The organism is Amycolatopsis silviterrae (genome assembly GCF_042684085.1).
GTDB classification, from domain to species: Bacteria; Actinomycetota; Actinomycetes; order Mycobacteriales; family Pseudonocardiaceae; genus Amycolatopsis; species Amycolatopsis silviterrae.
This window is the reverse complement of record NZ_JBHUKS010000002.1, coordinates 57,191-113,977: the sequence shown is the minus strand read 5'-3', so window position 1 is coordinate 113,977 and position 56,787 is coordinate 57,191. Positions and strand designations below refer to the sequence as shown.

Genomic DNA, 56,787 nt, shown 5'->3' with positions numbered 1-56,787 from the left:
CGTGCGCCGGTTCCTCGACCCGCTCCACCGCGTCATCCCAGGTCAGCAGGGGTCGGCGGGTGTCGGGGTCGACAAATCCCCGCTCCGGACCGTCCCAGCTCGGGAGCCGGTCGGTGTAGACGATCTCGTCGTGCCGGGGCCACCAGACCTGGTGGTAGGTGGCTTCGGTGACCTGCCGGATCACGTCGTGCGGCATCGTTCCCCGGATGGCGGCGTGCAGGTGCGGCGCGGTCCGTTTCTGCGGTTCCACGGTGGCGAAGTACTGCACGTCCCAGCCGACGACCCGGCGCAGGTTCTGCCACCACCGATCCACCAACGCCGAGAAATGCACCGCGTCCCGCGCCGCCCGCCGATAGTCATAGGCAGCCGGGTTGACCGGGGAGCCGTCACCGCGGACCGCGCCGTAGGTGTCGCAGGTCAGCGTGACGAACATCGACGGCCGGAACCGCCCCGCGTACTCCCGGCCCACTGTGGTCTTGGCGACCTTGCGCCGGGGCAGGTTCGGCGCGTCCTGCCGCCGCTTCGTCGACCGCTTCACCGCCTTCTTCGTCGGCAGGTCGACCGAGGGGAGACGGCCCCGAACGCCGAGTTGCCGAAGTTCTTCGTCCACACCACGGATCTCCTCCCGCAACTCCTCCGCTTCGGCAGGGTCGGTGTCGGCGACCTCGCTATAGGAGGCGACGAGATCAGCCCGGTACGCCAACAGCTCCGTCTGGTCGCCGGTGGGCTCTTCGGGCGTGAGGTCCGGTTCTTCGGTCATGTGCCAGCCTTCGCGGCACTGGACTTGCCGCAGCGCCTTGGCTTTCCGCGCACACGGCAGGCACACCGATTCCACTGTGGACCCACACGGCACCGGGACGTAGCGCAGTTCGCCGGTGTCCTGGTCGCCGACTTCCATCGTGAACGGCCGCACGCACACCCCGTGCTTCTCCGCCGTCGCCCGGATTACGTCGTCGGCCAGCGGCATCCGCATCCGTTCGGCTCGTGTCTCGCCCATCAGGCCGCCGCCTCCCCTCGCGACGCCCACCCGCGCAGCACGTGCACCGGCATCGGCTGCTTGTCTCCGGCGGGAAGGTCCGGGAAGACGCTCGGGTCGAACACCACCGCCCCGTAGACGCGCACCGGGATTCCGCACGGCGTCCGGCCGACGATCCCGAGGTGCGCCCAGCCGCCCGCAGCGATCCGCCACAACGCCGCGGTGACGTCGTCGAGGGTGTTCGCCCAGGTCAGCAGCGCCCGGGCGACCTCGGCCAGGCCGTCGACGTCCAGCTGCACCGTGATCGGCCGCGACCACGCGGAGACGTCCAGCGACGCGACCGGCGGCAGCTGGTGCAGGTCGAGGTGGTCGCGGATGGTGTCGAGGAAGATCATGAGCCGGTTCATGCCGCCCTCCTTTCCTCGCAGTGGTCGTGGTGGTGGGTGCCGCCGTTGGTGACGTACTGCTCCAGGGCCTTCACCGTGGCGTCGGAGACCCAGCCCGCGCGGACGCGCAGGGGTTCGCGGATGCCTTCGCCCCACACGTAACCGGTGCCGGGCATGGTCTCCGGGATGCGGTTGGCCCAGGCTCCGCGTTCGTACGCGCCGTCGCCGAGCACCATCCCGACGTGGTTTTTGGAGGTGACGCGCAGGCAGACGCGGCGGGTGAACAGCTCCCGCACCGGCACCGTGTCCTTCGTCGGTTCCTGCACGTAGCCGCGGACCGACACCCCCAGCGCCCGGCCCTGCGTGTTGAGGACCGCGACGTGCTCCACGATCGCCTCACGGGTCTTGCGGTCGGTGTAGCGGGTCAACGCGCCGATCTCGTCGAACTCCAGCAGCTCCAACGGAAACTCTTGCGAGAGCGGCACGTCCCGGGTGTTCCCGGCGAACTCCCGCTTACGCCGTTCCAGCTCGTCCCGCAGGCCCTCCAAGAGTTGGAGGGTGTCCTTGCCGGACACGGCGTAGCGGGCGAAGATCCCGCGCCCGTAGGCCAGTTCCATGCCCTTCGGGTCCACACCGGACACCCGCACCAGCCCGGAGCGGATCGCCGAGGCGGCCGATACCAGCGGGCACCACATGACCGAGTTCTTGCCCGCGCCGCTGGCACCGGCGACGAGGATGTGCGCGCCCGCGCCCGTCAACGGCAGCCGCCACGGCGTCCCGTACTCCGTCGTCCCCGCGTACACCGCGCGCAGGTTCACCCGAGCCGGTTCCAGACCGGGCAGTTCACGGCACCGGACGGGGGTGGTGAGCAGGTCGCGGCGCATGAAGTCCAGCGACACCACATCCGGCGCGATCTCGCGCACCTGCACCCGCGACACCTTCCGCGCCGTCGCCAACGCCCGCGCCGCCTCGTCGAAATCCTCCGGCTTCTGCCCCGGCACCAACCGCACCCGGACCTCGTCCCACGACGCTCCCGACCGCACCCGCACCAACGCGGGCACCGCCACCCCGGACGTCTTCCGTGCCTGCGTGATGGCTTGGCGTTTCCGCCGACGCGACACCAGGTTTACGGTCACGTCCACCGGGATCGCTTCGTCGCGGACCGTCAGGCCGCAGGCGTGCAGCCAGTCCGGCAGTTTCCGCCCGTAGACGACACAGCGCAGCCACCACGCCCGCAACCACCGACCGCACCACCGGTCGAACCCCACCACATCGAGCTGATGCCAGACCACCGCGATCAGCGCCAGCGTGACGAGCACGACCGTCAGCGACAGCCAGCCCCACCACCGCAACCACGCCACGATCACGAGCAACGCGAGGCAGGTGCGCCACCGGGTCACGATCTGCCGGGCCAGCCAGCCGACCGCCCGCAGCACCGTCCAGAACGCGAAACCCAGGAACGCCAACGCCGCCAGCGTTTCCACAATGGACGCCAGCGCGCGGCCGAGCTTCGCCAGCACCCACAGCACCACCGCGACACCCGCGCCGACAGCGATCACCACGGCCGCGTTCATCGGCGCTCACCGCATTCAGCCGCGGTGATGTCGAGCGGCAGCATTCCTTGGCATGCCGCGCACTTCGTCTCGCCCCGCACGAGGCGCGTGAACTTTTTACATGCGGCGCAACGCATCCGGGTGACCCCCGTTGACGCACGCCGTCCAGAACCGGTTATGTTCGTCATTGTTCACTTCCCAGTGGACAGCGCAGAACCGGTGAAGGTTGGCAGCCAGAGGCCGGTTCTGCGTTAATTACGGAACAATTCCAAGCGCAAATGAGCGCGTTGAACACAGCACACGTCACCGTGCGCTTTTTTCAGTACTCGCTGAGGTTTTGCGGCTAGTCTTCGGGTTCCTCGCTGGTCATGAGCTTTGTCAGCTCGGCGTCATCCGCCAGCCGCTCCTCATCCGCCTCTTCCCTGAGCTGCTCCACCACGTCCGACAGGCATGCGAGCGATTCCTGCTGAGACATCGCCGCCTTGGCGAGCCGTTCGATCGTTGCCGTGTACGGCTCCGCGTCCTTCCCGACCAGGAAGACCCCGGCACCGTGATGCGGGCAGTACACGACATCCGAGGTGTCTTTCAGCGTGTACCGGCTGAACGGCCCCTCCGACACGGCCTGGCTCGGGGCCAGCCGGATCGTCAGCGTCCGCGACAGCCCGACCAGATCCCTGAGAAAACTCATCTGCCGCCGCATGACCCCGGTCACGCCGAAATGGTTCTTCAGCGCTTCGGACCCGATGAACATCTGCGCTGTGACCGCACCCGCGCCGAACACGATCCGGTTGCGGTCCAACCGGTCCTCCACCACCTGATCCAGCTTCTCCTTGTCCCGCAACGTCGGGCCGACCACCAACCGCGCGTAATCCGGAACCTGCAGCAAATCCGGCACCAGCAGCGGAGCCCACACCGTCACCGACCGCGCCACCCGCTCATGCGCGACCAACGTCGTGTAATGCGCCGGATCAGCCTGCGACCCCGCCGAAAACCAGCTCGGCCCCGACACACCCCGCGCCAGCAGCATGATCCAGGCTTTCCGCTGCCCGGTCACCCCGAGCGCACCCAGCACGCCCGCCACCTCCACCGGCGTCGGCACCCGCTGCCCCAGCTCCCAGTTCGACAGCAACGCCGGGTTGACCCCGATCCGCCGCCCCAGCTCCCGCAACCCGAACCGCGCCTCAACCCTGGCGTTTCGCAACGCCGCACCCAAACCGCGTGCCCGCGGGCTCGCCATCTCCGTCCCACGCATCTACGCCGCCTTGCTGTCACCAGTTGCAGACGCAGACCGCGACGACTTCGCCGTAACAGCCTTGAAGCCGGTCGCCCGGAACACATACGTCTGATACTTGAACTCGCCCTGCCCGCCGACACGCGGCTCCGCCGTCAACCCGTCCAGCTCGATCGGCCGCATTCCCGGCAGGACCTCCGAGGTCGTCGGCACCGGCTGCACGTCCGCCAAGAATGTCACCTCGAACGAGGCCCGCTTCGCCTTCGTCTCGCCTGGGTCCGTCACTGCGGCCCGCCACTGCCGCTTGCCGGTCGTCTCGTCAATGCGTTGACGCACGGGCCGACCCGCCGCCCGGTCCTCACGCGATTGGAACTCGTTGTCCGGAATAACTTCGCCCACCATCACAAGTCCCTGCGGGAACGCGTCGTCGAAGTCGATCGCAAACCGGTGTCCCTTTTCGATAGCCATGCTGAATCCCTTTGCTGCTCTAGGTTTTTGTGCGCTCAGTCGCGCTCTTCCGACCACTGGTCGCCGAGAGGAGAGGAGTAGGTGCGAGTGCGGTTCTGCGTCTCGCACCACTCGCCGAACTCGCCCGCAGCAACAGAAAGACTCCGCGCAAACCGCGCTGTGTCCATCAAGCCGCCGATCCGAGCCGGTACCTGGATCACGATCGCGGCCTCATCGCCCCCGGCCACCAGCTGGCGAACCCCAGGGGAAGGCGACACGACGGCGGCGCCGTATCCGACGAGGGGCTGAATCACCACGTGAATGCCCATGTGTGCTCTCCCGATGTCTCGGCTTCCGCACGCCCGATTTGGCGCGCTGAGATCAGGAGACACCCGGGTAAGGCAGATCACCCGGACAAACTGTCCGGGTCCATTCGAGCACGGGCTAGCGTCCGGCCGGAACGGCCTTCTCGATCGCGTCGAGCATCGCCGACCAGGGAAGATCCCGGCCGGGAGCGCTGCGCGGTTCGTGCAGCGGCCAGACGTCGTCACCGTAAAGCAGGTCGACGCCGACGCGCCGCAGGTTCTCGATGTGCATCTCCCAGAACGGCTGACGCGCATGCGCCGCGTTCACGCGCGGGAAGGCCACGACCGGCAGGTTGCGCGTGCCGATGGCCTCATTGACCTGCGTCAACGCCTGATTGTCCGCGATGCCGAGAGACATCTTCGCGACCACGTTCGCCGAGGCCGGCGCGACCAGATAGCAGTCCGGCGCAGGATGCGGACTACGCTCCGACGGCGACCGCGGCTCGACCCGCACCGGGTACCCCGTCGCGTCCTCGATCTCCGCCAGCGCACCCGACTCGGCCAGCCAGCGCCCAGCAGTCGGGGTCAGCGTCACCGCGACCGTCCACCCCGCAGCCTGCGCAGGCCGGATCAGCTTCGGAAGAAGATCTTCCACCCCACCGGCACCGGAACCGACCAGGCCGAGAACACGCGACGACATCCGCCTACCTCACCGCGCCGCAGCGCTCAGCCAGCGCCAGCAGCGCCGAAGACTTCTTGCCCGCCGACGCCGGGGCACGCCGGTACATCGACCGCACGACCTCACGCACCATCGTGTTGTGCCGGACGACAGTCGGTGCCTTCGTCTCAGCCTCCAGCAGGGCGTCAAGCGCTTCGTCGTCCTTCGCAACCAAGCTCAACGCCCGCGCGAAGTCGATCAGGTGCGTGACCTGCCGCTCCACCGGCAGATGCTCGACGTTGACGCGCGGCGCGGACTCGATCACCTGCCCAACGTCGCCGAGATCCAGCGCCGCCGACAACCTGTGCAGCTCGACGTTCGCCGGTCCGAACCCGGTCTGCCAGTAGTTCGCATCGACGCCGAGCTGATCAGCCGCCCGGCCCGCGTGGCCGAGAAGGTCATTCGCCGTCGACCGGTCCTGATGCCGAGCAGCAGCCACCGCAGTCCGGAGGTAGAGCATCCCGTACAGGCTCAACGCCGCCGGATCACCTTCGGCCATGCGCGGCAGCAGCCACTTGGCCGCCACGTCGCCCAGCTCCAGCGCATCATCGAACCGGCCCACCGCCAGCAGCGCATGCGTCCCCGACCGCGCGGCCGACGCCAGCACCAGCGGATCATCCGCATCATCAGCGGCCTGCATCGCCCGTTCAGCCGCGATCCACGCGAGGTCAGCCTCGCCGATCTTGCTCAACGTGGTCGCCGCCAGGTGGTGGACCCTGGCCGACACCGCAGCGCACGCCCGCTTGTACGTCGCGTCATCCGAGGACGCGGCCTCCATCGCCTGACTGGTTTTGATCAGACCGGGCAGCGCCGCGACAACCCGGCCGAGTTCGCCGTTCTGGTAGCTGGACCAGGCACCTTCCACCAGTTGCGCAACAGGGGCGGGGTCGATGTACTCGGGCGACATCGCCGAGGAGAACAAGGTCCGGGAGAGCCGACGCGGAGCCATCAGCGCATCCCGGATCGCTGGGACGTCGTCGTTCTTCTCCTGGTCCTCCAGCAGGACCGGTTCGCCGAGCAGGTCGCCAAGTGTCACCCGCAGGGCCTGCGCGACCTCTGCCAGCACGTCCAGCCTGCGGATATCCCGTTCGCCGCGCTCGATCTTGCTCAACCAATCCTCGGTGCGGCCCACCAGGTCAGCAAGCACCGCCTGCGACAGCCCACGCCGTCGCCGGTAGAAAGCAACACGCTCCCCGATGCTGAGCTGATCACCCGCGCCTCGCATACACGCGAGACTACAGCCAATCGGCTGCATATACGAACGAGGTCGCACTTCCAGCCGATTAGCGAAACAGGAAACGATCGGCAACGACTAATTTTTATCAAATACCCAGCCACTCGATATACACGCTGTCCACATGGCAAGTAGGCAAATAATCACCTATTCAGATAGGTCAGAGAAGGCAGCTAACTCAGTGATCAACATGCTGCCTTGTAGCCGAACTTCGCGATTTGACAGGCTTTCGCATCATGCCCACCTCCTCGAAGCCACTCCAGAGAGGGTTGACCATCACTCTCCGGGTTGAACCACTGCACGCCACCCAGTCGCTCGTAATGCACGTGAAGCTCCGACAAAACGCGCCGCTGCGTATCATCAAACGAGAATACGGCGACCTGGAAGAAAATGGCGGCTTCAGTTATATGTACATCCTTCAGTATTACTTCGCGCTTTTCCTCTTGTGTCACAAATTTCACGATCGACTCGCGAAGATCCGCGATTCTCCTGTCCCGCTCCCTACGAACCCTGCAGCGTTGTTCCATATTCGTCAGCCATCGCGTCATGAACCGTGTGGCATGTTTTTCCCACTCCGCCTGAAGCTCAGGCGTCATGCATACCCCAATATTTCCCGCCCTGAGCGAAAGAAGAACTTGATGAGTATTCGCAAGCTTGCCTGAATTTCTCTCGCTAACAGAACGCGCTACACATGCATCAACGAGCACATGATTACTGGGTTTCACGAGCCGACGCCTCCTGTACTGCGTTCAGAAATTCCCAATCGGCCTCATCGGCAACTTCGTCAAAATCGACCGGCCAGCCGCCAAATCGACCGAGTGCATCGAGTTCTGCCTTGTCGACACGAGTGAACCCTGTTTGCGGGTCACGGGAGAACCAGTTAAGTGAAACCCGCTCTGGCAATATTTGTTTTTTGGCAATAGCAGTCTGTATAGATCGAAGAAGAAGCGAACTATGAGTCTCAACGACGACTCGTACCCCTCGCTTCGAGGCGGCGACGATCACATCTCCGAGTCGGGTTTGCGCCTTCGGGTGCAGGTGGGTCTCCGGCTGCTCAATATAGACGATCTGACCTGGAATCGCGGCGTGCAGCGCTACAAGGATCGGAAGAGTCTGGCTAACCCCAAAGCCGACGTCTGCAATATTGACCAAGTCATTCGCTCCGCTGGCTTGCGAAGTTGGCATCCGGCCGACAAGAAGTTCGAGTCGAATATCGTCTATCCTTTGCGCCTTGACTTTCCATGTTAGGCCGAGATGTCGGAGGTCATCGCCGAGCGCGATCAGCTTATTTTTCCCAACATGTTCGTCGAGACCCCATTTATGGATAACACTCGCCACATATAGCTCCATGGTCCCCGGATAGCGAATCCCTGCAGCGGAACTAGTGTAGGTCCGCTCCGGATTCCCCCTAAGGCCAGGAACGTGAATGATGTCCCTCAGAAAACGAGAGTAGTCAGAAGAACCGAATCCAGTCTGACTAACAAGGCCGAACCCACGCGCGGTTCTCCTGTTGTTAACTTCGACGTCAAGAAAGCAATGCTCTCGGTAGGGAGATAACTTTAATGAGTCAGGTTGGGCTTCCGAGTCCCATAGGACTCGGCGTTCCCTTTGGTACTCGATAACTTCCGAAGGGAAGCGCTTTATCAGAGATTCCGAAGACGATGTCTTGCTAACCCGAATTGCGCTGTCCATATTTACATACTCACTCTCGCTCAAGGTCAAGCCCTGACTTTGAGAGTACGAGTACGTATTACACACGCTTGCAGAACCCAGCTTTATTGCAATCTTTAGATATTCGGCCACGTCTGCACGACTCTTCCCGCGACTAAGTCCCTGCAGCCATGAAGTTAGTTGAACATTCGGACCATGTATAAGGAGTGCACCCGGGTCGAATTGCGCCTCGACGGTTTGTTTCAACATCAAGAAAGGCTGCATGAAGCTTGACTTACCTGAGCTATTTGCTCCAGAAATTAACGTTAGCGGGGCAATGTCCAGCATTACTTCATTCCGAATGGCTTTGTATCCGGATACCGAAAATCTGACCGGCCCTCGGCGGTTGGAACTGCGCCACCGGGCGATGTCCGCGGAAGGTCTAGTCACATCTTTCCTTAAGTCAAAGGTTCCCGTTTCACGAGAATATCGCAGCTTTGCGTATTGTTGCCGAACTTGGCTCTATGAGATCAAGGCCGCGCCGCCTGGCGGCGCGGCAGTCGCCTACGTAGCCCCTCGCCTAGGCGGCCGCACCCGTCCCCGGCACGGCGGGCTGCCGCTCCGCTCCGCCCACCGGCCGGGCGGTGCGGCCGCCAGCGGGGCACGTGGCGTAGCGCCGCCAGGCGGCGAAGCAGATCCCCTAGCCGACATTGGCCACCTCCGAACAGCGCGTTACGTGCCAAAGTGGTCGCCGCAGTGGCGGCAGCCGTTACAGGCTGTCGTCGGGACCCCTCCATCCCGACGCCTGATCGTGACAACGGCCGGTAGCACCGCGTCAAGACGGGAAAGCGTGTCTTGACCCGGCACCACCGGCCGCGTGCTGGCTTCGTATCGGGATGAAGGGGTAGGTGCGGTGAGGGGTTCGCCAGGCCGTCTCCAGGCCGTCAGAGGTCGGGCAACAGCCAGAAACGGCGAGAACCGCGGAGTAAGGTTTCAGCAGCTCAGAGGGCATAAATCCAGGAGCCAACCAGGTCGCGACGGACCCTTGATCACTTCATCGCGATCTGGTTGGCGATGTACTCCTAGCTTCGGCTCTGCCGCTCAGAGCAGATCGAGCGCGGTCACGATCTCGTGGACCTCAGTTCGGGTGGCGTAGTTGGGGTGCACGTCAATCCACCGGATCGCGCCCTCGGCGGCGACCAGGACGACCGTCGGCATTGGTACGCCGTGGCTGCCGTCGGCGTTGGCCGCGGTGAGGTCCAGCCCGAGAGCCGCCTGCGCGGTGCGGGCGGCCTCGGCGGGGGCGGTGAGCACGCCGAGTGCGGCGGCGATCTGGTTGCCGGGATCGGAAAGCACAGTGAAGGTCAGGTCGTTTTTCTCCGCCATGGACAGCGAGCCGTCCGGCTTCTGCGGACTGATCGCGATCAGCTCGATGCCCCGTTCAGCCAGCACGGGCACGAGCTGCTCCTGGTAGGAGCGCAGCGCCACGTTGCAGTACGGGCACCAGGCCCCTCGGTAGGTCACGACCACGGCGGGCTTGCCGTGCCGGGCGGATTCGAGCGTCGCCGGGTTGCCGTGGACGTCGAGCAGCTCTCCGTCGGGCATCGCCGCGCCCGCGGTGAGCACGCCCTCGGGCACACCGGCGGCGTCCAGCTCCGCCTGCTCGCCGCCAAAAGCCGCGAGGGCCTCGGCCGGCAGTTGACCTGCGATGCCCTGCTGCATGGCGGATAGCCGCTCGGCAATGGTGCTGTTGGTGGTGGTCACGTCAGGCCTTTCGGGCGCGGGGAGGTGCTTCGCGGGACACGGGCGAACCTCAAACTGGATTGCTCTATCCAGTGGTATCAGCGGCAAACTGGATAGTCAAATCCAGTTTTGGCGAACCTCCGTATCCTGCGGGAGTGAGCGAGACCGTGACCCCGGCTGCTGAGGGCGCCGGCGCGACCAGACGGACGACTCGTGGGCTCGTCACCCGTGAGCGGATCGTCGCCGCCGCCGCGCAGTTGATGTTCGAGCGCGGCGTCGCCGGCACCAGCACTCCCGACGTCCGGGACGCGGCTGGGGTCAGCTCGTCGCAGATCTACCACTACTTCGCGGACAAGAGCGCGCTCACCCGAGCGGTGATCGAGTTCCAGACGGCGCGCATCCTCACCGGACAGCGAGTGCTTCTGTCCCGATTGGACAGTTTCGAGGCACTGCGAGACTGGCGAGACGCGATCGTGCAGATCGAACACGACCTCGACTGTCGCGGCGGCTGTCCGCTTGGGAGCTTGACCAGCGAACTCGCGGAACACGACCCTGCCGCGCGCAGCGCGTTGGCGGAGGGCTTCACGCTGTGGACCGACGCGATCCGCGACGGCCTGCAGGACATGCTCGACCGGGGCGTACTGCGCGACGACGCCGACCCGCACCGCCTGTCGTTGGCGACGATGGCCGCGCTGCAGGGCGGCCTGATCCTCGCGCAGGCCCAGCGCAGTACCGCGGCGCTGGAAGCCGGGCTGGACGCGATGATCGAACGCATCGCGTTCCACGCTGTCGCTCCCTGGCGGCAGGGTCTTCGTCGCGATCTGTCCTAACGCACCGCCCGCACGAACAAGAACACCGGCTGCCCCCGCAGGATCTCTGCCAGCTTCGGGTCCTCCACCCCGGGCGTCGGCTGCGGCTCCTCTACCGCGTCGATCGCGAACCCGGCTTCCAGCAACGCCGTGAACACCGCCGACACCGGGCGGCGGTACATCTGCCCGGTCACCGTCACACCATCCCAGTCCCAGTCTTCGCTGATCAGCTCGACGCGGTGGTAGTCCGCGCCGTCGGAGCGGAGCCAGCCGGTGATCGGATGGTGGATGGAGAACACCAGCGCACCGCCCGGTTTCAGGCAGCGCCGCAGTTCGGCGAGGAGTGGCCCCCAGTCCGCGACGTAGTGCAGGACCAGCGACGCCACTACCAGGTCCGCCGAGGCGTTCGGCACCATGGTCAGCGGCTGGTTCAGGTCCGCGGTCTCGAATCTGGCGCGAGCGCCCAGGCGATTCCGTGCGAGCTTGACCAGGCGGGGGTCGTGGTCCAGGCCCAGGACCTCGGCACCAGCGGCGGCTAGGTGTTCGGTCAGGCCGCCGCCGGCGGAGCCTAGTTCCAGGATTTGCTTTCCGGCCAGGTCACCGGCTAGGCGCAGGATCGCCGGACGGTCGTAGTGCGCGTTCGGGCCGCTGTTTTCGGCAGAGTTCGTGTATCGCTCGGCGTGGTCTCCAAAGACTTTTGACACCTCGTCGAGCGTACCGATTTCAGCCGTTCAGCATCGGGGCTGCCAGGAACTGTTCCGGGACCGCGAAACCGTCCACCAACGTCCGTGCGTGCGGTCGCAGAGCCCTGCACAGCGCGTTAACCGCGGCGGTCACTGCCTTGGAGCGGCTTGCGGAGATACGGCCGTGCTCCAGGAACCACGCGCGGTCTGCTTCGATCGTCGACAGTGCGTACAGGTCGCATACCCGTTCCAAGAGCACCTTCGCGTCTGGGTCGCTGCAGGTGTCCACAGCGCGAGCGAAGGCGTCGAGGATCAGGCGGTCTACGTGTACGCGGCCGGCGAGCAGCACGTGGTCCTGTACGGAGTTGAAGACGCCGAACGGATCCGAGGAGGCACCGCGGAGACGGTTGGCTACGCCGCTCAACACGTGCTCTTCGCGGTCCTCGAAGAGACGTTGTTGCCACTCGCGGTCGAAGAGCACTGAAGCGTCGTCGGACTCTGTAAGTCGCTCTACAAACCGCAGTGCGACCGAACGCTCCTTGACAGTGTCGACGAGCTGCTCGGCGACGAAGCGGGCGGTCGCGAGGGGGCTTAGGTCCTCGAAGTGTTCCTTGTACTGCGTCAGCAAGCCCTTCGCGACCAGCTGCAACAGCACGGTGTTGTCGCCTTCGAAGGTGGTGAAGACGTCGGTATCGGCCTTCAAACCAGCCAGCAAGTTCTCCGAAAGGTATCCGCTGCCGCCGCAGGCTTCGCGGGCCGTTTGGATCGTCGCGGTCGCGTGCCAGGTGTTCAGGGCTTTCAGGCCGGCGGCGCGGGATTCCAGTTCGCGCTGTTCTTCTTCGGGCGCGTCCGGGGCGATGTCGTGCAGGGCGGCGACCAGTTCCTCCTGCGCGAAGTGCAGTGCGTAGGTCTTCGCCAAGGCTGGCAGAAGTTTTCGTTGGTGTCCAAGGTAATCGAGGATCACCACCTCGTCCCCGTCCGGACGCTGGAACTGTCGTCGCTGGTCGCCGTAGCGGATTGCCAGGGTCAGGGCCCGCTGCGTCGCGCAGCCGGCGCTGCCGCCGACGCTCACGCGGCCACGGATGAGCGTGCCCAGCATCGTGAAGAACCGGCGGCCGTCGCTCTCGATCGGGCTGGTGTAGGTGCCGTCCTCGGCGACGTCGCCGAAGCGGTTCAGCAGCGCTTCCCTTGGCACGCGTACCTGATCGAAGGTCAATCGTCCGTTGTCGACGCCGTTCAGGCCCGCTTTTACGCCACAGTCCGCGATCGTGACGCCGCGCGCGGGAGCACCGGACTCGTCACGGATCGGGACCAGGAACGCGTGTACGCCACGGGATTCGCCGCCAGTCAGCAACTGCGCGAACACCACGGCGAGCTGTCCGTCGCGGGCGGCGTTGCCGATGTATTCCTTAGTGGCACCGGGATCTGGGCTGTTCACGACGAATTCGCGCGCCGAAGGGTCGTAGGTCGCCGTGGTGTGCAGGTGTTGCACATCGGAACCGTGGCCGTGCTCGGTCATCGCGAAGCAGCCGAGCAGGTCGAGATTCATGATGCGGCGCAAGTACTTCTCGTGGTGCGCCGCGGTGCCGAGCAGCTGTACCGCACCGCCGAACAGTCCCCATTGCACGCCGGCCTTGACCATCAGCGACAGGTCGCCGTAGCCGAGCATTTCGAACGACATCACCGAGCCGCCGACGTCGCTCAGCCCGCCGTACGCGGCGTCGAATCCGAGCGCGGGGCGGTCTGTCTCGGCGAGTTTCCGCAGCTGGTCCAGCACCTGGACGCGATGCGCCTCGACGTCGAGGCCGATCGTGTCCCGGAACTCCTCCGCGTTCATCTGCGCGCGCACGTCGCGTTTCAACGCCGACCAGCGGCCGTCGAGGACTGCGGTCAACGCGTCCGGATCCACTTTCGCGGGCACAGCAGGGACGTCCACGGTTCCTCCGATGCGACTACGGCTGATCACGGCCAGCCTGCCGCAGCGGAGGAGATCCCGCAGCTCAGCCCAGGTCAGGGCCCTTCGAGCGGAGGTCGTCGACCTTCGTCATCGCCTCGCGCAGTTCGGTCAGCCAGGTGTCCGCGTGCTCGCCGACCAGCCGTACCGCCCAGGCCAGCGCCTCCGACCGCGACCGCGCGACGCCGGCGTCCACGAGCGTGTCGAGGACCAGCCGTTCGGGTTGCCGCAGCCGGGTCATCACCGGCACAGACAGCGTCGTGAAGTGCGCCGTCGTACCGCCCAGTTTCGCGCCCCACGCCACCTTGCGCTGGTAGCGGTGCTCGGCCTGACGGGCGATTTCGATGCGCTCGTCGCGGGTTTCCTCGCGGAACCGGCTGATCCGCCCGTCCTCGGCGGCCGCGCGGGCCGCGTCGTCGGCGTAATCGCCGGTCAGCGCGGGCAGCTCGCCCACGATCAGGATCTCTTCGCGGTCCACGGTGATTTCCGGGTCGCCGGTGAACCAGCCGTCCGGAAGCCGTCCGCCGAACCACGCCGCCGCGTCGTCCGCCGACGGCACCTCGACCTGCTGCCAGCCGCCCCGGCCTTTCCAGCCTCGCCCCATGACGTCCACCACCCTTGATTACATGATTACGTCACTACTGAAGCTACGCTGATTCCACCGTCGCGGGTAGCGCGTTCACCAGGGGCGGAATTCGTTCAGAGCTGGGCGACGAGCTGGTTCACCGCGGTCACTGGACGCTCGCAGACGTAGCCGCGGCAGACGTACGCCGCCGGCTCGCCGTCGACCAGCGGCCGGTCGGCCAGCAGCGGGACACCGGGCGCGTCCGGCTCGCCGCCGACCACGATGCCGCCGCCGTGGATGTGCCGCGCGGCAGCGGTGACCAGCTCCGCACGGTCCGCGCCGACCACCGCGACCTGCACCGGCCCGGACTGCGCGGCCTCCGCGACGGACAGCCAATGCCCGGCGAAACGCGGCACCCTCGCAGCGAGCAGGCCGACGCGACGCAGCGCGAGTTCGGCGGCGTCGCGGTACCGCGCTGCCTGGTCGTGCCCGGCCAGTGAGGAGGCGGTGAGCAGCGCGCCAGCGAGCGCGGAGGCACCGGATGGGCTCGCGTTGTCGGTCGGATCGGACGGACGCTGCACGAGGACTTCCGCGTCGTCGGCGGTGTCGTGATACGCGCCGGGGGCGGTGTCCGAGGCGAAGTGTTCGAGGGCGACGTCCAGCAGTCGGGTCGCTTCGGTGAGCCAGCGCGGTTCGCCGGTCGCCTGGTGGAGGGCGAGAAGGCCGTCGGCGAGACAGGCGTAATCCTCCAGCACACCGACCGGTGCGCCGACCGCGCCGTCCCGCGAGCTGCGGCGGAGCCGTCCGTCCACGAGGTGCAGGTCGAGCAGCAGCGAGGCCGCGCCACGAGCCAGTTCGATCCACTGTGGACGGTTCAGGGCGACACCCGCTTCCGCCAGCGCGGAAATCGCGAGGCCGTTCCACGCCGCGACCACCTTGTCGTCCCGTCCTGGCTGCGGACGCGCCGCTCGTACTTCCAGCAACGCTTGCCGGATGCGTTCGAACCGGTCGAAATCGTCTGGATCCGCCCGCATTTGAAGGGTCGACGCGCCTTTTTCAAACGTACCCTCCTCGGTGACCCGGAACAGCTCAGCGGCCCAGGGCCCGTCGTCGCCGAGCACCTCGTTGAGCTGCGCGGGAGTCCACACGTAGGTCAGGCCTTCGACGCCTTCGGTGTCCGCGTCGAGCGATGCCGCGAAACCTCCTTGCGGCGTAAGGAGATCGTGTTCGAGGAACCGGACGATCCCCTCGGCCACGCGCAGCGCCGACGTCGACCCACGACGGGCGAGATGCGCGTATACTCGGAGCAGCAAAGCATTGTCATACAACATCTTCTCGAAGTGCGGCACGACCCACTCGGCGTCCACCGAGTAGCGCGCGAACCCGCCGGCCAGCTGGTCGTGAATGCCGCCGCGAGCCATCGCGTCCGCTGCCGACTGGGCGAGTGCGTGCGCCTGCGTCGATCCGGTGCGCTCATAGTGGCGCACCAGGAACTCCAGCACCATGGACGGCGGAAACTTCGGCGCGCCACCGAAACCGCGGTGCACGGAGTCTGCCTCCTGCGCAAGTTTCGCCACCGCCTCAGCCAGAGCGTCGGCGTCAACGGCGGCTTCCTTCAGCGGACCGCTCTGCTCGGCAAGATGCCCGACGATCTGTTTCGCACCCTCGCGCAGGTCGTCCGGCCGCTCGTCCCACGCCTCCGCGACCGCCACCAGCAGCTGCGAGAACGACGGGATCCCGGGGCGCGGCGCGGGCGGATAGTAAGTGCCGCAATGGAATGGCTCGCCCTCGGGCGTGAGAAAACAGGTCATGGGCCAGCCGCCCTGACCGGTCATGGCCTGTGTGGCGGCCATGTAGACGGCGTCGATGTCCGGCCGCTCCTCGCGGTCGACCTTGATGTTGACGAAATGCGCGTTCATCAGCGCCGCAGTGCCCTCGTGTTCGAAGGATTCGTGCGCCATGACGTGACACCAATGGCAGGCGGCATACCCGACGGACAACAGGATCGGCACCCCGCGACGGCGCGCCTCGGCCAGTGCGTCCGGACCCCATTCCCACCAATCGACCGGGTTGCCGGCGTGCTGCAGGAGGTACGGGGACGTCGCATCGGCGAGGCGGTTCGTCATGGTGCCGAGTGTGCCTCATCCCGTTCGAGACCCGTCCCCGCGGCACCGATACTTTCCAACTTGGAAAGTACCTGCTACTTTGACACGTACTGGACAGAGTGCCATCAGCCAAAGGGGTCTGGCGACATGGACAAAACAGCGGCCGAACAGGCGTTGCGCACCGCGGAATCAGCGTCGTCGAAAGTGCTCGCGCAGGGCCGGTGGTACCCGAAGGCGTTGCTGGCGCTTGGCGTCCTCGAGGCCGCGATCCTGCTGGCTGGCGGGCTCGGGAACATCGGGCTGCTGCTCATGCCGGGCAGCCTGGTCCCGCTTTTCGTCTTCATCATCTACACCGCGACCCGTCCTGTGGTCGGCCGACATCAGCGAGTGCTCTATCCGATCCTCGGCGCGAGCGTCGGCTTGGTCATCGCGATCGCCGCCCCGCTCGGACAGGTGCGTTTCACCGCGAATCCGGCCTGGTGGGTGCCCGCCGCGGTGCTCAGCGCGGTCCCGTTCCTGGTGGCCGCCTGGCTGGAAACGCGCGGCCGCCGATGAATCACCCCCGGCTCGCGCTGGATTCGGTGATCCACTCGCCGATCCGGTTCTCCATCACCGCGGCTCTCGCGGCGGTCGACGAAGCCGATTTCAAATCAGTCCGGGACGCGGTGGAAATTTCCGATTCCGTGCTGTCCAAACAGATCTCGACGCTGGAAGCCGCGGGATACGTCGCGGTGCGCAAGGTCTTCGTCGGCAAACGCCCTCGCACGTACCTCTCGCTGACGCCGAGCGGGCGCAAGGCCTGGGACGCGCACGTCCGGGCCTTGCGCCAGATCGCCGGTTAAGCCTGCTGGTGTGCAGCCTTCCGCCGCCAAGCAGCGGTACCCCGCCAGACGCACCACGCACCCGCCACTCCGGCGAGCCCGATACCGCAGAGCACAGCCCGGGCTTGCCCCGCCGGAGCAGGCCCGCCGAGGTGGACCAACACCCCCGCGACGGCGGATCCGATGGCATTCGAGACGAGCTGCACGGTGTTGATCGCCGCGGCGGCAGTGTCGCCCTCGTCGTCGGAAGCTGCCCCGCCCATGATGCGTGCGGCCACGTGCGGCCAAGCGATACCGATCCCGGCCCCGCCGACCAGGAGCGCCGCCGTCCAGGCCACCGTCACGCAGGTTCCCATCACCTCGCCGACCAGCAGCCCGGCGGTCACGAAGCCGATGGTGATCAACAACGGTCCCGCCGACGCCACCCGGCTTTTGGCGCGCAGCCCCGAGATACCCGCGCTGGGCACCTCGCCCAGAGTCCAGCCCAGCGCGATCGCCGCACCCACGAATCCCGCCAGCAGCGGGGCGAGCCCCGCGAGGCGTTGCCCGAACAGCGGAATGAACGCTTCGACCTGCGACGCGAGAGACATCAGCGCGACGGCGCCGTAGCACCAGGGAAGCGGAGACGACAACGAGAAGGCCGACCGCGGCAGAATCCGTCCGCCACGGCGCTTGTCGTCCGCGAACGCCAGGCCGAGACCGAGCAGAGCCACCACGAGCAGCACCCCGAGCAAGACCGTCGAATCCACAATGTTGGCAATGCTGACCAGCAGCGCGGAGACGACCAGAAGCCCCACAGTGAGCGGGGACGGCACGGGCGGCAAGTCACCAGCGCGCGTCGAGGGCACGGTGAACGGAACGAGGATCGCCACCAATGCCGTCACGACCAGGAGCGTGACCATCGCGCCGCGCCACATGCCGTACTGCGCGAAGACCCCGCCGACCGCCGGGCCCAAGAAGGTGCCGACGCCCCACATCCCGGAAACCAGTGCGGCGCCAAGGGACCACAGGTGTTCCGGCAACAGCGACCGGATCAGCGCGTAGCCCAGACCGCACAACAGACCGCCGCCGAGTCCCTGGACGAACCTGCCGGCCAGCAGCACCTCCATCACCGGGGCGACCGCGCAGATCACCGTGCCGAGCGCGAACGCACCGAGGGCCACGAAATAGGTGTTGCGTGCGCCGAGCCGTGGCAGCGCCGTGCTCACCAATGCTGAGGAAATGACTGACGCCACCAGGAAAACGGTGGTCACCCAAGCGTAATAACGACTTCCACCGATATCCTGCACCGCAGCGGGCAACAGGCTGGTCGTCAGGAACACATTCGTCGCGTACAGCCCCACGCCACCGGCGAGTACGGCGGCTACCCGACGATGCCGGCCGGTGAGCAAGTCACGCCAACTTCCCTTGACTACTGGGGTTTCGGCGTTCTGAGCAGAAGAGCTGGACATGCGCCGAACGTAAGACCTCTAGCTAGCTAGAGGTCAATGCCGGACAATGCGTTTGCCGGGACAGATAGTGTGATCTTCATGTCAACGGAGGACGCGGTCAGGAACGTGCTGGAGAGGGAATACCGGGTCGAGTCGGTTCGCTCCCTCGACAAGGGATACACCAGTGAACAGTGGGTGGCCGACACGGACGAGGGCCGGCTGCTGGTGAAAGTGCCTCGGCGCGAACGGGATCCCGAACATCTGCGGCGGCTGGTCTCGAGCGCCCAGGTAGCGGCCGAGCACGGCGTCCCGGTCGTCCAGTACCGGCAGTTGGTGCCGCACGAGCCCACCCTCGACGGCCCGGTGCTCATCCAGGAGTACCAGGAGGGCGATGCGGCGGACGAGGTGTGGGAGTCGCTCGATAAGGACGTCCTGCTCCAGGACCTCGGCGACGTCACCGGACGGTTGCACGCCATCCGGGGTCCGCACTTCGGGGACGTGCTGGGCGGCGGGAAAGCGGCGTCGCTGCGGGAGTCGGTGGAGGCCGAAGCCGACGCGCTGCTGCCGCTGGCGGACCCCGCCCTGATCGGTCCCACCGGCCCGCTGCGGTCAGCGCTTGTCTCCGCGGTGGCGCGGCTGGACGAGTCCGCGAGCGTCCCCGCCTTGACGCATGGCGACCTGTGGCTGCCGAACATCCTGGTGCGCGACGGCCGGATCACCTGCGTCCTCGACCTCGAACACGCCGCGTACGCGGACCGGTTCCGCGACTTCGGCAAGCTGGACGAGCACATCTTCGACGCGTACCCGGAAGGCCGTGATGTCTTCCTCGCGTCCTATGCGGCCGCTTGTCCGTTGCCGGACGACTGGCGTCAGCGGGTGGAACTCGCGCACGCGCTGCACGCGCTGAACATGCACGTCTACTTCCGGCGCTGGACTCCGCAATGGGCGCCGCAGTACGCGCAGCAGGTGCGGGACGGGCTCGCGCGGGCCCGCTGATAAATCCGACCATTGGCCGTGGCTGTTCAGCGAGGAGATCACTACAGTCCTGAGTTATGAAGCGATTGCCTGGGCTTAAGTCCATTACCGCCGTCGCATTCATCGGATGTCTAGGTTTGTCCGGTTGCAGCGTCCATGCGGCATCCGCGGCACCGAACTGGATCACCTTCGCGAACGGCCGCCTCTCCTACGGCACCGACGCCCAGGGCAACCGGATCCCCGATTTCTCCCGTGTCGGCTACCGCAACGGGGAAACTCCGCCCGAACTGCCGGTCGCGGCGACCGTCGAGCCGCAGCCGTCCGGCGATGACACCGGGCGGATTCAGCATGCCATCGACCAGGTCGCGAACAGCGGTAAACCGGGTGCCGTCCAGCTGACAGCGGGTGACTTCCGGCTCGAAGGAACCCTGCGGATCAGCTCCAGCAACGTCGAACTGCGCGGCGCGGGCAGCGGAACCAAACTGGTCGCGGCAGGCAAACTGCACACGTTGGTCACCATCGCCGGTACCGGTTCACGGTCCCTCGGCTCAGCGATCCCGGTCACCAGCGGTTACGTCCCAGTCGGCGCGGACCGGCTCGAGGTCAGCGACGCGTCGTCCTTGCACGTCGGGGACCACGTCATCGTGCAGCGTCCGCAGGAAAAGCCGTGGATTCACGCGATCGGCATGGACAAAATCCCGCCGCGGCCGGACGGTACTCCGAGCAAGCAATGGACCCCGAACGCCGGCCTGCAGTTCGACCGGACGATCACCGCCGTCAACGGGAAAACCGTCCAATTCGACGTGCCGCTGACCAACGCGCTGGAAAGCCAATACACGCACGCCACCGTCACGCGCTATTCGTACCCCGGCCGGATCAGCGGCTCCGGCCTCGCCCACCTGTCCGCGGACGGCGCCGAGTTCGAGCAGGATCCCGCCTGGCACAAGGACGGTTACTTCAACTCCCAACTGGTGTCCGTGGACACCGCGCAGGACATCTGGGTCAATGATGTCGTCGCGAACCATTTCGGCTCCGCCTTCGGGATCGGGCAAAACGCCATCCGGGTCAGCCTGCTGAACACCTCGTCCCTGGCCGAATCGGTCCCGCAGGACATCCACGCCCAGCCCGCCGCGTACACCATCAGCGGCCAGGAAACCCTGGTGCGGCAATGCATTGTCACCGGCAGCAACCTGCACGCCTGGGTCACGCAGGCTCGGGTGCCCGGCCCGAACGTGATCAGCCGTTGCACCAAGACGAACACCGGCTCCCGGATTCTCGACGCCGGACCACACCAGCGCTGGGCAAGCGGGACCCTGTACGACGACATCACGATGAGCCCGCCGTCCGGCCACCTCCAGCTGTCCGACCGCCAGTGGCTGGGCAGCGGCCAGGGCTGGGCTGGGGCGAATTCGGTGCTGTGGAACTGCGCCGTCGGCTCATACCTAGTGGAAAACCCGCCGACAGCGCACAACTGGGCGCTCGGGTGCACTGGCACGCAGAGCAAACCGCCGTCGGGCCATCGGCCGGGCGAGATCGAGTCGCCGGGGACGCATCTGGCACCGGAGAGTCTTTACGACGAGCAACTGGCCGAACGACGCTGATCAGGCGGTTTTGGCCGTCTGCTGCGTAAGACATTCGGGTGATACTTGCTGTTGGCCGTAGGACAGCCGCCCTGCTCACGTCGATAAAAGCGCGAACTCGGCTGCGAGTTGCAGTTCGCAAATGCAGACAGGCCTAATCGCGGCGACTACAGTAACCATCCGGTGTCAGAGGGTGACCATGTGTCTGGGCCCAGCGGACCCGGGACGATCTACGCAAGGGGAGGCGTACATCGTGACCGACAATCAGCAACCCCACCTGCCTCCGGCCCGGAGGTACGGCGGAGCGTCGTTCGAGACGCTGGCCGTCGCGCCATTGCTTGGCGACGGCTACTCGTACGACAAAGCAACACTCGAAGAAATCGCAAGATCATACGAGGATCTCGGCGATAGCTACAGCTTAGACCAAACACGCGCCCGGCTAATCGCGCAAACACAGCCACCCGGGCTGGATTTTTCCAGCGTCGGCAATGCTGAATTGTTTCGAAATTCCGGACGATCCCTGCTCGATTCATTGAACCAATGCGAGCAGTTCTGCAGACATCAGGCCACGAAGTACCGCGAGGCGCTCAAGAAGTACTCGGCCGCCGAGGACGCGCACTCATCCGAGATCCATAACAGCGGGGGAAGCCTGTGAGACGTGTCCTCGCGCTCACCGCAGTCGCCCTGTGCGCCCTCGCCAGCTGCTCCCGCACGACGGCTGGCCGCGCCGCCCCTGGCGAGCGCTCCGGTCAGCCATCCTCGCCGGCGCCCAACAGCACCTCGGCCGAACAAGTGCCCGGCCCCGGCGTGCCAAAAGTAGAGAGCCCCATCGATGCCGCCCGGTTCAAGCAGAATCCTTGCGGCGCCTTGACCGCCGCACAGGTCTCCGACCTCCTCGGCAACAGCCCTCGCGTCAAGCCGGAACCGCACGGCGCAGGCGGGCCGGGGTGCGGCTGGTTCGCGCAAGCACAAGTGGCAGTCGTTTTCCCTGACATCAACGACCTCGGCCTGACCTCCTTCTACCGCGCAAAAGACAGGGTCTACCCGTTCTTCCTGCCGCTCGCCCCGCTCGACGGGTACCCCGTCGTCGCCTACGGCGAAGAGGACCACCGGGCGAGTCGCGGTGCATGCGACATCGCGATGGGAATCAGCGACCACGAAACCGTAGTCGTATCGATCACGCAATCGCCAGCACACAAAGGCGAGAAAGATCCGTGCGAATCCGCCAGGGGAATCGCGGAAAAAGTACTCGGAAATCTGCGAGGAGGACACTGATGACTGGCCGATCGATGACTCCCGCGGAGATTTACCACCAGGTCACCGGCGGACAGGGACCGGAATCTCTGAGCATGACTCAAAAATGCGCGAAGGACCTCAGCGAGCGGCTGCTGGATCGCGCCGACGAAATCGCCAAGCTCGCCGAGAAGGTGCGGGCCGGCTGGCATGGCGTCTCTGCTGAGGAGGCCGCGAATTCGGCTTCTCCCCTGCTCTCCGTCTCCATCGACCACAGCGCGAACCTGGTGTTCACCCAGACCGCGGCGGACGGGCAGCTATCTGCGTTTCAGACCGTCAAAAACACGGTCAAACCAGTTGGCGAACGGCCGGAAATCACCCCGCAGGACGTCTACGACGTGCTCAACGGGAAGGACGGCTACTCCGGCAGGCTCGGCCAATGGCAGGCCGATGCGCAGCACAACATCGATGCTTACACCAGCTACCACTCGACAACCGGCGCGAACTCCGACCGGATTCCGGCTCGCTACGCGGAGCTGAGCGACACCGGTGCGTCCGTCAGCCTCGCCAGCACCGCCGAACCGCGAAAGCATCCGGTCAAGGGCCCGCACAAGCCGAGCGGTGAACCGCCCGACAGCCACCAGCCCGGAGTGACTGGGCCAGGTCCCAGCGCAGCGGTACCGCCGGTTCCGAAACCACGTGAGCCGATGGCCGAGCCAGGCAGCTACCGCCCAACGGGCCACGCGGGTGGCCGCGAACCTGATGCGGCGAAAGGCAGAGCTCCGGCGGCACCATCCGAAGCGACCAAACACCCGGACGCGACTCATCCCAGCTCGTACCGCCCCGATGCGCCTCCGGGTTACCAGTTCGGCCCCGTGGGTCAGTCAATCAATCCCGTTGGCTCCAGCGGATTCGATCCGCTGCCGGGCACCGGCGGATCACGTGGCGGCGCGGGAAATATCGGTGCGGGAAACCGATTCGGCGCCTCCCGCGAACCGGCACCACCCCGAAACACCCCCGGAACCCCAAGCACCACAGGCAAACCCGCCAACCTCCTCGGCGGCGGACTGCCCGCCAAGAAGGGAGAAAAGGACACCGACAAAGAAAAACCGGCCCCGCCTTACCTCCAGGAAACCGACCCGGACGTGTTCGGCGTGCGAGACCTCAAGCCGACGCCTCCGGTGATCGGGGACCGGCCGGCTCGCTAGGCCGTCGGGGAGGAATCAGCGGTGCGCACGACCGAGCTGTCCCTCGACGCCCTCCTCGGCGCGCTCCGGGAAGCTGGGTTCGACGAGCCGCATCCGGTGTTCTCCGGTCGTCTTCGGTTCACGACCGAGCGGCTCGACGAGGCTGTCCGGGAGGAGCTGGCCTGGCTGGGCCTGCTCGATCACGGCCGGTTCATCGACGAGTTCGAGGACGTGCTCCACGCGCTGGCCCGCGCCGACACCGAGTACGTCGCCCACGTCGAGAACCAGGACACTCGCTACAGCGTGCTGGTCGCCGTGCGAGGGCGGACTGGGGTGAAGGCGTTGTGTGCCGGCGATCGGGTGCGGCTGAAGGTGCTCGACGGGACCCGGTCCCCGGCCGGGGCGCTGGTCGCGAGCCTGCCTCGGTACCGGCCGGCTCAGCTCGCCGCGTTCTCCCTGCCCCAGGAGGACTTCCAGGCGGACCACGCCGACGACCGCGGTCCGGCCGCCCGCGTGGTCGACGACCTGTTCCAGCAGACCTGGTTCGGCGTCGGCGAGATGACCGTCGCCGTGCGTGCACCGGCTCGGCCAGGGCGTGCGGAAGCCGGGCCGCTCAGCTACCTCGACCTCACCGACGGTCGCGTCGCGTTCGAGGTGTCCGGGCCCGAGGGGAACCGGTACATCACGGTGCTGCCCGGCGACGACAGCCTGCTCACGGACAAGCTCACCGCCCTTCGCGACGGGCTGACCGGCTAGTCCAGGCCCGTCGCCGGAGAGTCAGTCGCTCTTCTTGGCCGCTGCCGCGTCCGGTTTCTTCTCCGCGGCCACGGCCGGGGCCGACGCCTCCGGTTCAGCCTCGGCGTCCGCCTGCTCCGAAGCCGAACCAGAACCGGCCTCTTCCTTGTCGAACGTCTCCGGCACCTTCTTGAGGTGCTTGCTCATCGACCGGACCAGGAAGACGACCGCGATCAGGAACAGGATCAGCACCAGCAGCCCGACCGGCGAGGACTTGCCGAAGTCCTCGCCCTGTCCGCCGTTGTCCCCGCTGTCCGGTTGCTGGGCCAGGACCAGCGCCGACGCGGTCAGCGGGACGACCGCGACAGCCGGCACACCGAAACTCATGGGCTCACCTTCTCCTTGATGCCTGCGAACAGATCGTCCTCCGGCAGCGTGCTGTCCACCAGGGAGCGATTCAGCTCGTACTCCTCAGTGGGCCACACCTCGCGCTGGATCTCCAGCGGAACGGCGAACCAGCGGCTGGTCGGGTCGATCTGCGTGGCGTGCGCCTTCAGCGCCTCGTCGCGCACCTCGAAGTATTCCCCGCACTCGATCCGGGTCGTCACCCGCTCCATGATGTCGGCGCGGTTCGGGTCCCAGGACTTGAGCCACTCCTCGTACGGCGACTCCAGCCCGGCGTCCTTGAGCGCGGTGTCGAACGCCACCATCCTGGCCTTGGAGAACCCGTGCATGTAGTACAGCTTGAGCGGCTGCCACGGCTCGCCTGCCCGCGGGAACCGCTCCGGGTCGCCCGCGGCGTCGAAGGCCGCCATCGACACCTCGTGGGTGCGGATGTGGTCCGGGTGCGGGTAGCCGCCGTTCTCGTCGTACGTCGTGATGACGTGCGGGCGGAACTCGCGGATCGCACGCACCAGCGCCTCGGTGGACTCCTCCAGCGGGATCACCGCGAACGAGCCCTCCGGCACCGGCGGAAGCGGGTCGCCCTCGGGCAGCCCGGAGTCGATGAAACCCAGCCAGCGGTGGCTCACGCCGAGGATCTTCGCCGCGCGCGCCATCTCCTCGCGGCGGATCTCGGTCATGTTCGCGAGCACCTCCGGCCGGTCCATGGCCGGGTTGAGAACGCTGCCCGCCTCGCCTCCGGTGCAGGTCACGACCATGACCTCGTGCCCGTCGGCGACGTATTTGGCCATCGTGGCGGCGCCCTTGCTCGACTCGTCGTCGGGATGGGCGTGCACCGCCATCAGGCGCAGTCGCTGCTTACGGTCTTCTGTTGTCAGCTCGTCGGCTCCCACCATGGTCCGAACGGCCCTTTCCTGTCCTGTTATTCCGTGACACCTGGTTGCGCCGCGGTAAACCGCCCCGGCTCCGCGCCGCCGGAACGGGTCGCGGATACTCGACCAGGGTGGTGCCCCGGACCGGCCGCACCACCCATTGTCCCCAGGGGTACGACAAGTTTGACTGGAGGCCCGGATTTGCCGAGCGGGGAGACCGTGACCGCCGAGGGTGGCGCCGTGCCGGCGCGGCCCGCGGACCGGTACGGCACCGCGGGCAAGGGCAAGCCGTCGAAGCGCTGGCGCAGGTGGCTTTTCGTGGCCGTCGCGCTGGTCGTGAGCGGCGCGATCGGCTGGATCTACTACCTCAATCTCGGCCAGACCCCGATCGAGGCGGAGCGCGTCGGCTTCGAGGAACGGCCGGGCGACGCGATGCAGGTCACGCTCAACGTCACTCGGGACGACGACAGCAAGCCCGGCGTGTGCGTTGTCCGGGTGCGCGACAAGTCCGGCGCGGAAAGCGGCCGCCGGGAGGTGCTGGTCCCCGCCGGGGCCGGCCACAGCAGGGTGAACACAGTGGTGAAGAGCATCGGAGCCCCGGTGACCGCCGACGTGTTCGGCTGCTCGTATTCCATACCACGCTATCTGTCAACCCCGTAGCGGCCAACGGAGTGAAATGCGCGGCGAGCGTCCGCGCGGCGTGAAATGGACCGGCGTCGACCTGTCCTGCCGTGATACGCTCGTACACCAGCACGGCCCCCGACGGGCCGTGTTTTTCCTTTATCTCAGCCGCGTGCGTACGCGGTGGCCGGCTTGTACACCCAAGCCTGGCAGGCCCTACGAGGAGATGGTGACCGTGAGCGACACCAAGGTGACCTGGCTGACCCAGGATGCCTACGACAGGCTCAAGCACGAGCTCGACGAAATGATCGAGAATCGTCCGGTCATCGCCGCCCGCATCAACGACAGCCGCGAAGAGGGCGACCTCAAGGAGAACGGCGGCTACCACGCGGCTCGCGAGGAGCAGGGCCAGGCCGAGGCCCGCATCCGGCATCTGCAGGAGCTGCTGCGCAACGCGAAGGTCGGCGAGGCGCCGGACGACGACGGCACCGCGGGACCGGGCAAGGTGCTCACCGTCAAGTACGACGGGGACGACGAGGAGGAGAAGTTCCTGCTCGCCACCCGTGAGGAAGGCGCGGAGGGCGCGCTCGACGTGTACTCCCCCGAGTCGCCGCTGGGCAAGGCCCTGCTCGGCGCCAAGGAAGGCGAGTCCCGCGAGTACGAGCTGCCGAACGGCAAGACCATGAAGGTCACCTTGGTCAAGGCGGTGCCCTACAGCGAGTCCTGACTCGTCGCCGCCGAACGCGCGCCCGCCCGGTTTCCCGTGGCCCGGCGCGCGTTCGGCGGTCTAGTGTCTTCCAGCGAAACCACTGGGAGGACACCGATGAGCACTCTTCCGCTATGCCTCGCGTGCGGAATGCAGTACGCCGCCCCGCGCGCGGACTGCCCGATCTGCACCGACGAACGCCAGTACGTGCCGCCGGGCGGGCAGCAGTGGACCGACCTGGCGACGCTCCGTTCGAGCGGTGAGCGCCAGCCGCGGGTCGAGGAGCAGGGGCCGGGCATCATCGGCGTCGGCTCGAATCCGGGGTTCGCGATCGGCCAGCGCGCGCTGCTGGTCCGCGCGGCGAGCGGCAATTTCCTGTGGGACTGCGCCGCGTATCTGGACGACGAGCTGATCGGCAAGATCACCGAACTCGGCGGCATCACCGGCATCGCGATCAGCCATCCGCACTACTACACGACGATGGTCGAATGGGCGCATGCCTTCGACGTCCCGGTCTACCTGCACGAGAACGACCAGCAGTGGATCGGCCGGCCGGATCCGTCGATCCAGCTGTGGACCGGCACGACGCTCGACGTCTCGCCGGATCTTCAGCTGATCAACCTCGGCGTGCACTTCGCCGGCGGCACCGTAATGCACTGGCCGGACGGCGAGGAAGGCCGCGGTGCGCTGCTGACCGGCGACATCGTGCAGGTGGTCCCGGACCGTACGCACGTCGGTTTCATGTACAGCTATCCGAACCTCATCCCGGAACGGCCGAGCGTCGTACGGCACGCCGCGGAACTGTTGGAGCCGTACGCCTTCGAAGCCATCTACGGCGCGTGGTGGGACGCCATCGTGCGTACAGACGGCCATAACGTCGTACAGCGCTCTGCGAAGCGCTATCTCACGTACGTGTCCTAGCGGTCCGTTCGAGCAACGGCCGCACTCGCGGCGGCACTGGTGTCGACAACGCGATCGAAGTCGACGTACGCAAAACATCCGGCACGCCAACCACTTCGTCGATGACGCGTTGCAGATCGTCGTTGTCGCGCGCGACAAGGCGTACGAAGAGGTCGCCTTGTCCGGTCGTGGCGTGCACTTCGCACACTTCGTCGATCGCAGCCAGTGCCTCCGCGACACCGGCGCGTTTGCCCTGCGCGATTTCCAGTACGGCGAACGCGGTGAGGCTGTATCCCATGGCGGCCAAGTCGAGTTCGGGCGGGAAGCCGCCGAGGATGCCGCGTTCGGTGAGGCGGTCCAGCCGGGCCTGCACGGTGCCACGCGCGACGCCGAGCCGGCGCGCGCATTCGAGCACGCCCAGCCGGGGCGAGTCGGTGAGCAACAGCAGCAGCCGCGCGTCGAGCGAGTCAAGCACCGGTTTTCTCCCTGCGCAGGTTGTCCAAGATGACCGAGCGGTTCCAGGATAAGCTGAACACATTGTCCAGCCGAAACGGAAACCGTTGCGCAGCTTGCCGGGCGCAACTCATGCTCAATACATGACCTCCACGATGGATCCGCACGGCGCACTCGACGACGTCAGCTATGACCAGCTCCGCCAGCTCGTCGGACTGGTGGACCACGACGCCTCGACCGACCCGTTCCCGGTCAAGGCTCTCGACGCGGTGGTGTTCATCGCGGGCAACGCGACTCAGACCGCGTGGTTCTACCAGGTCGCGTTCGGCATGCAGCTGGTCGCGTACTCCGGTCCCGAAACGGGACAGCTCGACCACAAGGCCTTCGTGCTCAAGTCCGGCTCCGGGCGCTTCGTGATCACCGGCGGCGTGAAGCCGGACTCGCCGCTGCTCGACCACCACCGCCGCCACGGCGACGGCGTGATCGACCTCGCGCTGGAGACCACCGACGTCGACAAGTGCATCGAGCACGCCCGCAAGGAGGGCGCGACGATCCTTGAGGAGCCGCACGACGTCACCGACGAGCACGGCACGATCCGCCGCGCCGCCATCGCGACCTACGGCGAGACCCGGCACACGCTGATCGACCGGTCCCGCTACAACGGCGTCTACCTGCCCGGCTACGAGCCTCGCGAGGGCACCGTCAAGCGGCCCGAGGGCGCGCCGAAGCGGCTGTTCCAGGCGGTCGACCACTGCGTCGGCAACGTCGAACTCGGCAAGATGGACTACTGGGTCGACTGGTACCACCGCGTCATGGGCTTCGTGAACATGGCGGAGTTCGTCGGCGACGACATCGCCACCGACTACTCGGCGCTGATGAGCAAGGTGGTGTCGAACGGCAACCACCGGGTCAAGTTCCCGCTCAACGAGCCGGCGATCGCGAAGAAGAAGTCGCAGATCGACGAGTACCTCGAGTTCTACGAGGGCGCGGGCTGCCAGCACATCGCGTTGGCCACCAACGACATCATCGCCACCATCACCGCGATGCGCGAAGCGGGCGTGGAGTTCCTCGACACCCCGGACTCCTACTACGACGACCCCGAGCTGCGCGCCCGGATCGGCAAGGTGCGCGTGCCGATCGAAACGCTGAAGGAGCACCGGATCCTGGTCGACCGCGACGAGGACGGCTACCTGCTGCAGGTCTTCACCAAGCCGATCGGCGACCGGCCCACGGTGTTCTACGAGCTGATCGAGCGGCACGGTTCGCTCGGCTTCGGCAAGGGCAACTTCAAGGCCCTGTTCGAGGCCATCGAACGGGAGCAGGAGCGCCGCGGGAACCTCTGACCCGCTCCCTCCCCCGGCCCGTCCGCGAACCTCGCGGACGGGCCGTTTTTATTACGGCGCGCTACCAGAAGTTCGCGTACAGTAGTCATCAGTACATAGAGAACCGCGCCGTGCGGACAATTCGGAACCGCGCGGAACCGACGGGGTCGCGCGTCCGTCATTCTGGAGAAGTCACCGTGGAGAAGGGGGCCCGATGCCGGACAGCATCGATGCCAGCGAGCAGATGGTCGAGGGCTGGACGAAGCAGCTCCAGCAGACCGCTGCCCGCTACCAGGCGATGGCCGAGCGCATGCAGGGCCAGACCGTCACCGAACGGTCGAAGGACGGTGCGGTCGAGGTCACTGTGGACGCCAAGGGGCTGTTGAAGAATCTGGTGCTCGCGGACTCCGCGGCGGGCAAGAAGATGGCCGAGGTCTCCGCCGAGGTGATGCGGCTCGTGCAGCGCGCGCAGGCCCGGATCCCCGAGTTGTTGCAACAGGCCGCGGCCGAGACCGTCGGCGGCGACCAGACCACGGAAACGCTGGTGGCCGACGCGCAGCGGACGTTCCCCGCGCCGCCGCCCGAGGAACCGACCGAGTCCGCGTCCGACCGGGTGCGCCGGTTCCTGCCGGAGGACGCCGAAGAAGCGGGTGCCGCCACGCCGCCGCCACCGCCGCAACGCCCGGCAGCCCCGCCGCCGCCACCGCCTCAGCAGCAACGCCGCCGCCGAAGCTCGTCGGACGATGACGACGACTTCGGCGGATCGATCCTGCACTGACTCCAAGCCGTTCCAGGGGGAAGAAAATCATGGCACCCAGGGGTTACGAGATCGGCGGCGATCTCGAGGCGCACGCCCGTCAGCTCGACGCGCTCGCCGACGGGCTGAAGCAGGCTGTCGACGCGGCGAACCAGGTCAGCATGCCCACCGACGCGTACGGCATTCTCTGTCAGCCGTTCCGGATGATGCTGGACCCGGTGGAGAACTACGGGATCGAGGCGTTGCAGAACACCGTCACCGCGATGGACGCGCAGGCGCAGAAGGTCCGCGACGCGGCGAAGGCGTACGAGAACTATGAAGGCGAAGCTGCCGGTTCGATGAAGGCGAGCGACTGATGCCCGAAGGCAATCCTCTGGTCGCACAGTCCAAAAAGGACGGCGACGGTCCGGGGCCCTTCACCGAGGGCAACGGCGACTACGGCTACGCCACCGGCATCAACATCGCCGAATCGGCGACGGACGCGTTCAAGGGAATCGCGGACGGCGACTGGGTTTCCGGCGGCCTCGGCGTCGCGAGCCTCGCCGGCGAGATCGCGGGCGCGGCGATCGACCCGTTCGGCTACCTGATGTCGTCGGTGGCGTCGTTCCTGATGGAGCACGTGCAGCCGCTGAAGGACATGCTCGACTCGGTCGCGGGCGACCCGCCGGTGATCCAGTCCTACGCCGACACCTGGGGCAACGTCGCGAAGTCGTTGCAGGAACGGCAGAAAGACCTCGAGAACGCGGTCAAGACCGGCACCGCGGAGTGGAAGGGCGACGGCGCGGACGCCTACCGCAAGTCCGCGGCGGAGGCGGCCGACGCGATCGGCGGCGCGGCGACGGTCGCGAGCGCGATCGGCACCGTCACCATGATCATGGGCCAGGTCGTCGCCTTCGTGCGCGGCCTGGTGCGGCAGCTCATCGCGGATCTGGTGGGCAAGCTGATCTCCTGGGTCATGGAGGAGGTGTTCTCGCTCGGATTCGGGACGCCGCTGGTGGTCGCGCAGGCCGTCACGGCGATCTCCAAGTGGGGCGAGAAGATCAGCGAGCTGCTGACCAAGCTGTGCGACACGATGCGCCGGGTCTCGCCGCTGCTCGGCAAGCTCGCCGAGGTCTTCACGAAGATCATCAAGGTGCTCGGCAAGCTGGCGGGCAAGGTCACCGGTCTCGACGTCATCAGCACGAAGAACATCAAGGCGGGCGGCTTCTTCCACCGCGGCGGTTCGGGCGGCGGCACGGGCGGCTCCGGCGGCGGTCACCACAGCGGCTCCGGCGAAGGCGACGCGGACCCCGGCTCTCCGTCCGGTTCGCGCCGCTCCGACGGGTCGGGCGATCCCGATTCCTCCGACGGCCCGAACAGCAGCCACAACGACTCGGATGGTTCCGACGCGCCAGGCGATCGCTCGGGAGATTCCGGCGGCCGCAACGGATCCGACAGTCCCAGCAGCGACAGCCCGTCCTCCTCGGGCGGCTCGCATTCCTCACCGGACGGCTCCGGTCCGTCCACAATAGACACTGCGACGTCCTCGTCGCGGCGCGGTTCCGACAGCACTGGCGGAAGCAGTCACCCGGACTCCAGCCCGTCCACGTTCGCCGGCGATTCAAGCCCGACGTCCCGGGGCGGAAGCAGTCCCTCGGACAGTTCTTACTCGCCGCAAAGCACCTCGCACGGCGATAGCTCGTCCCCGGGCAGTGCGCCGCACTCCGGCGGGTCGGCACCGTCGGGCGGCGGGTCGCATTCCAGCGGGTCGCATTCCGGCGGCGGCGAGCCGAGCCCGCACCGTTCGAGCAGCAGCAACGACTCGACGTCGGCGAGCGGGTATGCCCCGCCCCGCACGGACGCGCCTTCTCCGCAAACCGCTCCCCCGCAACACCTCCGCCCGAATGACGGAGGCGGTTCGCCGAACCAGAGCCCGGCAGGCGGCGGAATTCAGCAGCACGGCGGCGGCGGCACCCCGACCAACGCCCCGGCCGGTGGCGGCAGTCCGTCGCCCCGGCCCAGCGGCGGTGGCTGGACCGGGACGCCGGGGACGCGGGCTCCCGAGGTGCCGCCGAGCCGGGTTCCGGACAGCGGTCCTTCCGGTCGGCGGCCGAGCGGTGGCCCGAGCCCGGCGGACAGCGGCGGGCCGAGCCGCACTCCGGATCGTTCCGGGCCCGGTCCGCAGCGGCCCGGCGACGGCGGTTCGACGCCGCAGCGCCCTTCGGACGGTGGCTCGGCTCCGCACCGACCTGCCGACGGCGGGTCCACGCCGCAACGACCGTCCGACGGAGGATCGACCCCACACCGGCCTGCCGACGGCGGCTCGACCCCGCAACGACCGTCCGACGGCGGCTCCACTCCGCACCGACCTGCCGACGGTGGGTCCACGCCCCAACGGCCCGTTGACGGCGGGTCCGCACAACGTCCCGAAGGCGGCGGCGGTTCTTCCCCGCAGCGTCCGGCGGATTCGTCGAGCGGCGGTTCGCAGCGTCCTGGCGACGGCGGCGACCTCGGGCAGCCCAAACGCCCCGGCGTAGAACCGGGTCTCGGCCGTTCGGAGCCAGCACCGGCGTCCGGCGGCGCGCACTCCTCGCCGGGCCGCGGTTCCGGCGACGGCTCCGCACCTCCGGCCGCGGCGGCCGTCGCGACCGGTCCGGGAGGAGCCCAGCGCGGCCCGGACGCGGGCGGTGGCGCGCGGCGTCCCGACGGCTCCCCTGAGCCCGTCGCGCGCGGTGGCGCTCGTACTGACGCGCCACCAGCCAAGCCCGGCGAACCCAACAGTCCACAACGGACTGGAAAGGAAACCCCGGCGCAGAACGGCAAACCGAACGTCGACGAGTCCGGGAAGCCGAAGGACGGCGACAAGCCGGGCAGGCACGAGAACGCCGAGCCGGACCGCAAGCCGAACCAGCACGACGACGCGGATCGCAAGCCGGGCAACGACAAGTCCGACCACAAACCGGACCGCGACGCACCCGACCGCAAGCCGGACCACGCCGACCCGGAGCACAAGCCGGACCACCGCGACCCGAACCAGCACGACTCGGACGGGCCGAAGCACCACGACGACCCCGACGGCACCCCGCCGCACCACGACGAGCCGCTGTCCCCGGACGAGGTCAACCACCGGCACGCCGAGGACACCCCGGCGGGCAGTTCATACCACCGCGACGACCCGGAACTCGGCGACCTGCCGCACCGCGTCCAGCCGGACCCGGACGGGCGCTACACGGTGGACGTGCACGTCACCGCGGACGGCCACGCCCGCATCGGCGACCGGTTGTACACGCCGGAAGAGTTCGCAGACATCCTGCGGCGCAACGGAAACTACGACGGCGGGCCGATCCGGCTGATCGGCTGCGACGCGGGGTCGAACGACTTCGCGCACCGGCTGTCGCGCGACCTCGACACCGAGGTGATGGCTCCGAACAAGCCGGCGTGGACCGACTCGAACGGCCGCGTCTTCTCCTCCGACTACGAAATCGGCCCGGACGGACGGATGCGGCCGCGGATCCCGCCGGACGGCGAATGGTCGGTGCACCGCCCGGACGGCACGTCGCACCACGTCGGCGACGACGGTTTCGCCCCGGACGGCAAGCACCACGACCCGCACGACGTCGACGCCGACAGCTCTCGCCACCGCGGCGAAGACGGGGACGACGACGTCGACTGGCGCGACCGGCCCGGCCCCGACGGCCGCACGCCGAGGGAGAACCTCGCCGACCCGGAGTACATGAAGAAGCACTACTACGAGTGGACCGACCAGAAGACCGGGCGCACGGAGCTGCGGATCAGGCATTCCGCGGTCGATCCGACGAACCCGCCGCATCCGGTGGACCTCGTGGACGGCAAACCGGTGTTCAAGCACGACCGGCCCGCCGCGGAGTTCATGGGCTACGACGACGCACGCTCGGCCACCCACGCACCGCAGCGCGGCGACGGGCCGGCCCCGGCGCACGACGCGGGCAGCGGCCAGCACCAGGGCGACAGTGCCGATCAGCATGCCGGTCAGCACGACGGGCATGACTCCGGGCATGACTCGGGCAACGGCCAGCACGACCAGAACGCCGGCGAGCAGCACGTGCCCGGGACGCATTCCGACACGTCGAACTGGCGGGAGAAGGACTACGACGCGATCGACGAGAAGGTGCGCGATCGCGAAACCAAGTACCACGAACTGAACGACACCCCGAACGACTCTCCCGAGTGGAAGGACGCGCACAACGCGAAGAACGACGCGTCCGAGAAGCTGGGCGAGGAGGCGTCCGGGCACGCGGTGCGCGACCGGCTGCACCGCGAATTCACCGAGGCCCACCCGGACCAGAACTTCGACGTCCGGGAGCACCCGGACGCGCCGGAGGGCAGCCACCGCTACCAGATCGTCGACGGCGACGGGAACGTGCGCGCGGACATCACGCCCCGCCACCCGATCGACGGCGAGAAGCCGGGAGCAGGGAACTTCGACCACATCTGGGAGGTCGACTACCACAACGGCGGCGAGCCGCACTACATCGTGCACGAGGCCAAGGGGCCGGGCGGCCAGCCCAGCACCCGGTACGTGCCCGAGGACATGCGGACCTACCGGCAGGGTCACCCGAAGTACTTCGACGACATCGTGAAGAAGATGGCCCACACCGACCCCGACCTCGCGGACGCGCTCGAGCGTGCGAAGCTCCAGAAGAGGCTCGATTATGTGGAGGTGCGTGCGCTGGTCGACCAGACCGAGCACACGCACAAGAACCTCGGCTACGCCTACAAGCCCTTCAACGGTTACGACTACAAGTCGCCGCTGACCCCAGCGTCCGGTGAGGAATGAGATAGATGACCGCCGTTCCCAGGCACTCCGTCAGCATCGACGTCGCGTGGAAGCAGATCGAGAAGTTGTCGCCGCAGGTGGCCTTCTACTTCGACTACATCACGCAGGACACCAGCGCACTGGCGAACGTCCTGCGCCGGGAACTGATGCTCGCGCAGTACCGCAGCGTCGTCGATCCGGACGCCGCGGACCCGGACACGTGGGGCGACCTCGCCCTCGCCGCGCAGGCCGCGGCCGCCGCCTTCACCGCGGCGAGCGCACCGGAGGGACAGGAGGTCGACGCGGTGATCGGCCGCCCGCGCCGCTTCGCCGCCACCGGCCCCACCCCGCGCACCGACCCGGCCGCGTGGCTCACCGCGGCCTGGCTCGCCGTGATCCAGCGGGACGACGTGCTGATCCAGCAGCTGGCCGCGGTGCCGCTCGACGTGCTGCGCGCGTCGGGGATCGAGCATGACGCCTACATGTACCCGTGGGTCGAGACGCTGCAGACCTTCCTCGCGCACCGCGAGGTCACCCCGGAGATGTTCCTGCCCGCGATGGACGGCACCGACCCGGACACCGCGCAGTTCACTCCGCCCGCGGCGATGCTGCAGCTCGTGTACCCGCCGATCCGGATGTTCTACTACGTGCTGCGCCGGGACTCGGAAAAGTTCACCGAGGCGTTCGTCTCCGCGCTGGAGCGGCACCGCGAGTACTGGACCGCCGAGGACCGCGCGACCGACCCGGACGGATTCCTCGCGCTGGCGCCGCTGGCGGTGGCGGTGCTCGCCCGCTCGGTCGGGATGGCCTTCGACGTGCAGTCCGGTTACACGCCGGCCAACCTGCTCGCGGGCATCGTCCCGGCGCAGAACGGTTGATCGGAAAATGAAGCGTTCGCCCGGTGAGGAGCCGCAGAAATCATGACCCGGCCACCGGTGCCGCTCACGCCTGCCCAGCAGCAGGAGCTCGTCCAGCAGATCGGACAGGCGGCCGCCGCCGCGCTGCCCGCGGGCTGGCAGCAGCTGCAGGTCGCCTGCCGCGCCGCGGGACGGCACGTGGAAGTCGACGTCGCCGTGCTCGCCCCGGACGGCCGGACCTACCCGGTCCAGCCGCACCCGGAGCTGCCGCGGCTGTTCGGCGTGCTGCGCAACGGGATGTACCAGCCGGGCCGAGGCACGTGGCTGAGCGCGACGCTGGTGTTCGCCCCGCAACGCCCGCCGTACGCGGACTACCAACCGGACATCGAACCGCGGTGGCGGCAGGTCCCGCCGCCGATCGGTTTCCAGGACGAGTTGCGCTTTTTCCCGCGCGAGGACCGCTTTGTGCCGCCGTGGCTGCGCCAGCGGGCCGGTGCGGTGCCGCCTCCGCCGTCGGTGCCGGGTGTGGGTGCGCCGCCGTCGGACGCGGGGTCGGCTGTTCCTGGGCCGCAGGGTCCAGTTCCCGGCTCGGGTCCTGTCACGCCTCCGCCGTTGCCTGGTGCGGAGAATCAGGCCCCGTTGCCCCCGGGCGGGGCTGCGGGTGCGACGCCTCCGCCGCTGCCCGGCACTGAGCAGGCCGCCGATGCGGAGCAGCCTGCCCCGCCGCGCCCGTCTGCTGAGCCCGCCAGCAGCGAGCAGGCCGCCAGTGTGGAGCAACCCGCTCAGCCGCCCCGTTCGGCTGAGCCCACCGCACCTCCGCTGCATGCTTCTCACGTTGAGCAGCCTGCCCCGTCGGCTGAGCCCGCCAGCACCGAGCAGGCCGCCGGCGTGGAGCAGCCTGCTGTGCCGTTGCCTGCCACCGAAACCACCACACCGCCGGCTCTGGACGCGGCACTGCCCGTCTCCGAGCCTCTCCCCGACACAGCGGCGGCTACCCCGCCCCCGCTTGACGAGGAGCAGGCCGTTCTGGCCTCGCGGGGTGATGAGGCGCAGTCCGAGCCAAGTGAGGTCGCGGCGGCGGAGATCGCTGCCGAGGCTCCGGCAGCGGACAGCGGTCCCGAGGCGGAATCCGTTGCCGCCGAAGAGGATCCGACGGCGAGCCCGGCTGACTTGCGTACTCCGCGCGTCTACGACGGGTTCGACGAGGCAGGAAATCCGGTCGTCGAGCGGGAAGCGTTGTCGCCGGAGGAGCGGGAGCGGGTTCTCGCCTATCTCGACGGCGCGCCAATCATTCTGGCGTCGCGCAGCAACGACGTCGACGCCTTCGATCCGTCCCGCACGGACGCCGTTCCGCTGAATTTCCGGACCGACGGCAGCTGGGTGTGGCCCGGCGCGGTCGGCTATTACCTGCGTGAGCACGGGATCTCGCCGGATCCCGAACTCGTCGCGCACATCCGGGCGGCCGGGTACGCCGTGCCGGAGGTGGGGGAAGCGGCGCAGGAGCGGATGCTGGCGGCGATGGTCAACCTGCCCGCCGAGGAGAGCCGTCCCGAGAAGGTCGTCGCGGCGGAACCACCGGCGGACGCGGTGTCGTCGTCGCCGGAGGAGCAGGATCGGCTGCTGAGCGAGATCGCCACCGCACTCGCGGCCGCGGCTCCGGAGGGGTGGCAGCGGATCGTGTTCGACTTCATGACGCTGGGCAGGCACGCGAACCTCGCGTGCGGCGCGCGGATGGCTGACGGCAGTACGCAGCAAGTGCCGGTCGCGCGGGAGCTTTCGAAGCCGTTGGCTCAGCTGCGCCGCGGCAAGTACGTCCAAGGGCGGGGCACCTGGTACACGCTCTCGCTGGCCATCGACCCGCCGTTGACCTACCACGCCAGCTTCAACGAGGACGACGAGCCGGCCTTCCACACCCCGCCGCGGCCGGAGGACTACGCGCTCGACCAGGAACGCTATCCGCGCGACGAGGACTACCTCCCGTTGTGGTTCAGCGCCCGGCTGCCGGATAGTCCACAGTAGACGGTCAGACGATGGTGAACCCGGCGTCGGCGAGGGCGGCTTCGACGTCCTTGCAGTGTTCCGGGCCCCGGGTTTCCAGGGCGAGGGCGACGTCGACCTCGCCCAGTGCCAGGCTGCCGGAGATGCGGGAGTGCTCGACGTCGAGGACGTTCGCGCCCAGCTCCTTCACGCACGACAGCACCGAAACCAGCGAGCCCGGACGGTCCGGTACGCGCAGGTGCAGCTTCAGGTAGCGCCCGCCCGCGGTCATGCCGTGCTGGATGATCTGTTGCAGCAGCACGGGATCCACGTTGCCGCCGGAGAGGATCGCGACCACTGGCGCCTCGAAAGCGCCGGGGTGCTGCAAAAGCGCGGCCACCGAAGCGGCACCGGCCGGTTCCACGACCAGCTTCCGGCGTTCCAAGCACAGCAATACCGCGCGGGACAAGGATTCCTCGGTGACCGTCACGACGTCGTCGACCAGCGATTGGACGTGCGCGTAGCTGGTCTTGCCCGGCTCGCCGACCGCGATTCCGTCGGCCATCGTGTGCACCTCGCGCAGCCGGACCGGCGCGCCCTCCGTCAGCGAAGGCGGGTACGCGGCGGCGTCCTCGGCCTGCACGCCGATCACTCGGACATCCGGATGCAGCGCCTTGACCGCCGCCGCGACGCCGCCGACCAGTCCACCGCCGCCCGTCGGGACGAGGATCGTTTTCACGCCCGGCACCTGTTCGAGAATCTCCAGGCCGACGGTGCCCTGACCAGCGATGACGTCGGCGTGGTCGAACGGGTGGATGAAGACCGCGCCGGTGCGTTCCGAGAACGCGATGGCCTCGGCGAGAGTTTCGTCGACGACCGCGCCGTGCAGGTGCACCTCCGCGCCGTAACCGCGGGTGGCGGCGAGTTTCGGCAGCGGAGCGCGCAGCGGCATGAAGACGGTCGAGGAAATGCCCAGCAGCGACGACGCCAGCGCGACCCCCTGCGCGTGGTTCCCGGCGCTGGCCGCGACGACGCCGCGGGCGCGTTCCTCGGCGGTCAGGCCGTGAATGCGGGTGTATGCGCCGCGGATCTTGAAAGAACCGGTGCGCTGCAGGTTCTCGCACTTGAGATACACCGGGCCGCCGTGCAGCCGGCGCAGGTCGCGGGCGTGCTCCATCGGCGTGACGCGGGTGATGCCCTCGAGCAGCTTCCGGGCTTCCTGAATGCGCTCGACGCTGACCAGTTCCATGGCGCCGATGATGCCACCGACGGACGGCCGGGGTGCGCCGCCCGGCGGACCGGTACGCTGATAACGGCAGCCACACATGATCAGGGAGTGCGACCATGGCACGCGCGCAGCACGGGACCACCTCCCGGGCCAAGTCCCGCACCGGTCTGCTGCCGCTCGCCGCGGGCATCCTGTCCGCGGTGGCCCTCACCGGCGCGGCCTTCGCGACGGTCGAAGCGGCCGCCTGCACCGGCTCCGCGCAGTACATCCGGCACGACAACCACATCGAACTGGTCGGCGGCTGCGTGAACGGCACCGAACTCCCCGCGACGTCCGGCACTCGGCAGGCCAATGCGTTGCCGGAGAACAGCAAACCCTGACGTCGCTGCGAGCCAGGTTCCGGCCGAGTGGCCATTGGGGTTGGGTGGCAACGGATTTCGTCGAGGTCGTGTCTCGTGAGTGTTCATGCCGGTGAGAACCGGCATGAACACTCACGAGACCCTCAGCCCAGCGCCTGCGTAAGGTCGGCCACCAGGTCGCGTCCGTCCTCAATGCCCACCGACAGCCGGACCAGGTCCTCCGGGACCTCCAGCGTCGAGCCGGCGGTGGAGGCGTGCGTCATCTTGCCGGGGTGCTCGATCAGGCTTTCGATGCCGCCAAGGGACTCCGCCAGCACGAACAGCTTCGTGCGCGACGCGACCTCCAGCGCGGCTTCCTCCCCGCCCGCCACGCGGAAGGACACCATTCCGCCGAAGCGGCGCATCTGCTTGGCCGCGACCTCGTGGCCGGGGTGTTCCGGCAGGCCGGGGTAGTAGACCTTGGTGACCTTCGGGTGCTTGGCCAGAGTGCGAGCCACCAGGTCGGCGTTGTCGCTGTGCCGGTCCATGCGCAGAGCCAGCGTCTTGAGCCCGCGCAGGGTCAGCCAGGCGTCGAACGGGCCGGGGACCGCGCCCGCCGCGTTGCGCAGGTAGAAGAGCTGTTCGCGCAGTTCGTCCTCATTGGTGACGACCGCGCCGCCTACGACGTCGGAGTGGCCGCCGAGGTACTTGGTGGTGGAGTGCACCACGATGTCCGCGCCAAGGGCCAGCGGGGTCTGCAGGTACGGCGTGGCGAAGGTGTTGTCCACGACCAGCCGGGCGCCCGCGTCGTGTGCCGCGCCGGCCAGTGCCGCGATGTCGGCGATGCCCAGCAGCGGGTTGGTGGGCGACTCGCACCAGATCAGCTTCGTTTCGGGGCGCATCGCGGCCCGCACGTCGTCGATGCGGCTCAGGTCGGCGACCGTGTGCTCGACGCCCCACAGGCTGAGCACCTTGTCGATCAGGCGGAACGTGCCGCCGTACGCGTCGTTGCCCAGCACCAGGTGGTCGCCGGGCCGCAGGACCGTGCGCAGCACCGCGTCGGACGCCGCCATGCCGGACGCGAACGCCAGCGTGTGCCGTGCGCCTTCGAGCGAGGCGAGCGCTTCCTCCAGCGCGGTCCGCGTGGGGTTCGCGGTGCGCGAGTACTCGTAGCCGCCCTCGCGGGTGCCGCCGACGCCGTCCTGCGCGTACGTGGACGTCTGATAAATCGGCACGATGACGGCACCCGTGCGGGGATCGGGCTGCTGCCCGGCGTGGATCGCGCGTGTTTCAAAACCCAGGACGGAGTAGTCGTCGGCCATGGTTCCCAGAGTACGGGGCACCTCTGACAATCCCATCAGCTGGGAGGCAACTCACCATGCGGGAGGGGCTGCCGGCACAAACCGCGCCGGCAGCCCCGCGGTCACCAGCCCTGCGGCGCGGGGTACGCACCCGGCTGCCCGGGCGCGCCCGGACGGTAGTTGACCCACTCCGCGGTGGGCTTGACCAGCGCCAGCACCAGGGTCGCGATCGGCGGGATCAGGCCGATCAGAGCACCGCCGATGCCCGCGCCCAGCACTCGCGCGCCACCGTCGTAGCCCGCGGCCATGACCCCGGTGTCGACGACGCCCAGGACGCTGTGCGCGATCACCAGCCCGCAGCCGATGATCGTGCACAGCCGGGCGGCGGGCTTGTGCAGGAACAGGCCGATGCCGCCGAAGAACAGCAGGCCGATCAGCAGCGCGTTCACGACGATCGACACATAGATTTCCCAGACCGTGATGTGAATGGCCGACAGCGCCACGACCGCGACGATGACCGAGATGATCGCGAAAATGCCGCCGATGATCGCGAGGATCCCGGCGATGATCGCGGTCGCGCCGTTCGGCTTCGGCTGGAACACGCCCGGCCCGCCCGGGTAGGCCGGGTACGGCTGGCCGGCGGCCGGCGGCGCGAACGGCTGCTGCGGCGCGCCCGGGTACGGCTGCGCCGGCAGCGGCTGGCTCGCCGGGTAGGGCTGCTGCCCGGGGAACGGGCCGCTCTGCGGCTGCTGGGGCTGGCCCTGCGGGTTCTGGGGGTAAGTCACGGGGAGTCCTCGGTGCATCGTGGTCCCGCCGGCGGCGGGTGGAATGCCTGTATCGTGCCAGGTCCAGTCCGTTTTCGGGGCGAAATTCACCACTGTCGCGAGGGTGACGAAGCAGGCACCACGGGTACGCGATAACGCAGGTAGCCGAAGGTCCGCGGCAAGCCGGCCAGCACGAGCACCAGCAGCACCGCCGCGGCCAGCGTGACGCGATCGATCGCGGCGAAATTCTCGAATCGCAGCAGCGTCCGGAAGTACTCCACGTACGCCGGGGAACCGCCGACGGCCGGCTCCAGCAGAAGCGCGCCGAGTGCCATCAGCGCGCCCGCGATGAGCAGCACCGCGCCCGCGGTCGCGCGGAAAAAGGTGGAGATCGCGCCGATCAGCAAGATCAGCGAAGCGGCCAGGTACGCGGCGAGATCGGCGAGTGTCAGCGGCGAGAGGTCGCCGAGGCTGAACCCGGACGGAATGTCGAGGAACAGCCTTGCCGGAAGATAGCCGGCGGTCGCGGCGGCGACGAGCCCGAACAGTCCGGCCGCGATCGCGGTGCCGCCGTTCGGGCGGTATGCCGCCGGGGAGGATTCCCGTTCCCGCTGCCGTGCCGGAAGTCCGTGCAGGCCGCTCACGGTAGGTCCCCCTCAAGCTGGGAAGGCGTTTCGGACGGCGCCCACCCTAGCCCGGAAACGCACCGTTGGGGACCGGCGCGAGCGCATGGGAGCCGCAATTCCCCCGGGTGCCGGAACGGCCGGGAAAAGGCCACTGCCTTTCCGTGAATCCCGCGAAAAACGGACCGGAAACGACGAAGGGCGCCACCGTCGGGAAGACGGGGCGCCCTTCGCGGAGATTCAGCTGCTCACCACTGCTGCTGCGGCGGCGGCTGCTGGCCCGGCTGGCCGTAGCCGGGAGGCGGCTGCTGCCCGCCCGGCGGCGGGTACTGGCCCGGCTGGCCGAAGCCGCCCGGCTGCTGCGGCGGCTGGCCGTAGCCCGGCTGCTGGCCCGGCTGGCCGTAACCGGGAGGCGGCTGCTGCCCGAAGCCCGGCTGCGGGTTCGCGCCGCTGCCCGGGTTCGGACCGCCCGGCTGCGGGAAGCCCCCGCTGTTCGGGTTCGGACCGCCCGGGGGCGGGAAGCCGCCCGGCTGCTGCGGCTGGCCGAAGCCCGGCTGGCCGCCGCCGAAGCCGCCCGGCTGCTGCGGGCCGCCGGGGCCGCCCGAGGACGGGCCGCCGAGGCCGACGTACTGCGAGGTGGCCGGGATGATCGCGACGACGCCGACGATCAGGATAATGATGCCGAGGATCAGCGTCAGCATGCCGCCGCCGCTCGTCGCGTTGGCGGAGCTGCCCCCGTACTTCTGGACGAAGGAGCTGCTGACCGAGGTCCCGGACTTCGCCAGGATCGAGAACAGCAGCAACAGCACGCCGCCGGCCAGCAGGCCGATCGGGGCGAGCTTGCGCAGCGCGGCCGCGCGTCCGGCCATCGCCAGCGCGACGCCGCCCGCCAGCGAGATCACCGCGCCGACGAGGATCATGATCACGTAGAACCAGAGCGCGCCCGGCGAGGCGAGACCGGCCTCGTCGAACAGCTTCTGGTAGCGGCTCGAGCTGTCGTACAGCTTCGAGTAGTCGCTGGTGTCGCTCATGTAGCTGAACGAAACGATCAGCGCGATGAGGGCGAGCACCGCGGCGACGCCGCCGGCGATGTAGCCGTACAGCGCGTTGCCGCCGCCCGCGGGCGCGGCGGCCGCGCCGAACGGGGCGGGCTGGCCGAAGCCCGGCTGACCCGGCTGCCCGGGCTGGCCCGGCTGGCCGAACGCGCCCTGCGGCGGGGCGCCGAAGCCGCCCTGGTCGAAACCGCCCGGCTGGCCGAAGCCCTGCGGCGGCTGTCCCGGCTGCCCGGGCTGACCCGGCTGGCCGAAGCCCTGCGGGGCGCCGAACCCGGCGACCGCGGCCGGGTTGTCCGCCGCGCTCGGCGGCGGGGCGTACGGGATGTTCTGCGGCTGCTGGCTCGGCGGGACGAGCTGAGTCGACTCGGCGTTGCCCTCGGCGCTCACGGGGTTGACCACCTGGGTGGCGTTCGCGTCGGCCGGCTGGCCCGGCTGCACGACCTGCGTCGGTTCCGGGGTGTCGCCGAACGCGCCGCCGCCCTGCGGGGGCTGCGGCGGCTGGCCCGGCTGGACCACCTGGGTCGGCTCCGACGCGCCGAAGGGACTGTCCTGCTGTGGTGTAGGACCACTCGACGGGCCCTGCGGCGGCTGCTGTCCGCCGTCCCAGGGCTGGTTCGGTGGCTGCGGAGCACTCATGTGGGTCTTGAACCCCCTTGACGAGGACGCGAAAAAGTTCTATTCGGCGGTAACGCTATCGGATGCCCGGCCGGGCCGCGCGCAGACGCCCCGGCCGGCCACCGTGAGGTTCGGCCTATCTGCCCGCGAGGAAGGCGAGCAGATCGTGCCTGGTGACGACGCCGGCCGGCTTGCCGTCGATCAGCACCAGCGCGCCGTCGGCCCCTTCGAGCGCCTTCATCGCGGCGCTCACCTGCTCGCCTGCCCCGATCGTGGGCAGCGGCGGCGACATGTGCGTCTCCAGCCGGTCGGCGAGCTGGGCCTTGCCGGTGAACAGCGCGTCGAGCAGGTCGCGCTCGTTGACCGCGCCGACCACCTCGGCCGCCATCACCGGCGGTTCGGCGCTGACCACCGGCATCTGGCTCACGCCGAATTCCGACAGGATGGCGACCGCCTCGGCGACCGTCTCGTTCGGATGCGAGTGCACGAGGCTGGGCAGCGCGCCGGACTTGCGGGTGAGCACGTCGCCGACCGTCGCGCCGGACGAGTCCGGCGGGAGGAAGCCGTAGGACGACATCCAGGCGTCGTTGAACACCTTGGTGAGGTAGCCGCGGCCGCCGTCGGGCAGCAGCACGACCACGACGTCGTCCTCGGTGAGTCCCTCGGCCAGCTTCAGCGCGGCGGCCACGGCCATCCCGCACGAACCGCCGACCAGCAGGCCCTCCTCGGTGGCGAGCCTGCGCGTGGTCTCGAACGAGTGCGCGTCGCTGACCGGGATGATCCGGTCGGCGACGTTCCGGTCGTAGGTCTCCGGCCAGAAGTCCTCGCCGACGCCCTCGACCAGGTACGGCCGTCCGGAGCCGCCGGAGTACACCGAGCCCTCGGGATCAGCCCCGACGACCTGGACGCGGCCGTCGCTGACCTCCTTCAGGTACTGGCCGGTGCCGGAGATCGTGCCGCCGGTGCCGACGCCCGCGACGAAGTGGGTGATCTTCCCGTCGGTCTGCCGCCAGATCTCCGGGCCGGTGGAGTGGTAGTGGCTGGCCGGGTTCTCCGGGTTGGCGTACTGGTTGGGCTTCCACGCGCCCTCGATCTCGCGCACGAGCCGGTCGGACACGTTGTAGTAGGAGTCGGGGTGCTCGGGCGCGACCGCGGTGGGGCACACGACGACGCGCGCGCCGTACGCGCGCAGCACGTTGCGCTTGTCCTCGCTCACCTTGTCCGGGCAGACGAACACGCACTGGTAGCCCTTGCGCTGCGCGACCATGGCGAGCCCGACTCCGGTGTTGCCCGAGGTCGGCTCGACGATCGTGCCGCCAGGGCGCAGTTCGCCGGAGGCCTCGGCGGCCTCGATCATCCGCAGCGCGATCCGGTCCTTCACGCTGCCGCCCGGGTTGACGTACTCGACCTTCGCGAGCACGAGCGGTTTGAGCCCCCGCGTGAGCGAATTCAGCTTGACCAGCGGGGTGTTGCCCACGAGGTCCACGATGTGTTCTGCGTACTCCACGCGACCAGCCTAAACAGCCGAAGGCAGGACGGGCTACCGCGGGACCGGCGGGCGGTCTCCGGGTGCGCGTCGGGGCCACGGGCGGCGCGGGGCGAGGTCAGGCCTCCCCGGCGCGGACCTCAGGCAGCCACCAAGCCGCGCGTCGACACCGGGTTCGGCCCGAGGGCCGCCGCACGCCGATCCGTCTCCCCGTCCCGGAGGTCCGTCCCGGCCCGCGATGCGGCAAACCACAGCTTGACGGCGCGCATAACCGGTTCTCCTCTCGTTATCGGGTTTCTCTCCTTGTTGACTCTTCACCGAGCCTAGTGGTTCCGCGGTTATTCGGAAACACTCGAAGGGAGGAGCCGGAGCCATCCGTCGTTGCCGGGTTCTTCCGTCCAGCCGGGCGGCCAGGACCGTTTGTATCCGGGCTTCGCGAGTGCGCCGGCCAGCCCCGCCTTCGAGTTGACTCCGAATTCCGCATGTTTTTCGAACTGTGTGCCACGGAATACGTCGCCATTACCGCCGAAGACCGCGTTTCGGAAGTCCGCGCGGTCACGGAAGACGGCTTCGTGGAAATCGGCCTTGGTGCCGAATTCCGTATCGCGAAAGGTCGCGAATTCCTCGAACTCGGTTTGGTAACAGACAATGGAACGGATCCGGCAGTGCGTGAGGGTCAGCGCGACGAGCCGGGCGCCGGAGAAGTCGAGATCGATGTCCGGCCAGTACGACCCCATCGGCTCCGCCTCGCTGCCCGGACGCAGGTGCAGCATGAGGATCCGCTGCGCGGCCTTGCGGACCTGCAGTTCCTCCAAGGAGCCTTCCGCAGCCGGTTCGAAGGGCATCCGCAGGTACGCGCAGAGGACGTTGACGATGGTCTGCCGCTGGTCCGCGTGGCTCTGGGCGAGCCGTTCGAGCGCGTACAGCCCGGCCAGCCGGACCGGGGCCTTGTCGCTGCCGAGCTGGTCGGCGGCCTTGCCGTACATGTCGGTGATCCGGCGCTCGGTGGCGTCGTGGTCCTTCTGTTCCAGATCCAGTTCGGCGGAGCGCTGCTTTCGCGCGGCGAGCAGGAGCGCGGCCGCGCCGCCGGTCCCGACGACGAGGGTCGAGGCCGTGCGCAGTGCGTCGAGCCGGGACGAATCGGCCGGCGTACCGCCGCCGAGCAGCCATAACAGCAGCGCCGCCGCGACAGCCGCGAGCAGCACGATGCCGGTCCCCCACCACGCGATCGTGCGGGTGGACAACACCCGGTTGCGCTCCGCCACGGCGAGAATCCTCCCATGCGCGCAAGGTGGTGCATGTCGCCTTCGGCTTTCGGACGGACGCCGGACGCGGCAAGATGGTGAGCAACCGCTTAGTGCCGCCGACCCGAGGATGTGTCTGTCATGCCCGAAGCCGTCATCGTCTCCACCGCCCGCTCCCCGATCGGCCGCGCCGGGAAGGGCTCTCTGGTCGGGATGCGCCCCGACGACCTCGCCGTGCAGATGGTGCGCGCGGCGCTGGACAAGGTGCCCCAGCTGGACCCCGCCGACATCGACGACCTGATGCTCGGCTGCGGCCTGCCCGGCGGCGAGTCCGGCTTCAACATGGGCCGCGCGGTCGCGGTCGAACTCGGCTACGACCACCTGCCCGGCTGCACGATCACCCGCTACTGCTCGTCCAGCTTGCAGACCACCCGGATGGCGCTGCACGCGATCAAGGCGGGCGAGGGCGACGTCTTCATCTCGGCGGGCGTCGAGGCCGTGTCGCGGTTCGCCAACGGCAGCTCCGACTCCTGGCCGGACACGCACAACCCGCTCTTCGCCGACGCCGAGGCGCGCACCAAGGCGACCGCCGAATCCGGTGCGGACAGCTGGCAGGACCCGCGCGAGAACGGGCTGCTCCCGGACGTCTACATCGCGATGGGCCAGACCGCGGAGAACCTGGCACGGCTCAAGGGCGTCACCCGCGAGGAGATGGACGAGTTCGGCGTGCGGTCGCAGAACCTCGCCGAGAAGGCCATCGCGGACGGCTTCTGGGCCAAGGACATCACGCCGGTCACGCTGCCGGACGGCACGGTCGTGTCGAAGGACGACGGGCCGCGCGCGGGCGTCACGATCGAGGGCGTGTCCGGGCTGAAGCCGGTCTTCCGCCCCGACGGGCGGATCACCGCGGGCAACTGCTGCCCGCTCAACGACGGCGCGGCGGCGGTCGTGATCATGTCCGACACGAAGGCGCGCGAGCTGGGCCTGACGCCGCTGGCGCGTGTCGTGTCCACCGGCGTCACCGGGCTGTCGCCGGAGATCATGGGCTACGGCCCGGTCGAGGCGTCGAAGCAGGCGCTGTCCCGCGCCGGACTGTCCATTTCGGACATCGACCTGGTCGAGATCAACGAGGCGTTCGCCGCGCAGGTCATCCCGTCCTACCGCGACCTCGGCATCGACCTCGACCGGCTGAACGTCAACGGCGGCGCGATCGCGGTCGGCCACCCGTTCGGCATGACCGGCGCGCGGATCACCTCGACGCTGATCAACTCCCTGCAGCACCACGACAAGCAGTTCGGGCTCGAAACGATGTGTGTCGGCGGCGGGCAGGGCATGGCCATGGTGCTGGAGCGGCTTTCCTAGTCCCAGCAACGAAAAGGGCCGTCCGCGAAGGTTCGCGGGCGGCCCTTTTTAGCGTTCGAGCTGGTTTTCCAGGCGGAGCAGGTAGCCGGCGAAGCGCTGCCGGTCGACGGGCGACCAGCCGGCGGTGAGTTCGTCGAAGGTGTGGCGCTGCCATTGGTGGGATCCGGCGAGCAGCTCGCGACCGGCGTCGGTGAGCTGGAGCGAAGCGCGGCGGCGGTCCTGGCCCGAGGTGGCGCGGACGAGATACCCGGCCGCGGTGGCGTCGCGGACCATGCGGCTGGCTCCGGAGTGGTCGAGGCCGAGATGGTGCGCGACGGTCGCGACAGTGACCTCGTCCGTGCGCGCACCGGCGGTGTCGACTGCCTCGACGGCGAGGATGTGCTGCACGTGCCGCATTTCGCCGGTGAGTTCGGTGGCGGTGCGCAGAATCCAGCGCCGCGACCAGTAGCGGACCAGCCGGAACAGGGCGGGGCCTGCCTCGGCGAGCGAGGCACTTTCCGAATTGTCGTTCGATGCGTTCACCGCGGCAGCCTACCTTGACTGTATGCGATACGCACGCATAACGTGTGCGATATGCATACATTCTCGCGGAACGCCGCGTTCGCCGCGCTCCTGCTCGGCATGCTGATGGCGGCGCTGGACACCAACGTGGTGGTCGCGGCGTTGCCGTCGGTCGGGGCTGACCTGGGCAATCCCGGCGCGGTGGGCGGAGTGACCGCGGCGTATCTGCTGGCAGTCGCCGTGGCCACGCCGGTGCACGGGAGTCTTGGCGACCGCTGGGGCCGGCGACGGACGTTCGTCGGGTCGGTGACGGTCTTCGCGGTCGCGTCGCTCGGCTGCGCGCTGGCACCCAGCCTGCCCGCGTTGATCGGGTTGCGGGCGGTGCAGGGCCTTGGCGGCAGCGGGTTGATCGTGGCCGCGGTGACTGCGATGGCCGAACTGTTCGACCGGACGGAAATGGTACGCAGGCAGGGCTGGCTGACAGCGGTGTTCGCGGTGTCCTCGATCGGCGGGGCTCCGCTGGGCGGGCTGCTGGCGGCGAGCGCGGGGTGGCCGTGGATCTTTCTGGTCAACCTTCCGGTCAGCGTTCTGGCGCTGGCATTAGGAATCCGGTCGGTGCCCGGCAAGCGTGAGGCGGATCGACGAGGGTTCGACGTGGCTGGTGCGCTGCTGGTCGCGCTGGTCGGCGGCAGCATCGTCGCGCTGGGCAGCAGCGAAGCGCTCGCGCGTAATCCCGTAGCCGCGCCGGTGTTGGCTGCTGTCGCGCTCGCCGGGACCGTGGCGTTCGTGCGGGTCGAACGGCGTGCTGCCGCGCCGCTCGTTCCACCGCGGTTGTTCGCCGATCCTGGCGTGACCCGGGCTGTCGTGGTCACCTTGCTGACTGGGGTGGCGTTGTTCGGCAGCTTCACCTACGTGCCGTTGGCCATCAGCGAGAACCCGGCGGCGACGGGACTTCTGCTGCTGCCGATGAGCATCGGGCAGGTGGTGGTCACCAGCGGGTTCGCGCTTCTCGCTCGGCGCTGGCCTCGCGTCACCGCCTGGGGACGGCTCGGTCTGGTGCTCGGCGTCGTGGGGCTGGTCTGCACCGCTTCGATTCCGCTGGCGTCTGGCGGGTTGCGGATGCTGGCCGTGGTGGTCGGCTTGGCGTGCAGTGGTGCCGCGCTGGGACTGTCCATGCAGGCGTACACACTGCTCGCCCAGTCGATGGTGCCAAAGGACATTCTCGGTGCCGGGATGGCGACGCTGACCTTCGCCCGCCAGATCGGCGGGTCGTTGGGGATCGCGGTGTTCGGGTGGATCACGTTGACGGTCGACAGCGGTGCGGCGCTGCCGATCGTGTTCCTGCTCGCCGCCGCGGTCTTGCTGGCCGGGGTGCTCCTCGCGCCACGGGCCGCGCACGACTTGGTGTCCGCATAAGAAAAGGGCCGCCCGCGGGTCAACGCGGACGGCCCTTTTGCGGAGTACGTCAGTGCATCGGCACCGGCGGGGCGACCTCGCCGGGTTCCGTCGCCGCGGGCACCACGCGCTTCTTCGGCAGGAAGAACGCGGGCACCAGGCACAGCGCCAGCAGGACGGTGCCCCACAGGAAGGTCGTCGCGAACGACTCCCCTGCCAGGCCGGCCGCGGCGTCGTGCGTGGCCGGGTTCATCGTCGCCGCGGTGGCGACCAGCTGGCCCTGGCTCGTCGGCACGCCGAACTTCCCGGCGAGCAGCGCCGCCAGGATGATCGACATCACCGCGGACCCGATCGCGCCCGAGGTCTGCTGCAGGATGTTCGTCGCGGTCGAGGCCTTCGCCATGTCCTTGGACTCCAGCGTCTGCAGCGCGGCCGAGGTGATCGGCATCATCGTGCAGCCCATGCCGATGCCCATCACGAACAGCGCGGACAACAGCTGCCAGTACGGCGTGGTCGCGGTGACCTGGGTGAACACCACCATGCCCAGCACGATCAGGACCAGGCCGGGCAGCACGATCTTGCGCGGCGCGATCTTGTCGGCGAGCCGTCCGGTGATCGGCATCGCCAGCATCGCGCCGAAGCCCTGCGGGGCCAGCAGAAGACCGGCGTTCAGCGCGGTCTCACCGCGCACCAGCACGAAATACGTGGGCAGCAACAGCATCGCGCCGAAGAAGCCGACACAGAACACCGCCATGGTGATCATCGCGCCGGAGAACGACCGGTTCCGGAACAGCTTCAGGTCGATCAGCGGATTCTCCATGGTCCGCGCGCGGACGACGAACGCGACCAGCAACGCGAGACCCACCAGTGCGGGCAGCCACACCTCGAGATCGGCGACGGTGCCGGTAGACGGAATCCGCGAGACGCCGAAGATCAGCAGGGCCAGGCCCGGCGACACCATCAGCATGCCGAGGAAGTCGAACCGGTTGCCCGGTTCCGGGTTGTCCTTCGGCAGCATCCGCAGCGCGAGCAGGAAGGCGATCAGGCCGATCGGGACGTTGATGTAGAAGATCCAGCGCCAGCTCACCGAGTCGACCAGCCAGCCGCCGAGGATCGGGCCGCAGATGGGACCGAGCAGCATCGGCACGCCCAGCACGGCCATCACGCGGCCGATCCGCTGCGGGCCCGCCGCCCGGGTCAGGATCGTCATGCCCGCGGGCATCAGCATGCCGCCGCCGAGACCCTGCACGACCCGGAACGCGATCAGCGATTCGACGTTCCACGCCAGCCCGGCCAGCATCGAGCCGATCAGGAAGGTGCCGATCGCGAGCAGGTACAGCCGCTTCGTGCCGAACCGGTCGGACGCCCATCCGGTGACCGGGATGACCGTCGCCAGGGCCAGCATGTAGCCGGTCGCGACCCATTGGATGGTGTCGAAGGACGTGGTGAACTGGATGGTGAGCTTTTGGAGCGCGACGTTGACCACAGTGGTGTCGAGGATCGCCATGATGGCGCCGAGCACCACCACGGAAGCGACCTTCAGCACTCCCCGGTCGAGTTTGTCACCGGCATCCGGCGCGGCCGGAGTCGCGGGTGCGGACATGCGGAACCCCATCTGTTAGTGGTGAGGCGCAAGCCCGCGGCGCGACAATACGACCGCGGTTCCCCCTTGCGCGCGCTTCAGACTAGCCGAGCGGCGACGGGCGACGCAGCCGAATTCGCTTCTGGTGGAAATCCGTGGGGACTTTGCGCGGTCGCGATGACCTGCGAAAAGCCCCCACGGCGGGTCAGCAGATACTGTCCGTGCGCACGGGGTTGCCCAAACCGAACAACGGCCGCAGTTTCAGCCCGATCCAGGTGCCGAAAAGCGCGAACGCGCCCCACAGCCAGCCGTGCAGGCTGCCGACCGAAATGCCGCCGAGGTACGCGCCGATGTTGCAGCCGTTCGCCAGCCGCGCGCCGATGCCCATCAGGATGCCGCCGAGGATCGCGGCGACCGCGGTGCGCCACGGGATCGAGCTGTGGATCTTCCACGCGCCCGCGGCCGCGGCGGCGACGAACGCGCCGATCATGATGCCGATGTCGGTGAGGCTCGTCTTGTCCTGCCAGATCGGCTTGGACAGCGACGTCGCGTTCGCCTTCAGCTGCCAGAACTCCCACTGCTCCGGGTGCAGTCCGAACACCTGGAGAATTTTCGCGCCCCACAGGCTGAACGCGCTCGTGACGCCCCAGATGCCGCCGGAAACCAGGTACACCGCGCCGGCCAGCACGCCGAGCACGACCGCGCCGGCGAGGATCGGCCAGGAACCGCGGAAGATCCGGGCGAACCCGTGCGCGGTCGGCACGGTGTCGACCGGCGGCGGCACGCGGCGCTTCTGCACCAGCCGGGTCCCGAAGACGATCGCGACCAGCACCGCGATCGTGATGGCCCACGAGCCGAACCAGCCGACGTGGTCGGAAAGCAGGAACCCAGACAGCTGCGGCCAGCCGGTGAACAGCGGGTAGCCCCAGGTGTAGAGGACCGAGCCGGTGATGAACCCGCCGAGGGTCAGCACGATCGTCGACTGCCCGGCGCCGACCGCGAACAGCGTCCCGGACGCGCACGCGCCGCCGAGCTGCATGCCGATCGCGAAGAGCGTGGCCCCGACGAACAGCGCGAGCCCGATCGGCCCGACGTTCGACACCGGCACCGGTTTGCTGCCGAAGAGACCCGCGCCAGTGCCGCAGATGAGGGCGATGAGCGTGGCCGCCGTGCCGAGCAGGAGGGTGTGCGCGCGAAGGCCCTGGCCGTTGCCGACCGCGATCAGCTGCCGCCAGGCGGACGTGAACCCGAAGCGGGAGTGGAAAAGCGCGAGGCCGAGCGCCAGCCCCAGGATGAGCAGGACCCCGAATTTCGCGCCGTGCGCGGCCCAGACGTACGCGGTCAGCCCGACCGCGAGCACCGCGGCGACGGCGAGCGGGAGGACCTTGACCGGCTCCTCCGGTTTCGGAGCCGGAGCCTCGCAGGAGGTCGGAAAATCGAGCAGTTTTCGCTCGTCGACAGGGGAATCGGTGGTCGCCACCACGTCTCCTGGGGGGTCGGGGATCAACGGGGGCCGCCCGGCGGCGGGCGGCGATCCACGTTAGGTCCGCGCGAGCACCGGACGCAGCCTGTCCCACGGAGTGCGACGAACGGCCGAAACCGGGCGTCCGGACAGCCCCTTTGTACCGCCCCGCTCAGCTCTTGATGCAGATGGCTTCCTCGGGGTCGGAGTACCAGCGCGCGGCGGTCGAACCGCTGCCCTCGCACGCCGAACGGTCCTTCGCCCCGGGCACCAGCTTGACGATTTCGGCGTTCTTCTGCGGGTCCGTGCACGCGACCTTCTGGTAGGTCGTCGTGGCAGTCTGGAGCCCGGAGAGGCAATCCCCTTGCCGCACGTTGGGAACGAGACAGAGCACGCGGTGGTTCTTGCCGCCGGTGGTGTAGCGGTAGTAGTCCCCGCGCGGGCAGGTGCCGCTCCGGCTGGAGCGGACGACCGCGACCTTGACGTTCGCGCCGGGGTCGGCGCAGTCGACGGTTTTCGTCGTGGTGGTCGAGCCGGACTTCTCGATGTGCATGCAGTCGCTGGCGTGGGTGTTGCTGGTCGAGTTGCCGAACTTGAGGAAGCCGATCACGACCCCCGCCGCCACGACCACCACCGCGACCGCGATCAGCACCACGGTCTTGGTCGGGAAGCTTCGCTTCGGGCTCTGCTGCGGCGGCATCCCGCCCGGACCGTAGTGCTGCTGGAACGGCGACGGCCCGTTCTGGCCGTAACCCGGCTGCGGTCCGTGCCCGTGCGGTGGGACGCTCACGTAATACCTCGCAAACCCGAAAGAAAGAGTCCGGCCGGGCTACATCCAACACGACGACCGTGCGGGTTCGCAGAGGTTCGGGGCAGAAAAACAGAAAAGGCGCTCCGCGTAACGCGGAGCGCCCCTTCCCGGAAGCCTGTGCGACGGTTAGTCGCGCAGGTAAGACAGCAAACGCAGGATCTCGAGGTACAGCCACACGAGCGTGGTCATCAGGCCGAAAGCGGCGTACCAGGCCCACTTCGACGGCATGCCGGCGCGGATCATCTTGTCGGCCTGGTCGAAGTCGAGCAGGAAGCTGAACGCGGCGATGCCGATGACCACCAGGCTGAAGATGATGGCGATCGGGCTGCCGTCGCGCAGCGGGTTGAAGCCGAAGAACACCGCGGTGACCAGGTTGACCAGCATCAGGATGGCCACGCCGGCGACCGCGCCGACGATCCACTTGGTGAGCTTCGGCGTGACCTTCACCGCGCCGGTCTTGTAGACGACCAGCATCGCGACGAACACGCCGGCGGTGCCGATGAGCGCCTGCAGGGCGATGCCCGGCAGGAACACCTCGAACAGGCCGCTGAGCGCGCCGAGGAACAGGCCCTCGGCACCGGAGTAGACGAGCGTGAGCGGACCGCTCGGCTTCTGCTTGAAGATGATGACGAGCGAGATGACGAGGCCCACCACGAGCCCGCCGATCAGCGCGCCGAGAAGCGGACCGCTGGGCGAAACCCGGCCGGCGGAGTCGCTCACGAGCTGGGTCTGCGCCCAGATCGCCGTGAGCACGCCGACGACGAGCGCGACGCCGAGCGACATCCCGGTCTTGATGACGACGTCGTCGACCGTCATCGGACGGTCGGCGGAGGCGGTACCCATCTGGCCCGGGCCGTAACCCGGGACGCCGCCTTGGCCCTGCGGCTGGCCGTAGGGCTGGTCGAAGCCGACGTTCGGCCCGTACTGCCCGGTCGCGGCCGCGCCGCGCGGGAGATTGCGGAACGCCGGGTTGCTGCTGGAACGCACCTGTCCTCCTGGACCTTATGGCACCTTGCATCGGGTTCAACGACCGCGCGGGCCCGCTGGTTCCCGTCGAGTAAAGCCAATTTTACCCATCACCCGCGCGGGTGGGCGACCCCCGTTACGGCCACCGTAGGCGATGAAGGTCACGACCGTTCACCGCAGGTCACCCGATGGTCTCTAGACAACTCCCACGGTGACCCGCGAACCTTCACCTCGCGTGTCCGGGAAGTGACCGAACGCGTGTCGGGGAGTTATTCGATCAGGTGAACTGCGCGGACGCCGTTCTGGCGCCGGGCGGGCACGTCGAAGGAGTCAACACACCATGGGGTGGATCTCACGCCCGCGCGCTCGCTGGCGCGCGGCCACCGGGCTGGTCGCGACCGCACTGCTCGGCGCACTCTCCGTAACCGCGCTGGGGACCACCCCGGCCGCCGCGGACCCGAAGGAACACATCGGCCACACGGTCACGCTCAAGAACAAGCACACGGACTGGCTGGGCACCTATCTGGTGAACGGCAAGGACGTGTTCTGCGTCAGCTTCCACCTGAAGGCACCGGACAGCAAAGAGGAATACAAGCCGGGCGACGAACTGCTGACGAAGTGGGGCACGAAGCTCCCCGCCGACGTCGCGGCCAACATCTCCTACTTGCTGCTGCGCTACGGCAACACCACGAACAAGGACGAGGCCGCCGCACTGGCACACCTGCTCCACTCGTGGACCGCGCCGTCGCGCACTCCCGGCGACACCGACCCGAGCCTGCCCAAGAAGGACGTCGCCTATCCGGAGTCCGACTACCTCGGATACCTCACGACGGCTTCCCAGGCCGCGGCCGACGACGTGGTCAAAATGAAGGCCGAAGCCGAAGCGAACCGCGGCCCGTGGACCGCGTCGGTCACCGCGCCGAAGGGCGACCAGCACCTCGGCCAGCCCGCGACCTGGACGGTCACGGTGAAGAACTCCAAGGGCAAGGGCATCCCGGACGTTCCGGTGAAGCTGACCGCTACCGACGCGACGGTCGGCCAAGCGGACAAGCAAGCAGACGCGGAAAAGGCATCGGACTCCTCGTCCGGCAACTCCGCGCCGCAATCAGCCCGAAAAGACAGCACGCTGAAGACCGACGCGAACGGTACCGTGACGCTGAAGGTCACGCCGACCGGCGAGCAGCCGAAGCTCGCCGCGTCGTTGTCCGCGCCCGCGGACAAGCCGACTGTGCAGAACCCGGTCAACCACAACGGCGAGGTGCAGAGCGTCGTCGGTACCGGCGGGGAAAAGCAACTGACCGCGCAGGGTGTGGTCGCCGTCGCGAAGCCGGGCAAGGTGCAGGTCACCAAGACTGACGCCAAGACCGGCAAGGGCATCGGCGGCGCGACCCTGCGGATCACCGGCAAGGACCGCAAGACCGCGGCCACCGGGAAGGACGGCAAGGCGCTCAACGGTCCCGACGGCCAGCCCGTGGTGGTCACCACCAGCGGTGATAACGGGACCGCGACCGTCGAAAACCTGCTGGCTCCGCAGGAGGTCTGCGTGGTCGAGGTGAACGCGCCGCCGGGCTACACCAACGCGTTCGATCCGAACAACCCGCCTGCCGCGTGCGGGTCGTTGACGCCGGGCGGCACACTTGCGCTGACTGTGGCCAACACGCCGAACGAGGTGCCGCACGCGATCCCGGCCGGCGATCTGCCGGTGACGATGGCGAAGGGCACCGTCGAGACGAGCTTCTCCACCGCTGGCATCGCGGGTCTCGCGGCGCTGGTGCTCGTCGGCTCGGGGCTGGTCGGGTTCGCCGCTCGGCGGTCGGCGCGGCGGTAATCGAAAGCAGCAAGGACAGATGACCGGAAAAGGACGGCTGGTCGGCGGGTTCGTGCTCGGCGCGGCAAGCGTGCTGGCAGTGGAACTCGCGACGGTCGTGATCAGTTCACCGCCGACGACGGTGGTGGCCGGGAGCGCGTCCCCGGTCGCCGCCGCCGTACCGGCCGCTTCTCCGCAGCAAGTGGCGCCCGCGCCACCTCCGCCGTCAAGCAGTTCGGCGGCACCGCCTAGCTCCGCGGCGCCGCCGGCCGCGCCCGCGGAGCAT

Annotated in this window: 54 protein-coding genes (2 of these 54 only partly in view); 23 read left to right on the top strand and 31 right to left on the bottom strand. The window is 68.3% G+C overall.

Going from position 1 to position 56,787, the window contains the following annotated elements; genetic code table 11:
* The 11 genes from ACFSVL_RS01335 to ACFSVL_RS01285 form a co-directional block, all read right to left on the bottom strand.
* Positions 1-997, bottom strand: partial view of a replication initiator gene (locus ACFSVL_RS01335; protein ID WP_378299568.1) — the 5' portion only. It extends 596 nt beyond the left edge of the window; the window shows 997 of its 1,593 coding nt (coding positions 1-997); the start codon lies at positions 995-997; its stop codon lies off the left edge, out of view.
* Positions 997-1,383 carry a hypothetical protein gene (locus tag ACFSVL_RS01330; protein WP_378299567.1) on the bottom strand — a complete coding sequence of 129 codons (387 nt, stop codon included), beginning with the start codon at positions 1,381-1,383 and terminating at the stop codon, positions 997-999. Before ACFSVL_RS01330 ends, ACFSVL_RS01335 begins: the two co-directional genes overlap by 1 nt.
* Complete coding sequence (locus ACFSVL_RS01325; RefSeq protein WP_378299565.1) at positions 1,380-2,936, bottom strand: FtsK/SpoIIIE domain-containing protein; 1,557 nt, start codon at positions 2,934-2,936, stop codon at positions 1,380-1,382. Before ACFSVL_RS01325 ends, ACFSVL_RS01330 begins: the two co-directional genes overlap by 4 nt.
* 322 nt (positions 2,937-3,258) lie before the next feature.
* Entirely contained in the window at positions 3,259-4,167 is a 909-nt protein-coding gene (locus ACFSVL_RS01320) for a helix-turn-helix domain-containing protein (protein ID WP_378299564.1), read from the bottom strand.
* Positions 4,168-4,614 carry a hypothetical protein gene (locus ACFSVL_RS01315; protein WP_378299562.1) on the bottom strand — a complete coding sequence of 149 codons (447 nt, stop codon included), beginning with the start codon at positions 4,612-4,614 and terminating at the stop codon, positions 4,168-4,170. It abuts the gene before it with no gap.
* A 35-nt stretch (positions 4,615-4,649) separates the two neighbouring features.
* Positions 4,650-4,922 carry a hypothetical protein gene (locus ACFSVL_RS01310; RefSeq protein ID WP_378299560.1) on the bottom strand — a complete coding sequence of 91 codons (273 nt, stop codon included), beginning with the start codon at positions 4,920-4,922 and terminating at the stop codon, positions 4,650-4,652.
* A 115-nt stretch (positions 4,923-5,037) separates the two neighbouring features.
* On the bottom strand, positions 5,038-5,598 hold the full coding sequence (locus tag ACFSVL_RS01305; RefSeq protein ID WP_378299558.1) for a flavoprotein: 561 nt from the start codon (positions 5,596-5,598) through the stop codon (positions 5,038-5,040).
* Positions 5,599-5,602: 4 nt separating this feature from the next.
* Positions 5,603-6,841 carry a helix-turn-helix domain-containing protein gene (locus tag ACFSVL_RS01300; RefSeq protein ID WP_378299556.1) on the bottom strand — a complete coding sequence of 413 codons (1,239 nt, stop codon included), beginning with the start codon at positions 6,839-6,841 and terminating at the stop codon, positions 5,603-5,605.
* 194 nt (positions 6,842-7,035) lie between these two features.
* On the bottom strand, positions 7,036-7,575 hold the full coding sequence (locus ACFSVL_RS01295) for a hypothetical protein (RefSeq protein WP_378299554.1): 540 nt from the start codon (positions 7,573-7,575) through the stop codon (positions 7,036-7,038).
* The gene (locus ACFSVL_RS01290) at positions 7,562-8,848 is read right to left on the bottom strand and encodes an AAA family ATPase (RefSeq protein ID WP_378299553.1); all 1,287 of its coding nucleotides are present in this window, start codon (positions 8,846-8,848) and stop codon (positions 7,562-7,564) included. The genes ACFSVL_RS01295 and ACFSVL_RS01290 overlap by 14 nt, the downstream gene beginning before the upstream one ends.
* Before the next feature lie 753 nt (positions 8,849-9,601).
* Positions 9,602-10,264, bottom strand: coding sequence for a peroxiredoxin-like family protein (locus ACFSVL_RS01285; RefSeq protein WP_378299551.1), 663 nt, complete (start codon positions 10,262-10,264; stop codon positions 9,602-9,604).
* A gap of 134 nt (positions 10,265-10,398) precedes the next feature.
* On the opposite strand from ACFSVL_RS01285, the gene ACFSVL_RS01280 reads away from it, so the two are divergent.
* Positions 10,399-11,073 (top strand): TetR/AcrR family transcriptional regulator, encoded by a 675-nt coding sequence (locus ACFSVL_RS01280; RefSeq protein ID WP_378299549.1) that lies wholly within the window; start codon positions 10,399-10,401, stop codon positions 11,071-11,073.
* On the opposite strand, the gene ACFSVL_RS01275 is transcribed toward ACFSVL_RS01280, so the two are convergent.
* From ACFSVL_RS01275 to ACFSVL_RS01260, 4 genes are all read right to left on the bottom strand, one after another.
* Positions 11,070-11,756 carry a class I SAM-dependent methyltransferase gene (locus ACFSVL_RS01275; RefSeq protein WP_378299547.1) on the bottom strand — a complete coding sequence of 229 codons (687 nt, stop codon included), beginning with the start codon at positions 11,754-11,756 and terminating at the stop codon, positions 11,070-11,072. The genes ACFSVL_RS01280 and ACFSVL_RS01275 overlap by 4 nt on opposite strands.
* Positions 11,757-11,775: 19 nt before the next feature.
* A complete protein-coding gene (locus tag ACFSVL_RS01270) occupies positions 11,776-13,671 on the bottom strand; it encodes an acyl-CoA dehydrogenase family protein (RefSeq protein WP_378299545.1) in 1,896 nt (631 codons plus the stop codon).
* Positions 13,672-13,735: 64 nt separating this feature from the next.
* Positions 13,736-14,293, bottom strand: a complete 558-nt coding sequence (locus ACFSVL_RS01265; protein WP_378299543.1) for a hypothetical protein — start codon at positions 14,291-14,293, stop codon at positions 13,736-13,738.
* A gap of 95 nt (positions 14,294-14,388) precedes the next feature.
* On the bottom strand, positions 14,389-16,380 hold the full coding sequence (locus ACFSVL_RS01260) for a thioredoxin domain-containing protein (protein ID WP_378299541.1): 1,992 nt from the start codon (positions 16,378-16,380) through the stop codon (positions 14,389-14,391).
* A 126-nt stretch (positions 16,381-16,506) separates the two neighbouring features.
* Here ACFSVL_RS01260 and ACFSVL_RS01255 point away from each other — a divergent pair, with 126 nt between their 5' ends.
* Together ACFSVL_RS01255 and ACFSVL_RS01250 are read left to right on the top strand one after the other, a co-directional pair.
* A complete protein-coding gene (locus ACFSVL_RS01255) occupies positions 16,507-16,914 on the top strand; it encodes a hypothetical protein (RefSeq protein WP_378299539.1) in 408 nt (135 codons plus the stop codon).
* On the top strand, positions 16,911-17,201 hold the full coding sequence (locus tag ACFSVL_RS01250) for a winged helix-turn-helix domain-containing protein (protein WP_378299537.1): 291 nt from the start codon (positions 16,911-16,913) through the stop codon (positions 17,199-17,201). The genes ACFSVL_RS01255 and ACFSVL_RS01250 overlap by 4 nt, the downstream gene beginning before the upstream one ends.
* Here the strand turns inward: ACFSVL_RS01250 and ACFSVL_RS01245 are convergent.
* Positions 17,198-18,631 carry an MFS transporter gene (locus ACFSVL_RS01245; protein WP_378299535.1) on the bottom strand — a complete coding sequence of 478 codons (1,434 nt, stop codon included), beginning with the start codon at positions 18,629-18,631 and terminating at the stop codon, positions 17,198-17,200. The genes ACFSVL_RS01250 and ACFSVL_RS01245 overlap by 4 nt on opposite strands.
* Before the next feature lie 78 nt (positions 18,632-18,709).
* Between ACFSVL_RS01245 and ACFSVL_RS01240 the strand changes: the two genes are divergently transcribed.
* The 6 genes from ACFSVL_RS01240 (at position 18,710) to ACFSVL_RS01215 (ending at position 24,341) form a co-directional block, all read left to right on the top strand.
* Positions 18,710-19,606 (top strand): phosphotransferase family protein, encoded by an 897-nt coding sequence (locus ACFSVL_RS01240; RefSeq protein WP_378299533.1) that lies wholly within the window; start codon positions 18,710-18,712, stop codon positions 19,604-19,606.
* Positions 19,607-19,662: 56 nt separating this feature from the next.
* The gene (locus ACFSVL_RS01235; RefSeq protein ID WP_378299531.1) at positions 19,663-21,186 is read left to right on the top strand and encodes a hypothetical protein; all 1,524 of its coding nucleotides are present in this window, start codon (positions 19,663-19,665) and stop codon (positions 21,184-21,186) included.
* A gap of 232 nt (positions 21,187-21,418) precedes the next feature.
* Complete coding sequence (locus ACFSVL_RS01230) at positions 21,419-21,820, top strand: PE domain-containing protein (protein WP_378299529.1); 402 nt, start codon at positions 21,419-21,421, stop codon at positions 21,818-21,820.
* Positions 21,817-22,440, top strand: coding sequence for a DUF3558 domain-containing protein (locus tag ACFSVL_RS01225; RefSeq protein ID WP_378299527.1), 624 nt, complete (start codon positions 21,817-21,819; stop codon positions 22,438-22,440). The genes ACFSVL_RS01230 and ACFSVL_RS01225 overlap by 4 nt, the downstream gene beginning before the upstream one ends.
* A gap of 14 nt (positions 22,441-22,454) precedes the next feature.
* On the top strand, positions 22,455-23,606 hold the full coding sequence (locus tag ACFSVL_RS01220) for a PPE domain-containing protein (protein ID WP_378299525.1): 1,152 nt from the start codon (positions 22,455-22,457) through the stop codon (positions 23,604-23,606).
* A 21-nt stretch (positions 23,607-23,627) separates the two neighbouring features.
* Entirely contained in the window at positions 23,628-24,341 is a 714-nt protein-coding gene (locus tag ACFSVL_RS01215; protein ID WP_378299523.1) for an ESX secretion-associated protein EspG, read from the top strand.
* Between the two features lie 21 nt (positions 24,342-24,362).
* Here the strand turns inward: ACFSVL_RS01215 and ACFSVL_RS01210 are convergent, their stop codons facing one another.
* A complete protein-coding gene (locus ACFSVL_RS01210) occupies positions 24,363-24,707 on the bottom strand; it encodes a hypothetical protein (RefSeq protein WP_378299521.1) in 345 nt (114 codons plus the stop codon).
* Positions 24,704-25,618: a mycothiol conjugate amidase Mca gene (gene mca, locus ACFSVL_RS01205; RefSeq protein WP_378299519.1), complete on the bottom strand. Its 915-nt coding sequence runs from the start codon at positions 25,616-25,618 to the stop codon at positions 24,704-24,706. The genes ACFSVL_RS01210 and mca overlap by 4 nt, the downstream gene beginning before the upstream one ends.
* A gap of 159 nt (positions 25,619-25,777) precedes the next feature.
* Here mca and ACFSVL_RS01200 point away from each other — a divergent pair, with 159 nt between their 5' ends.
* The 3 genes from ACFSVL_RS01200 (at position 25,778) to ACFSVL_RS01190 (ending at position 27,842) form a co-directional block, all read left to right on the top strand.
* Positions 25,778-26,254, top strand: coding sequence for a DUF4307 domain-containing protein (locus ACFSVL_RS01200; protein ID WP_378299517.1), 477 nt, complete (start codon positions 25,778-25,780; stop codon positions 26,252-26,254).
* Between the two features lie 187 nt (positions 26,255-26,441).
* Positions 26,442-26,942 (top strand): transcription elongation factor GreA, encoded by a 501-nt coding sequence (gene greA / locus ACFSVL_RS01195; protein WP_037816721.1) that lies wholly within the window; start codon positions 26,442-26,444, stop codon positions 26,940-26,942.
* A 96-nt stretch (positions 26,943-27,038) separates the two neighbouring features.
* Positions 27,039-27,842 carry an MBL fold metallo-hydrolase gene (locus ACFSVL_RS01190; RefSeq protein ID WP_378299515.1) on the top strand — a complete coding sequence of 268 codons (804 nt, stop codon included), beginning with the start codon at positions 27,039-27,041 and terminating at the stop codon, positions 27,840-27,842.
* On the opposite strand, the gene ACFSVL_RS01185 is transcribed toward ACFSVL_RS01190, so the two are convergent.
* Entirely contained in the window at positions 27,826-28,296 is a 471-nt protein-coding gene (locus ACFSVL_RS01185; RefSeq protein WP_009083170.1) for an Lrp/AsnC family transcriptional regulator, read from the bottom strand. The genes ACFSVL_RS01190 and ACFSVL_RS01185 overlap by 17 nt on opposite strands.
* 121 nt (positions 28,297-28,417) lie before the next feature.
* Between ACFSVL_RS01185 and hppD the strand changes: the two genes are divergently transcribed.
* From hppD to ACFSVL_RS01155, 6 genes are all read left to right on the top strand, one after another.
* Positions 28,418-29,617 carry a 4-hydroxyphenylpyruvate dioxygenase gene (gene hppD, locus ACFSVL_RS01180; protein WP_378299513.1) on the top strand — a complete coding sequence of 400 codons (1,200 nt, stop codon included), beginning with the start codon at positions 28,418-28,420 and terminating at the stop codon, positions 29,615-29,617.
* 193 nt (positions 29,618-29,810) lie between these two features.
* A complete protein-coding gene (locus ACFSVL_RS01175) occupies positions 29,811-30,374 on the top strand; it encodes a YbaB/EbfC family nucleoid-associated protein (protein WP_378299511.1) in 564 nt (187 codons plus the stop codon).
* A gap of 29 nt (positions 30,375-30,403) precedes the next feature.
* Complete coding sequence (locus ACFSVL_RS01170) at positions 30,404-30,709, top strand: type VII secretion target (protein WP_378299509.1); 306 nt, start codon at positions 30,404-30,406, stop codon at positions 30,707-30,709.
* Entirely contained in the window at positions 30,709-35,148 is a 4,440-nt protein-coding gene (locus ACFSVL_RS01165; RefSeq protein WP_378299507.1) for a hypothetical protein, read from the top strand. Before ACFSVL_RS01170 ends, ACFSVL_RS01165 begins: the two co-directional genes overlap by 1 nt.
* Before the next feature lie 5 nt (positions 35,149-35,153).
* Complete coding sequence (locus tag ACFSVL_RS01160) at positions 35,154-36,005, top strand: immunity 49 family protein (protein WP_378299505.1); 852 nt, start codon at positions 35,154-35,156, stop codon at positions 36,003-36,005.
* 42 nt (positions 36,006-36,047) lie between these two features.
* The gene (locus ACFSVL_RS01155) at positions 36,048-38,003 is read left to right on the top strand and encodes a hypothetical protein (RefSeq protein WP_378299503.1); all 1,956 of its coding nucleotides are present in this window, start codon (positions 36,048-36,050) and stop codon (positions 38,001-38,003) included.
* A 4-nt stretch (positions 38,004-38,007) separates the two neighbouring features.
* Here the strand turns inward: ACFSVL_RS01155 and ilvA are convergent, their stop codons facing one another.
* Complete coding sequence (ilvA, locus tag ACFSVL_RS01150; protein WP_378299501.1) at positions 38,008-39,210, bottom strand: threonine ammonia-lyase; 1,203 nt, start codon at positions 39,208-39,210, stop codon at positions 38,008-38,010.
* 95 nt (positions 39,211-39,305) lie between these two features.
* Between ilvA and ACFSVL_RS01145 the strand changes: the two genes are divergently transcribed.
* Complete coding sequence (locus ACFSVL_RS01145; protein ID WP_378299500.1) at positions 39,306-39,569, top strand: hypothetical protein; 264 nt, start codon at positions 39,306-39,308, stop codon at positions 39,567-39,569.
* 122 nt (positions 39,570-39,691) lie between these two features.
* Here the strand turns inward: ACFSVL_RS01145 and ACFSVL_RS01140 are convergent, their stop codons facing one another.
* From ACFSVL_RS01140 to ACFSVL_RS01115, 6 genes are all read right to left on the bottom strand, one after another.
* The gene (locus tag ACFSVL_RS01140; RefSeq protein WP_378299498.1) at positions 39,692-40,849 is read right to left on the bottom strand and encodes a cystathionine gamma-synthase; all 1,158 of its coding nucleotides are present in this window, start codon (positions 40,847-40,849) and stop codon (positions 39,692-39,694) included.
* A 101-nt stretch (positions 40,850-40,950) separates the two neighbouring features.
* The gene (locus ACFSVL_RS01135) at positions 40,951-41,613 is read right to left on the bottom strand and encodes a hypothetical protein (protein ID WP_378299496.1); all 663 of its coding nucleotides are present in this window, start codon (positions 41,611-41,613) and stop codon (positions 40,951-40,953) included.
* A gap of 86 nt (positions 41,614-41,699) precedes the next feature.
* Complete coding sequence (locus ACFSVL_RS01130) at positions 41,700-42,236, bottom strand: hypothetical protein (protein WP_378299494.1); 537 nt, start codon at positions 42,234-42,236, stop codon at positions 41,700-41,702.
* 227 nt (positions 42,237-42,463) lie between these two features.
* Positions 42,464-43,786 carry a hypothetical protein gene (locus ACFSVL_RS01125; RefSeq protein WP_449224358.1) on the bottom strand — a complete coding sequence of 441 codons (1,323 nt, stop codon included), beginning with the start codon at positions 43,784-43,786 and terminating at the stop codon, positions 42,464-42,466.
* Positions 43,787-44,021: 235 nt separating this feature from the next.
* A complete protein-coding gene (locus ACFSVL_RS01120; RefSeq protein WP_378299490.1) occupies positions 44,022-45,392 on the bottom strand; it encodes a cystathionine beta-synthase in 1,371 nt (456 codons plus the stop codon).
* Between the two features lie 317 nt (positions 45,393-45,709).
* Positions 45,710-46,636 (bottom strand): pentapeptide repeat-containing protein, encoded by a 927-nt coding sequence (locus ACFSVL_RS01115; protein ID WP_378299488.1) that lies wholly within the window; start codon positions 46,634-46,636, stop codon positions 45,710-45,712.
* A gap of 120 nt (positions 46,637-46,756) precedes the next feature.
* Between ACFSVL_RS01115 and ACFSVL_RS01110 the strand changes: the two genes are divergently transcribed.
* Positions 46,757-47,977 (top strand): acetyl-CoA C-acetyltransferase, encoded by a 1,221-nt coding sequence (locus tag ACFSVL_RS01110; protein ID WP_378299486.1) that lies wholly within the window; start codon positions 46,757-46,759, stop codon positions 47,975-47,977.
* Between the two features lie 48 nt (positions 47,978-48,025).
* On the opposite strand, the gene ACFSVL_RS01105 is transcribed toward ACFSVL_RS01110, so the two are convergent.
* A complete protein-coding gene (locus tag ACFSVL_RS01105; RefSeq protein ID WP_378299484.1) occupies positions 48,026-48,499 on the bottom strand; it encodes a MarR family winged helix-turn-helix transcriptional regulator in 474 nt (157 codons plus the stop codon).
* A 51-nt stretch (positions 48,500-48,550) separates the two neighbouring features.
* On the opposite strand from ACFSVL_RS01105, the gene ACFSVL_RS01100 reads away from it, so the two are divergent.
* Positions 48,551-49,894, top strand: a complete 1,344-nt coding sequence (locus ACFSVL_RS01100; RefSeq protein ID WP_378299482.1) for an MFS transporter — start codon at positions 48,551-48,553, stop codon at positions 49,892-49,894.
* A gap of 49 nt (positions 49,895-49,943) precedes the next feature.
* Here the strand turns inward: ACFSVL_RS01100 and ACFSVL_RS01095 are convergent, their stop codons facing one another.
* The 4 genes from ACFSVL_RS01095 to ACFSVL_RS01080 form a co-directional block, all read right to left on the bottom strand.
* Complete coding sequence (locus ACFSVL_RS01095) at positions 49,944-51,476, bottom strand: DHA2 family efflux MFS transporter permease subunit (protein ID WP_378299481.1); 1,533 nt, start codon at positions 51,474-51,476, stop codon at positions 49,944-49,946.
* Positions 51,477-51,660: 184 nt separating this feature from the next.
* A complete protein-coding gene (locus ACFSVL_RS01090; RefSeq protein WP_378299479.1) occupies positions 51,661-52,938 on the bottom strand; it encodes a YeeE/YedE family protein in 1,278 nt (425 codons plus the stop codon).
* 151 nt (positions 52,939-53,089) lie between these two features.
* Entirely contained in the window at positions 53,090-53,707 is a 618-nt protein-coding gene (locus ACFSVL_RS01085) for an LppU/SCO3897 family protein (protein WP_378299477.1), read from the bottom strand.
* A gap of 147 nt (positions 53,708-53,854) precedes the next feature.
* Positions 53,855-54,715 (bottom strand): Bax inhibitor-1/YccA family protein, encoded by an 861-nt coding sequence (locus ACFSVL_RS01080; protein ID WP_378299475.1) that lies wholly within the window; start codon positions 54,713-54,715, stop codon positions 53,855-53,857.
* Positions 54,716-55,034: 319 nt separating this feature from the next.
* Between ACFSVL_RS01080 and ACFSVL_RS01075 the strand changes: the two genes are divergently transcribed.
* Positions 55,035-56,522: an MSCRAMM family protein gene (locus tag ACFSVL_RS01075; protein ID WP_378299473.1), complete on the top strand. Its 1,488-nt coding sequence runs from the start codon at positions 55,035-55,037 to the stop codon at positions 56,520-56,522.
* Between the two features lie 19 nt (positions 56,523-56,541).
* On the top strand, positions 56,542-56,787 hold the 5' end (the start) of the coding sequence (locus ACFSVL_RS01070; RefSeq protein WP_378299471.1) for a class F sortase. The gene runs 462 nt beyond the window's last position; the window shows 246 of its 708 coding nt (coding positions 1-246); the start codon lies at positions 56,542-56,544; its stop codon lies off the right edge, out of view.

What these genes read in the sequence shown, in the direction of transcription:
- ACFSVL_RS01310 (WP_378299560.1), bottom strand. Translation starts at nt 4,922, where the DNA reads ATGGGCATTCACGTGGTGATTCAGCCCCTCGTCGGATACGGCGCCGCC.
- ACFSVL_RS01235 (WP_378299531.1), top strand. Translation starts at nt 19,663, where the DNA reads ATGAAGCGATTGCCTGGGCTTAAGTCCATTACCGCCGTCGCATTCATC.
- ACFSVL_RS01190 (WP_378299515.1), top strand. Translation starts at nt 27,039, where the DNA reads ATGAGCACTCTTCCGCTATGCCTCGCGTGCGGAATGCAGTACGCCGCC.
- ACFSVL_RS01140 (WP_378299498.1), bottom strand. Translation starts at nt 40,849, where the DNA reads ATGGCCGACGACTACTCCGTCCTGGGTTTTGAAACACGCGCGATCCAC.
- greA (WP_037816721.1), top strand. Translation starts at nt 26,442, where the DNA reads ATGGTGACCGTGAGCGACACCAAGGTGACCTGGCTGACCCAGGATGCC.
- mca (WP_378299519.1), bottom strand. Translation starts at nt 25,618, where the DNA reads ATGGTGGGAGCCGACGAGCTGACAACAGAAGACCGTAAGCAGCGACTG.
- ACFSVL_RS01170 (WP_378299509.1), top strand. Translation starts at nt 30,404, where the DNA reads ATGGCACCCAGGGGTTACGAGATCGGCGGCGATCTCGAGGCGCACGCC.
- ACFSVL_RS01095 (WP_378299481.1), bottom strand. Translation starts at nt 51,476, where the DNA reads ATGTCCGCACCCGCGACTCCGGCCGCGCCGGATGCCGGTGACAAACTC.
- hppD (WP_378299513.1), top strand. Translation starts at nt 28,418, where the DNA reads ATGACCTCCACGATGGATCCGCACGGCGCACTCGACGACGTCAGCTAT.
- ACFSVL_RS01220 (WP_378299525.1), top strand. Translation starts at nt 22,455, where the DNA reads ATGACTCCCGCGGAGATTTACCACCAGGTCACCGGCGGACAGGGACCG.
- ACFSVL_RS01145 (WP_378299500.1), top strand. Translation starts at nt 39,306, where the DNA reads ATGGCACGCGCGCAGCACGGGACCACCTCCCGGGCCAAGTCCCGCACC.
- ACFSVL_RS01240 (WP_378299533.1), top strand. Translation starts at nt 18,710, where the DNA reads ATGTCAACGGAGGACGCGGTCAGGAACGTGCTGGAGAGGGAATACCGG.
- ACFSVL_RS01175 (WP_378299511.1), top strand. Translation starts at nt 29,811, where the DNA reads ATGCCGGACAGCATCGATGCCAGCGAGCAGATGGTCGAGGGCTGGACG.
- ACFSVL_RS01260 (WP_378299541.1), bottom strand. Translation starts at nt 16,380, where the DNA reads ATGACGAACCGCCTCGCCGATGCGACGTCCCCGTACCTCCTGCAGCAC.
- ACFSVL_RS01320 (WP_378299564.1), bottom strand. Translation starts at nt 4,167, where the DNA reads ATGCGTGGGACGGAGATGGCGAGCCCGCGGGCACGCGGTTTGGGTGCG.
- ACFSVL_RS01155 (WP_378299503.1), top strand. Translation starts at nt 36,048, where the DNA reads ATGACCCGGCCACCGGTGCCGCTCACGCCTGCCCAGCAGCAGGAGCTC.
- ACFSVL_RS01110 (WP_378299486.1), top strand. Translation starts at nt 46,757, where the DNA reads ATGCCCGAAGCCGTCATCGTCTCCACCGCCCGCTCCCCGATCGGCCGC.
- ACFSVL_RS01325 (WP_378299565.1), bottom strand. Translation starts at nt 2,936, where the DNA reads ATGAACGCGGCCGTGGTGATCGCTGTCGGCGCGGGTGTCGCGGTGGTG.
- ACFSVL_RS01210 (WP_378299521.1), bottom strand. Translation starts at nt 24,707, where the DNA reads ATGAGTTTCGGTGTGCCGGCTGTCGCGGTCGTCCCGCTGACCGCGTCG.
- ACFSVL_RS01305 (WP_378299558.1), bottom strand. Translation starts at nt 5,598, where the DNA reads ATGTCGTCGCGTGTTCTCGGCCTGGTCGGTTCCGGTGCCGGTGGGGTG.
- ACFSVL_RS01160 (WP_378299505.1), top strand. Translation starts at nt 35,154, where the DNA reads ATGACCGCCGTTCCCAGGCACTCCGTCAGCATCGACGTCGCGTGGAAG.
- ACFSVL_RS01290 (WP_378299553.1), bottom strand. Translation starts at nt 8,848, where the DNA reads ATGCTGGACATTGCCCCGCTAACGTTAATTTCTGGAGCAAATAGCTCA.
- ACFSVL_RS01075 (WP_378299473.1), top strand. Translation starts at nt 55,035, where the DNA reads ATGGGGTGGATCTCACGCCCGCGCGCTCGCTGGCGCGCGGCCACCGGG.
- ACFSVL_RS01165 (WP_378299507.1), top strand. Translation starts at nt 30,709, where the DNA reads ATGCCCGAAGGCAATCCTCTGGTCGCACAGTCCAAAAAGGACGGCGAC.
- ACFSVL_RS01315 (WP_378299562.1), bottom strand. Translation starts at nt 4,614, where the DNA reads ATGGCTATCGAAAAGGGACACCGGTTTGCGATCGACTTCGACGACGCG.
- ACFSVL_RS01265 (WP_378299543.1), bottom strand. Translation starts at nt 14,293, where the DNA reads ATGGGGCGAGGCTGGAAAGGCCGGGGCGGCTGGCAGCAGGTCGAGGTG.
- ilvA (WP_378299501.1), bottom strand. Translation starts at nt 39,210, where the DNA reads ATGGAACTGGTCAGCGTCGAGCGCATTCAGGAAGCCCGGAAGCTGCTC.
- ACFSVL_RS01255 (WP_378299539.1), top strand. Translation starts at nt 16,507, where the DNA reads ATGGACAAAACAGCGGCCGAACAGGCGTTGCGCACCGCGGAATCAGCG.
- ACFSVL_RS01250 (WP_378299537.1), top strand. Translation starts at nt 16,911, where the DNA reads ATGAATCACCCCCGGCTCGCGCTGGATTCGGTGATCCACTCGCCGATC.
- ACFSVL_RS01330 (WP_378299567.1), bottom strand. Translation starts at nt 1,383, where the DNA reads ATGAACCGGCTCATGATCTTCCTCGACACCATCCGCGACCACCTCGAC.
- ACFSVL_RS01100 (WP_378299482.1), top strand. Translation starts at nt 48,551, where the DNA reads ATGCATACATTCTCGCGGAACGCCGCGTTCGCCGCGCTCCTGCTCGGC.
- ACFSVL_RS01300 (WP_378299556.1), bottom strand. Translation starts at nt 6,841, where the DNA reads ATGCGAGGCGCGGGTGATCAGCTCAGCATCGGGGAGCGTGTTGCTTTC.
- ACFSVL_RS01245 (WP_378299535.1), bottom strand. Translation starts at nt 18,631, where the DNA reads ATGTCCAGCTCTTCTGCTCAGAACGCCGAAACCCCAGTAGTCAAGGGA.